Origin of the sequence: Bradyrhizobium sp. AT1, assembly GCF_001590795.1 — a bacterium.
GTDB lineage: Bacteria > Pseudomonadota > Alphaproteobacteria > Rhizobiales > Xanthobacteraceae > Bradyrhizobium.
This window is the reverse complement of record NZ_JXDL01000001.1, coordinates 5,223,694-5,270,801: the sequence shown is the minus strand read 5'-3', so window position 1 is coordinate 5,270,801 and position 47,108 is coordinate 5,223,694. Positions and strand designations below refer to the sequence as shown.

The following is a 47,108-nucleotide window of genomic DNA, read 5'->3' as shown; positions in this document are numbered from 1 at the left end:
CCGCACTGGAGCTCTCCCGCAAGGACAGCAGCACTGCGATCCATCTCGTGCAGAAGAACGCCGAGGCGGCGAGCCGGGCGAACGTCCTGCCCGAAGCCGGCCAGGCGAAACTGGTGTTCAGCAATATCGGCGAGAAGGAAGCCGTGCTCGAGATCAACGAGCAGACCATCCCACGCCCGGCCGGCGCGAACGCGGTCGCGCTGGACCTCGTTCCCGGCAAATATCCCTACAGGCTGGGCGTGCCAGGTCATCCGGCCACCGCGAACATCCTCACGGTCGCGGCCGGGGATACCTGGGAGCTCACGGTCGGGCGCGATGGTGACGCCTGGCCGCCGCTGCAGCTGTATTGAGGCTCTGCCCTGTCCGGGCCCTGGCCGGCCGGACGCGCCTGTTGAACCTCTCCGGTTCCCGTCGCGACTTCACGTCTGAGGCCGCGCGCCGACGACGCCGCAGCCCGCCGATGCGCGAGGCCATGACGACCGGCGCGATATCCAGGAGTTTGACGATGCCGATGATCCGGCGCGGGGCGCAAGTCCCGGCAAGACGGCTGCTGCTTGCCTGCGGCATTCTCGCGATGGTGAGCACCTCGCATCCGGTGAGCGCGGCTGACGAAAGCTTTGTCGACGTCCATACCCTGCCGCGGCTGGATGGCTCGGTTGAAGATACCTCTCACCCCGACACCTATCGCGTGATCTACACCGTACCAGCCGCGCCTGCGGCCGCATCGGACGCCACGAAGAAGCTGCTGAGCGCCGACGGCTGGGTGCCCTATGTGTATCCGCTGGACGAGAAGAGCGCCGCGCTGACCTTCAAGAAGGGACGGCAGGGGCTGCGCGTCTCCTTCACGCAGACGCGCGGGCGCTCCGATCAATCCGCCGTCTTTTACACGCCGAACCGGATCTATGCGAACGTGCCGTTTCCGGACGGCGCGGCCGATCTCGTGTTCGACGAGACCCGCCCCTATCTCGGCTGCATCGCGCCCAGCGCGCTCGAGGCTACCGCGGAGTTCTTTACGAAGGACATGGCGGCGATGGGATGGCGCAAGCTCACGCCCGAAACGGCATCGCGCTGGCCGAACGCCGATCTCGGCGAGACCGTCCCAAACGGCGTGCGCGCGTTCTACGACCACCCCGATCGCGACACGACGCATATGTACCAGAAGCCGGTGATGCTGACGCTGACGCGTCGCGACGACGGCCGCACCAATGTCGAGATCAAGGTGGCGCCGTTTGCGCTGCCCCAAGAGCTCGAAGCTGACGATGACATGGCCGGGCTGCCACGGCCCAAGCCGACCAAATCGGCGCGGGGCCTTGGCAGCGCAAGCTCCAACAAGCGCGAGATCAGCGCCGCCGCGATGGCCGAGCTGCCCGCCGTGCGCGCCTTCTATCATCGCGAGCTCGCCGCGCGTGGCTGGCGCGAGGATGGCAACGCACCGCTCGCCCCCGGCGACGAGGTCGCGATCAGGATCTCTTCGGCGGAGGAAACCGGCGTGCTGCGGCTCGGCCGCGAATACGATTTCACCATGGTCAGCCTGACCGTGCAGGTGAAGGAATCGGCGCTTGCGACCCGCGCCAAGGCGAAGAAGGAGGCCGACGACAGGTTCCTCGGCGACGCCCTGGGTGCGGCTCAGCAGCTCATCGCTGCCGATGAGGCCAGGCGCAAAGCACAGGCCGCCTCGCTGTCGGACGCGCCGCTGAATGCACTCGCCGACAGCAAGACGCCGGTGCCGCTGCCTGAAAACGCCGAAGGCGTGAAGTTCGAAGGAAGCGACGGCCGGCTGGAATTCTCCTCGGCCTCAAGCGTGAAGGCGCTCGGCGCCTTCTACCGCGCATCGCTCAAAAGCGCGGGCTGGAAGGAGCAGCCCTCCGTCATCAACCAGCCCAACATGGCGATGATGGCGTTCTCCAGGGGTGGCAAGTCGATCTCGATGACCGTGATGCAGATGGGTCCGAAAGTGACCGTCCGCGCCGACGGATCGGGCCTGGTCGTGGCGACGGCGAAGCCGGTCGAGACCAAATCGGCCGAAGCCAAGCCGGTTGACTCGAAGCCGCTTGAATCGAAGCCGGTGCAGGCGAAATCGGCCGAGCCGCTCACGGCCGATCCCGATTCCGCGCTGCCCGTGCCGACGCAGCGCTCATCGAGCGGGATCAGCTCGACCAAATTCCCCGGCAGCGATCAATCGTTCCGGAAGGAGCTCGAAGCCAGCATCCCCGCCGAGCTGTCCGACGTGCTCGCCTTCTACCGCGCCGAGTTGACCAAGCGCGGCTGGCAGGAAAAGGCCGAAGGCGCCGCCGTGACAGCCGAGCGGGCCGAGCTTGCATTCACCTCGCCGGATGGACCGGCCAGCTTGAAGCTCGGCCGTGCCAGGGGTGAAACCAGCGTCAGCCTGGTGCAGCGGAATCCGCAGGCCGCGGCCAAGGCCGACATCATGCCGAAAGCGGGACAGGCCAGAGTCGTGCTCGGCAACATGGGCCCGAAGGAGGCATCGCTGACCATCAACAATCAGACCGTGAAGATCGCGGCCGGCGCCGGCGGCCCGCAATCGCCGAAGGGCCCGATGCTCGATCTGGCGCCAGGCAAGTATCAGTACGCGCTGCGCATGCCTGGGCAGCCCGCTCGCACGGACACGCTCACGGTTGCCGCCGGCGATGCCTGGGGCCTGCTGGTTGGGCCCAATGGCGACGTGCTGCCGCTGCAGATGTATTGAGCTTCCGCGAGGCCGCTGCGCTCCCTCTCCTGCTTGCTTGCGGGAGAGGGTCCCAGACCCGCAAAAACCACGCCTTTCGAAACCCCAGATCACCCCTTCGAATCGCGCTTTTTTCGAGCCCTCAAATCGGCCCTCGCGCGCCTTGAAAACCGACCAAAAAACCCTATCTCCTCAAAGGGTTGCGGCAGCATACTTTGCGCTAGGCGCAATCCCGCTTTCATGGCACAAATAGCTCGCAAATCAGCGCCTTTTGCGCGGCTGATTCGGGCGACATCTCGAAGGCCTCTCATGACAGAACCTGCTCGGCAGCAAGCTGCCGAAAACGAGCCCTCCAATCCGAGCGATTACGGTGCGGAATCGATCCGCGTGCTCAAGGGTCTCGATGCCGTTCGCAAGCGCCCCGGCATGTATATCGGCGACACCGATGACGGTTCGGGCCTGCACCACATGGTCTACGAAGTCGTCGACAACGCGATCGACGAAGCGCTGGCGGGTCACGCCACGCGCGTCGACGTCGTGCTCAACGCCGACAATTCCGTCACCGTGCGCGACGACGGCCGCGGCATTCCCGTCGACATCCACAAGGGCGAAGGCATCTCGGCGGCCGAGGTCATCATGACCCAGCTCCACGCCGGCGGTAAGTTCGACCAGAACTCCTACAAGGTTTCCGGCGGCCTTCACGGCGTCGGCGTCTCCGTCGTCAACGCGCTGTCGAGCAAGCTCGGCTTGCGGATCTGGCGCGACAACAAGGAGCACTATATCGAGTTCGCCCATGGCGATGCCGTGGCGCCGCTCAAGGTCGTCGGCGATGCGCCGGGCAAGCGCGGCACCGAGGTAACGTTCCTCGCCTCGGGCGAGACCTTCAAGAACATCGAATATGATTTCGCGACGCTCGAGCATCGGCTGCGCGAGCTCGCCTTCCTCAATTCCGGCGTCAACATCGCCCTCTCCGACATGCGTCATGCGGTCGAGAAGCGCGAGGAGATGCACTATTCCGGCGGCGTCGAGGAATTCGTCAAATATCTCGACCGCAACAAGAAGGCGATCGTGCCGGCGCCGATCATGGTGCGCGCGGAAGCCAACGGCATCGGCGTCGAGGCGGCTTTGTGGTGGAACGACAGCTACCACGAGAACGTGCTGTGCTTCACCAACAACATCCCGCAGCGTGACGGCGGCACCCATCTGGCCGGCTTCCGCGGCGCGCTGACGCGCCAGGTCAACGGCTATGCCGAGGCCAACGCGAAGAAGGAAAAGATCGCGCTGACAGGCGACGACTGCCGCGAAGGCCTCACTGCCGTGCTGTCGGTGAAGGTGCCCGATCCGAAATTTTCGTCGCAGACCAAGGACAAGCTGGTGTCCTCGGAAGTGCGTCCCGTGGTGGAGAACGTGCTCAACGAGGCGCTGCAGGCCTGGTTCGAGGAGCATCCCACCGAAGCCAAGATGATCGTCGGCAAGGTGATCCAGGCGGCAGCGGCGCGCGAAGCCGCGCGAAAAGCGCGCGAGCTGACGCGCAAGAGCCCGCTCTCGGTCTCCTCGCTGCCCGGCAAGCTCGCCGACTGCCAGGAAAAGGATCCGGCCAAATCCGAACTCTTCATCGTCGAGGGTGACTCGGCAGGCGGCAGCGCCAAGCAGGGCCGCAACCGCGAATTCCAGGCCGTCTTGCCGCTGCGCGGCAAGATCCTCAACGTCGAACGCGTTCGTCCCGACAAGATGCTGGGCAGCGAGCAGATCGGCACGCTGATCACCGCGCTCGGAACGAGCATCGGCGACGAGTTTTCGATCGAGAAGCTGCGCTATCACAAGATCATCGTGATGACGGACGCCGACGTCGACGGCGCCCACATCCGCACGCTGCTGCTGACCTTCTTCTACCGCCAGATGCGCGAGATCATCGATGGCGGCTATCTCTACATTGCACAGCCGCCGCTCTATAAGGTTAGCAGAGGCAAGTCCGAGCAATACCTGAAAGACGAGCGGGCGCTGGAAGACTATCTGATCGACACCGGGCTCGACGACTGCGTCTACATTCCCGGCACCGGCGGCGATCGCACCGGCCGCGATTTGCGTTCGCTGGTGGATGACGCTCGTATCGTCCGCGGCATCCTGCGCAACCTGCACAACCGCTACAATCGCAAGGTGATCGAGCAGGCTGCCATTACCGGCGTGCTCAACAAGGCGATCTACGGCGACCCCGAGAAGGCCGCCGCGGCCGCGCAATATATCGCCGGGCGCCTGGACACTCTCTCCGAGGAAGTCGAGCGCGGCTGGGTCGGGCAATATGTCGAAGGCCAGGGCTTCCAGTTCGAGCGCACGGTGCGCGGCGTCAAGGACGCCGCCATTATCGACGACGCCTTCCTGGGCTCGGTCGAGGCGCGCAAGCTCGACGAGTACACGGTGAAGCTCCAGGACGTGTATGTCCGCCCCGGCAGGCTGCGGCGAAAGGACGTCGAGCACATGGTCTACGGCCCGGTCGATCTGTTCGACGCCGTGACCGACGCTGGCCGCAAGGGCATCACGCTTCAGCGCTACAAAGGGCTCGGCGAGATGAACCCGGAACAGCTGTGGGAGACGACGCTGGATACCGACGCACGCTCGCTGCTGCAGGTGAAGGTCAAGGAGGTCGACGAGGCCGACGACATCTTCACCAAGCTGATGGGCGACGTGGTCGAGCCGCGCCGCGACTTCATCCAGGAACATTCGCTGAGCGCGACGATCGACATCTGAGGCCGTTGGCATTGGGTTTCGAGCTGCCTGTCAGAGGCTCGCTGCAACCTCTCCCGCTTGCGGGGGAGGTCGGCGCGAAGCGCCGGGTGGGGGCTTTCTCCTCTCGGGGATTATCCCATTGCGGAGGCACCCTCTCCCCAGCCTTCCCCCGCGAGCGGGGGAGGGAGCGCACCGCCTTCGCGGAGACACCTCGACTGAACCTCACTCGCCGTCATCGCGACGAAACGGCATGAACCCAAGGCCAGTACCGGCCGGGAATTATCGTGTCATGACCGCCTCTGCAGCCACCGGTTCCGCTCTCCCCTCCCGCCGTCTCGGCGTGATCGGTAGCATCGTCGGTTTGCTGGCGCTGATCGCGGCGGTGTTGCCGCACTGGGTCATTCCCGCGATCTACCCGCCACCGCCGGCGGACAAGGTGATTGTCGACACCGGTCATCGCCTCAAGGATCGCCTGATCGCACGCGTCAAGGGCGTCGAATATCAGGCGCCGCCGCGAGAGAAGTCGACCGGAAGCCAATTGAGGGAGGCGTCCTCGATCGGCGCGATCTCGCTCGGCCTGCTCGCCATCCTGTTTTCGGTCCTTGCCCTCGTGTTTCGCGAGGAGAGGCTCCTGGCGGGCGTCGCGGCCGCGCTTGGGGCCGGCGCCATTGCCGTCGAAATCTCGTTCCTCGCCATGGGCGTCTTGATGCTGATCGTGATCCTTTATGTGGTGGCCAATATCATCGGTCTGTTCTAAACGCCTGTGCCAGCGGGCCCGTTCAGGGCCAATCGGCGGCTTTCGCCGCAACAAGTGCAGAATTGCTACCCTGCTCAATTCTCGGTAGTTTCCGCCTCCGAAGCAGCCCGCCCCACCGCAACAGGACGGAGAAAACCGACGTGGCGCCCATCCAGTACATCGTCGAGGGCGGTCACCGGCTCTCGGGCTCGATCGAGCCGTCCGGCAACAAGAATTCGGCGCTGCCGATCATCGCCGCCGCCCTGCTCACCTCGCATCCGGTGACGCTGGAGAACGTGCCGCGGATCCGTGACACCGAGACGCTGGTCGAGCTGATCCGCTCGGTCGGCGCGTCCGCGGAATGGACCGCCCGCAACACGCTTCACATCCACGCCAAGAGCATCCGCGCCGCCGACCTCGACCCCGAGCTGTGCGTGCGGATCCGCGCCTCGATCCTGCTGGCGGGCCCCCTGCTCGCGCGCTGCGGCGAAGTGATGCTGCCGCCGCCCGGCGGCGACGTCATCGGCCGCCGCCGCCTCGACACCCATGTGCTGGCGCTGGAGCAACTCGGCGCCAAGGTCACCGCGACCGACCGGCTCGAATTCCGCGCGCCCAAGCTGGCCGGCGCCGACGTGTTCCTCGACGAGCCCAGCGTCACCGCGACCGAGAACGCGCTGGTGGCGGCGGTCGCCGCCGACGGCGTCACCTATTTGCGCAACGCGGCCTCCGAGCCGCATGTGCAGGACCTTGCCAATTTCCTGGTCGCGCTCGGCGCCAGAATCGAAGGCATCGGCACCAACACCATGGTCGTGCACGGTCCGGCGACGCTGGGGGAAGCGACCTATCGGATCCAGCCCGACCACATCGAGGTCGGCTCGCTGATCGGGCTCGCCGCGGTGACGCGCTCTCCCTTGCGCATCACGCGCGCCGGCGTCGAGCATCTGCGCTCGATCCGCATGGGCTTCGAGCGGCTCGGCATCGTCTGCCGCGTCGAGGGCGACGATCTCATCGTGCCGTCCAATCAAACATTGAAGATCCAGGACGATTTCGGCGGCCACGTGCCGAAACTGGAAGACCAGCCCTGGCCGGCCTTCCCGGCCGATCTGATGTCGATCGCGATCGTCACCGCCACGCAGTGCGAGGGCGTGATCCTGATGTTCGAGAAGATGTTCGAGTCCCGGATGTTCTTCGTCGACAAGCTGATCGCGATGGGCGCGCGCATCGTGCTGTGCGATCCGCACCGCGCGATCATCGCCGGTCCCAGCCGCCTGCACGGCGCAACCATGACCTCACCCGACATCCGCGCCGGCATGGCGATGCTGCTCGCGGCCGTATGCGCCCAGGGCACCTCGACCATCAACAACGCCGACCAGATCGAACGCGGTTACGAGCGCATCGAGGAGCGCCTCAACGCGCTCGGCGCGAAGATCAAGCGCGTGCCCGAGCGGAAGGGCTGAGGCGGTCTTCTTCCTTCTCCCCTTGTGGGAGAAGGTGGCGCGCAGCGCCGGATGAGGGGTTCTCTCAGCCTCTCGAATGAGAGTTGGATTCGCGGACAGATACCCCTCACCCGTCTCGCCGCTATCGCGGCGAGCCACCCTCTCCCAGAAGGGGAGAGGGAAAATACGAGCCATGTATTTGGCATCTCCCCCGTGCTAAGCACCCGCCATGCTCGACAGCGTTGAACATCATGCGCAGCCGCAAGCCGGCGTGCCGCAAAACCATCTCGCGCAAGAGTTCGTCGAGACGCTGCGGCTGGCCGTGCCGATGATGCTGACGCAGCTCGGGCAGATCGCGATGATCACGACCGATCTGGCGATGATCGGTCATCTCGGCGAGAGTGCGGTCGCAGCAGCCGCACTGGCACATACGGTGTATTTCGTCAGCTTCACCTTCGGGCTCGGACTGATGTCGGCGGTGTCGCCGCTGGCGGCGCAGGCCTTCGGCGCCGGCGACGTCAGGCGCATCCGCCGTTCCTTACGCGTCGGGCTGTGGGCCGCGCTTCTCATCTCGCTGCCGATGATGGCCTCGCCGCTCTATGGCGAGCAGATCCTGCTCGCCCTGGGTCAGATGCCGCAGCCGGCCGCGCTGGCGCAGCGCTATCTCAACGGCCTCGCCTGGGGCATCGCGCCGGCGCTCGGCTTCATCGCGGTGCGCAGCATGATGAGCGCGGTGAACCGGCCGCAGCCGCCGCTGTGGATCACGCTCGCGGCGATCCCGGTCAATGCCGCGCTGGTCTATGCCCTGATCCACGGCCTGTTCGGCCTGCCGGAGCTCGGCCTGTTCGGCGCGGGACTTGCGACCACGATGGTCAACCTCGGCACCTTCGTCGCGGTGCTCGCCATCGCAGGACTGCGCAAGCCGTTTTCGGACTATCGCCCGCTCGCCCGGCTGTGGCGGATCGACTGGCCGCTGATGCGTCAGCTGATCGCGATCGGCGCGCCGATCTCGTTTTCTTTGCTACTGGAATATGGCCTGTTCTCTTCGGCGGCACTGCTGATGGGATTGATCTCGACCAGCGCGATCGCGGCCCACCAGATCGCGCTTCAGGTCACCGCCGTGCTGTTCATGGTGCCGCTCGGCATCGGCATGGCGGCGACGGTGCGAGTCGGCCACGCCTTCGGCCGCGGCGATCCGGCCGCCGTGAGGCGCGCTGGGCTGGCCGCAGCCGTGCTCGGCGTCGCATTGGTTTCCGCCCTGACCATCGCGATCATCCTCGGCCGCTACCGGCTGGGCCAGCTGTTCTTCGGCAGCGGCGCCGACAGCGCGGCCACGGTCGAGCTGACCGCGACGCTGCTGCTGGTCGGCGCGACCTTCTTCATCGCCGACGGCCTGCAGACCATCATGGGCGGCGCGCTGCGCGGCATCAACGACACCCGAATGACGCTGCTGTTCGCGGCGATCGGCTATTGGGGCATCGCTTTTCCGATCGCCTGGGTGCTGGCGTTCAACGCCGGGCTCGGCGCGGTCGGGGTCTGGGTCGGGTTTTCGGTCGGGACGTTCGTCTATGCCGGGTTGCTGATCTTGCGTTTCGGGATGCTGACGCGCAGATTGGCGGGATGACCGGACAAGTTCGCGAAGTCATCCCCAAGGTCGACACCGGCGCGGTGCTATCTGGCGCGCAGTTCGCCGACGCGTTCAGCGTCGAGATCGGCGCGGCGGCAGTCGACGCCCGCGAGGCCTGCACGAGGATGGTCTTGAACGGGCCGCGCTGGGTCAGTGCGCTGACGCGCCTTCGCAACATTCTCGTGACGCCGTTCGGGCTGAAGACATCGGGTAAGGCGCCAATGCGCCCGGCGGCCTGATCGGCCTGTTTCCAGTGCTGAGCGAGACGCCGGAGCGGCTGATCGCCGGCTTCAATGATTCTCACCTCGATTTTCGCATTGTCGTCGACGTGGCCGGGGATGCAGCGAGCCGCGAGGTCACCCTGACCACTCTGGTGAAAACGAACAATTTGCTCGGTCGGACCTACCTCATGCTCATCACACCGTTCCACAAGCTCGTGGCCCGCGGCATGATGGGGAGGATCGTGGAGCGGGCCCAATGACGCTGTCCGTCGACCTGTTCTTCTCCTTCCGCAGCCCCTTCAGCTATCTGGCGCTGCCCAAGACGCTGAAGCTCGTCGCGGACTACGATCTCGCCGTGAACCTGCGGCCGGTCTATCCGCTCGCGGTGCGCGTGCCCGGCTTCTTCAAGAAGGCCAGTCCGAACTTCATTCGCTATGTGGTGCTCGACAGCACGCGCGTCGCACAGCACGAGGGCATTCCGTTCCGTTTTCCGAGGCCCGATCCGATCGTGCAGGACAAGACGAATTTCGATGTCGCGGCCGAGCAACCCTACATCCACCGCCTGACCCGGCTGGGCGCGATGGCGCAGCTCGAAGGACGCTCGCTCGCCTTCACCGACGCAATCGCCCGCGTGCTGTGGGACGGCTCTGTCTCGGGCTGGAACGAAGGCGATCACCTCGCGCGCGCCGCCGCGAAGGCCGGCTTCGATCTTGCCGCGATGGACGCCGCGATCGCCAAGGATCCGGATCGCTACGAGCAGGTGATCGCGGAAAACGAGAAGGACCACGCCGCCTCAGGCCATTGGGGCGTGCCGACCTTCGTGTTCGAGAACGAGCCGTTCTTCGGCCAGGACCGCATCGATCTCTTGGTCTGGCGCATGCAGGGCAAGGGCCTGGCGCGACGCTAGTGTCGCGTTCTGCAACGTCTTCTGACGCGCGCGACAGTACACCGCCTCGCTGACAAGCGCTTCCGCGAACCATGAACCGATCTTTCCGAGCGCGCGACTGAGACGTGGCGCCCGATACCGGCGGCGCGTTCGGAGGTCGAATGCACCTGGCAAAATTCTTCCATCGCGTACCCGGCGACGACGATCGCGAATTGATGCTGATCCCCGGCAGCGAGCCCATGGTGATCGGCGTTCACATGAACTGGAAGGGCGATCCCGACGCGGATGAATTCCTGCGCAAGACATTCTCCGGCATTGCCGACGCGGCCGCGGCCTTCCGCCGTCACGTCGCCGATCTCGTCGCGGCCGGTTATGTCGAGACCGTCCACACCGACTATACGTTGCGCGACCTGCCGCCCGATCCACCCGCCAAGCCGGACTGGCAGAAGGGCCTGGACGAACTGATGATCCTGGCGCTCGCCGCGCCGATGGCCGAACAGGCAACGCAGCTCGAGGCACTCAGGAGCACTCCGGCCGAGCATGAGCCGTTGTACCTCTGGCATGCCGCGCGTCGCAGCCGCTCTGCCGGAGTCGATGCGGCAGAGACCGCGCGCCTTGCCGAACAGGCGCGCGACACGCTGCTGGCGCGGCGCACTGCCGGACAGCCGCACTACGCGTGGTCGATCTACGAGGGCGATCTCGAAGGACGCATTCTGGAATTGCTGAGCGACGCCCAACTCGAGGCCGGGAATCCCGACGCCGCGCTGAAGACGATCGAGCATCTGTGCAAGATCGCGCCTAGCCAGGATCGCATCATCAAGCGCGCCGAGCTGCTCTGCGGCTACTTCCCCGAGCGGCAGGAAGAGGCCTTTAACGATGCCTATCAATGGTCGCGGTTTGGCGGCTACGAGGAGATCATGGCGCTTCCCGGCTATGCCGAATACGTAGCGCGACGCAAGGCGGGAACATCCAAGAAGGGCTGGCGCTGGAAGCAAGGCACGCCGGCGAGCGAAGCGGATATCACGGCCGCGGAGCAGGCGCTCGGTGTCCGGCTGCCCGATGATTATCGCAAATTCCTGCTGAAGCGCGGCGAGACCGAACTATTGGTGCGGCTGCCCGAATCATCCTCGGAGCTTCGTTTCTATGCGCCCGATGACCTGGCCAAGCAGCTTCACAATCTCCTTGGCTTCATCGCCTATTCCGATGACGAGGTCGAGGAAGCCTGCACCTATTTCCGCAAGGAGTACGGGGTGTCGCTGAAGCATCTCGTGCCGGTTGCCGAGCCGTCGCAGCTCAGCCGCTGCCTGCTGCTCCACGTCGAGCCCGGCGAACGCTTCGGCCAATGCTTTCAATGGGACCATGACGGCGCGTGGGAGCTGGAGCAGCAGCAGCCATCTTTCGACGCCGCATTGAAGGCGCTGACCGACGGCATCGCGCGGCGCGATCCGACCCAGCTCGCGTTCTTCGATCTCTAGAAAATTACTCCGCCACACGCGCCGACTTGCTGCTCGCCGCCTCCGACCATTCGCCGACGACACGGTCGAGGTCGCAAAGATTCTGGTGCATCTGCTCCAGCGAGAAGCCGAGCGCGAAGAAGCGCTCGGCGGTATCGCCGGGATGGCCGCGGATCAGTCCGTCCTGCCGGACGGACGCGACCGCCTCGGCATAGTGCTGGAGCGCGACGTGAACGGGATGGATCGGCGGCGCTCCTGCGCCTTCGCGCAAGGCGGCCGCCGCCGAGCGCAGGAAACGCGCGATGACGGTGGACACCTCCGTCAGGGGCGCGGCGAGCCGCATCTGCACCTCGACCGGCAGCGGCACCACGGTGGCGCGGCCGATCATCACCACATCATGGCGCAGCCGCAGCACGGTGCGCAGCAGCGGGCCGGTGTCGGGCCCGCTCGACAGGCGGGCGGCGCGCTCGCGTTCGGCCTCCGCGCCGATGGCATTCATGCCCACCATCGCGGTGCCGATGCCGTCCTGGATCCGGTGCAGCGCGTCGTTGTCGCGGCCGCGCGTGAGGCCGGCGAGCAATTCCGTGAAGGCATCCGCGATCAGCTCGAGCAATTGTGCCGCAGCAGCACGAATCTGTCGCACCGCGCGCGAGGGCAGCACCAGGAAGGAGACCAGCAACCCCGTGATCGCACCGACCGCGACCTCGCTGACCCGGTCGATCGCCGAGGTCATGGGATCGGAATGATGCATGGTCGGAACCAGCAGCACGATCACGGCGGTCACCGTGGCCGCGCTGAGGCTCGGATTGATCGCGGCGATGAAGGCGAGCGGGGCGACCGAGAGGACCAGCAATCCCAGCAGCCCGGCTTCGCTGGAATAGGGAATCAGGATCGCGATGGCGCCGCCATAGATCGCGCCGCCGATGGTGCCGAGCATGTAGTCGCGCGTCGCCTTCAGCGAGCGACCGACGCTCATCTGGGTCACGATCAGCGAGGTCAGCACCGCCCAGAGCGGCAACAGCAGATGCAGCGCGGTGGCGAGCGCATAGGCCGCGGTCGCGGCGACCGTGACCCGGATCGCGAGCCCCAGTTGCGTCCGCCGCGACCTGATCCGCTCCCACGCCCGTCCTGCGAATGCCATCGTTGACGTCCCGATCCTCTTGAGGCCGAGCAGAAGCATGGCTGATGCCCGCGGCCGCAAGGCCGCTTGAAAGGCCAATTCAGCCCGCCTAATTTGCGCGCCAAAACGAGGAAACACGATGGCCCACGAAACTGCAACGCTCGCCGCCTATGTCGTCCATCTGAAGTACGGGGATATTCCGGCGGAGGTGCTGGATCGCGCAAAAGTGCTCACGCTGGACTTCCTCGGCAGCGCCATCCGGGCGCGGCGCGAGGCGGAATCGACCCCGTCGATGCTGAAAATGCTGGAAGCGCTGGCGCTGGACACCAAGGGCGACTCCACCGTGTTCGGCGACAGCAAGACCTGGACGCCGGCCGTGGCCGCGCTGCTCAACGGCGCGCTCGGCCATTCCCTCGATTTCGACGACACCCACGCCGATTCCTCGCTGCATCCGAGCGCGCCGGTGGTTCCCGCCGCCTTCGCCGTCGGCGAGATGGTCGGCGCTTCCGGCCGCGACGTGCTGACCGCAATCGTCGCCGGTTACGAGGTTTGCTGCCGGCTCGGTAATGCGCTCGACCCGACCTCGCATTATGCGCGCGGCTTCCATCCCACCGCGACCGCCGGCACCTATGGCGCCGCCGCGGCCGCCGGCAAGTTGTTCGGCCTGTCCGAGCAGCAACTCATCTCCGCCTTTGGTGTCTCCGGCAGCCAAGCCGCAGGCTCGCTGCAATTCCTGGTCAACGGCGCCTGGAACAAGCGCTACCAGGTCGGCGCCGCCGCGATGAACGGCGTGATCGCCGCAACGCTGGCGCGCAACGATTTCGTCGGCGCGACGGAATCGGTCGAAGGCAAGCACGGCCTGCTCGCCGGCTACACCGACGATGCGCATCCGGCCAAGGCGGTCGCCGAGCTGGGCAAGACCTATGAGACCATGAAGATCGGCGTGAAGCCCTATCCGAGCTGCCGCTACACCCACGCCGCCATCGACGCGCTGATCGCGATGCGGCGCGAGCACAATCTGACGCCCGACCAGGTCAAGCGCGTCGAGATCGGCCTGCATCGCAACGGCATCACCTTGACCGGCGATGCCGCCACCAAGCGGCATCCGACCTCGATCGTCGGCGGCCAGTTCTCGATGTTCTTCACCGGCGCGCTCGCGCTCGACCAGGGCTCGTTCGGCTGGGACGATTACAACCGCCTCGGCGATGCCGCCATCGACGCGCTCGCCGACAAGTTCGACGTGGTGCAGGACGACCGGCTCGAGATCGGCCGCACGCATCCCTTTGGCGCGCGCGTCAGCATCACGACGGATGACGGCGTGCACGAGCGGCTCTATGCCGATCCCTCCGGGGAGCCGAATTCGTTCCCGGATGTGCAGGCGATGCAGCAGAAGTTTCTGACGCTGGCGCGCCCGGTGCTGAACGCGCGCGCGGAGAAGTTTGCGGATGCGATCATGACGCTGGAGCGGTTCGATCGCGTGGCCAAGGCGACGGAGCTGGGACGGTAAGTGCGTCGTTTTTTCCCTCTCCCTTGTGGGAGGGGGTGGCTCGCCGCGCAGCGGCGAGACGGGTGAGGGGTATCTCTCCGCGACCCGACTCTCATTTGAGTACGCGGATAGAGACCCCTCATCCGGCGCTTCGCGCCACCTTCTCCCACAAGGGGAGAAGGAAGAAGAAGCGGCACCACGCACCTCTCAATCCACCCCCGCCAGCTTCCCTTTCTCCCGCAGCGCCGCCACGACGTCGCGCACGAGATCGAACACGCCGTCCGCTTGCGGCGGGGCGTTCGGCGAGCGGCCGAGGCGGACGATCACCAGCTTCTCCGAGGGGATCACGATGGTGTATTGCCCGATGGTGCCCTTGGCGAAGAACGCATCGCGCGGCCAGCCGTGCTGCACGCGAAATTTCGCACCAAAGCTGTCGCCCTGGTTGGTCCAGAAGCCGGCGCCGATGCCGACCCACGCATTCGGCGTGGGCGAGGCCGTGTAGTTCACCCACCCCTCCGGCAGGATGCGTTTGCCGCCGGCGACGCCGTCATTGAGATAGAGCTGGCCGAAGCGCGCCCAGTCGCGCGCGGACGCCAGCATTTCGCTCGAGCCTTCGATCGTGCCGGAGCCGTCGAGCTGCAGCGTGACGTGGCGCATGCCGAGGGGCCCCAGCAAGTCACGGCGCGCGAAGCGCAGCGCAGCTTCGGGCGTGCCGCCGGTCGCATTGCGGATCAGGTGCGAGAGAATGAGGATGTTGCCGTCGTGGTAATTCCAGGCGGCGCCAGGCGCGGTCTCGAGCGGGATGGTCTCGGCATAGGCGGCCATGTCCGCTTCCATGAACTTCATCCGGTTGACCGGCTCGAAGGCTGAGCCGAGCGAGGCCTCGAGGGAGCTCCCGAGGGCAAGCCCTGCAGTGTGGCGCAGCAGCTGATCGACGGTGATGGCATGGCGCGGATCATCAGGGCTTTTCCAGGCCGCGACCGGCGCGGGTCCGTCGAGCTTCAGCTTGCCCTGACGCACGAGCACGCCGATCAGGGCGGACACCACGGATTTCGTCATGGAGAAGCCGAGCAGCGGCGTCTGCGGTCCGATCCCATCGGCATAACGCTCGGCGATGACGCGGCCGGATTTCATGACGACGACGGCACGGGTCCGCCGATAAGGCGGCTGGGCGGGCTCGGCGAAGGCGCGGTCGAGCGCGGAAGCAAGCTCCTCGCTCTGCGGCGCCACGATCGCAGGGCCGGCGATCTCCGGCAGCAGCGCCGGCTGCCCTTCCTCCGCAGGCACCTGTACATCGGCGAGCGGCGCGCCATGGTCGAGCGAGCAGCCGAGCCCCTCGCGATAGACGGCATGGCTGCGGCCGAGGCCGAACAGCGTCACCGTAACGTCCCTCCGGACGCGGTCGACCCGGGTGTCCATCGCCCAGGTGATCAGGCCCGTGCCTGGCATGGCGTCGGTGGTCTCGGCAAAGTTGCGCTGCGGATCGAGGCCGGAGACGAAGGTCTCTGAACACAGGATGTCGGCGACGAAGCCGGTGGCGACCTTGGGCACATCGCGCGCGCGCGCCGCGCCGAGCGCGAGGCCGGCACAGGTGATGGTGGCAGTGAGGAGGACGATCTGGCGGCGGCGGGGCACTGGCTTTCTCCTGACGGGGGCGTAGGCCGGGAGGAAGCCGGAACGGACGGAGCGAGGCTCGCCGGATTTGGAAAATGACCTGGTTGAAGTCGGGACGGGCTGATCGATTCCGAAATATTGCAATGATTGCAGCAACTTGAAATCTAGGCCGTGTTCACCTTGAGCCGCCGGTACTCCGTCGGCGTCACGCCCGTGACCGCCTTGAAGGCGCGATTGAACGGTCCCAGCGACTGAAACCCGGCATCCATGGCGATGGTGATGACGGGCACCTCGGCCTGGGCGGGATCGGCCAGCGCGGCCTTGGCTTCCTCGATCCGGTGGTTGTTCAGGAACACATTGAAGTTGCGGTAGCCGAGCCGCTGATTGATCAGGCGGCGCAGCCGGTATTCCGGAATCTTCAGCCGGCCAGCGAGCACGCCGATGGTGATATTCTCCTGGCGATAGACCCGCTCGTCCGCCATCAGCCGCATCAGGGCGTCGATCAGCTTTTGATCGGCGGCGTCCTCACTGGCTTGCGGCGAGAAGACGACCGCCGGCGCGGACTTCGCTTCGAGCGGAAACAGATCGCTGGCATCGACGCGCATCATGGCATAGGCGATGGCCGCGACGATGCAGGCGAGCACGCCAGCATTGATCGCATCGGCGGCGTCGACGACGCGGGACCCCGCGACGGAGATCTGAAGCACCGCATTCACTCCGCCATAGAGCGCGCCGGCACAAACGATGAAGACGCGAACGCGGCGGCGGCGCTCGACCAGATCGGCCGGCCACGAGGCGACCGTCTGTCCGATCGCAAGCGCGATGAAACCGAGCACGATCAAATTGACCACCGTCACCGAGAAGCGCACGTGGCCGCTTGGCGCAATCCAGACGCAGCCTGCGAAGCTGAACGCCGTCACCAGCGCCCAGACCCATCCGTGCCACCAGCGGAGGCGAAACTCGTCGTCGAACAGCGCGCGCGTGAACAGCCAGAACACCACGATGTTGCCGGTCGACAGTGCGACCAGCGGCGCATGCGACGCCGGGATCCGCGACGTGACACCCACCGAATAGCTCACCGCATGCGCGGCCAGGCCCAGTGCGAGCGCCGCACCAAGCCGCCCCGCCAGCACATTGCGGAAATCGGCGACCAATGACGCCGCCAGCACCAGCAGCAGCGCGACGCTGGCAGCGCGGAAAGCGAGCTCGGTTGCGGCAAGGGTCATCGGCTGAGGCGAACGGTCGCGGTTAAAGGCAGCCGAACATCGTTGGTTGCGCCGGCTTTTTCAAGGACGATCCACGCAAGGGGTCAGTCGCGCCTCATCCGTCGCTGTCATCGCCCGGCTTGACCGGGCGATCCAGTACGCCGAGACGGCAGCGATTGAACGGATAGGCTGCGGCGTACTGGATTCCCCGCTTTCGCGGGGAATGACAGCGGAGCATGTGGCGCCGCCCGCACGATGTCCGGCCCCGGCCTTTGTCGCGACGCCAATACCAAATCCTGCTACGATGAAGCTCAAGAAAGCGAATAAGGAGTTCACCATGAGCTGGCAACCCTCGAACGATCCCGTGCTCGGCGATCCCATGTCCTGCGATGCGCTCGACCTCGTCATCGTGCCGCGCACGCGTGATCTCGGCGATGGATTCGCGGTGCGGCGCGCGCTGCCGCATGGCAAGCGGCAGATGGTCGGGCCGTTCATCTTCTTCGATCATTTCGGACCGGTGCAGTTCGTTTCCGGCAAGGGCATGGACGTGCGGCCGCATCCGCATATCGGGCTCGCCACCGTCACCTATCTGTTCGACGGCGCGATCATGCATCGCGACAGCGAGGGCAACGTCCAGGAGATCGCGCCCGGCGCGATGAACCTGATGACCGCCGGGCGCGGCATCGCGCATTCCGAGCGCACGCCGGATGCGCAGCGGGCCTCGGGCCAGAAGATGCTGGGCCTGCAGAGCTGGATCGCGCTGCCTGCGGGATCGGAGGAGATCGCGCCGTCGTTTCAGCACTACGCGGCCGACGAACTGCCGATGATCTCCGAGCGCGATTTCACCGCGCGGGTGATCGCGGGCGCCACCTTCGGCATCACCTCGCCCGTGTCGATGGTGTCGCCCTGGTTCTACACCGAGGTCACGGCAGCCCAGGGCGCGAGCGTGCCCCTCGACCCCGATCATGAGGAGCGCGCGATTTACGTGGTGGAAGGCGAGGTCGAGATCGCGAACGAGCGCTATGAGGGGCCGCGTCTCCTGATCTTCCGCCCCGGCGACCGCATCACCGTGAAGGCGCTCAAGCCCACGCGGATGATGTTTCTCGGCGGCGATGCACTGGAGGGCCCGCGCCATGTCTGGTGGAATTTCGTGTCCTCCAGCAAGGAGCGGATCGAGCAGGCCAAGCAGGACTGGAAAACCGGCCGCTTCGCCGCAGTTCCGCAGGAACACGAGTTCATTCCGCTGCCGGAATAGGCTAATGCGGTGTCCGGCCATGCCGTCAGGCGCGGCCGGACGCCCTGAAAGCCATGTCTGCGAAAGCCTTGTCTGCGAAAGCCTTGTCGATGACCACCATGCTCTCCAGCGACCTGCCCCTGACCAAGATCGGACGCGGCAAGGTGCGCGACATCTACGCCGTCGACGACGATCGCCTGCTGCTGGTCACCACCGACCGCATCAGCGCCTTCGACGTGGTGATGGGCGAGACCATCCCGATGAAGGGCGCGGTGCTGACCCAGATCAGCGCGTTCTGGTTCAACGAGCTCGAAGGCGTGGTGCCGCATCACATGATCAGTGCCGACACCGACGAGATCATCGCCGCCGTGCCGGCGCTTAGAGCCCACCGGGCCGAGATCCTCGGCCGCGCCATGCTGTGCAAGCGCACCACCGTGTTCCCGATCGAATGCGTGATCCGCGGCTATCTCTCGGGCTCGGCGTGGAAGGAATACGCGGCCAGCGGCACGCTGGCGGGCGAGAAGCTCAAAGCCGGTCTCGTCGAAAGCGAGAAGCTGGAGCCTTCGATCTTCAGCCCGGCCACCAAGGCCGAGACCGGCCATGACGAGAACATCACCATCGCGAAGATGCGCGAAGTGGTCGGCGACGAGACCGCCTACACGCTGGAAAGCATGACGCGCGCGATCTACACGCTCGGCGAGGAGCTTGCCCGCGAGCAGGGCATCATCATCGCCGACACCAAGTTCGAATTCGGCCGCGACAAGGACGGACGCATCATCCTGATCGACGAGGTGATGACGCCGGATTCCTCGCGCTTCTGGGCGGTCGACGCCTACAAGCCCGGCCAGCCGCAAGCGAGCTTCGACAAGCAGCCCTTGCGCGACTATCTCGACGTCGAGCGCCGCGCCGGCCGTTGGAATGGCGACGCCCCGCCGCCGCCGCTGCCGGCGAGCGTGGTGGATGCGACCAGCAAGCGGTATCTGGAAGCGTATCGGCGCGTGACGGGGAATGAGCTGAAGATCTAGCGCGCCGTTGCTGCCGCGCGATCTCGACTCATTGATCCAGATCAAGCCGGGAGCCCACGATCAAAGAAAGCTGATCACCTCGGATTGGTACGACAACGAGGGAGATTGCCATGAAGCTGGTCGGCACGAAGCGAACGTTACTTTTTGCAGCCGCGCTGGGCTGCGGAATTTTTGGCTCGACCAACTGGTCGAACGACGCCGGCATCGCGTTCGGCGTTCCCAGCGCTGAAGCCAGAGTCGGCCGGCCGTTAACCCCCGTGAGCGTTGCCGGCGTCGCCCGTCGAACCACGCGACGCGCGGTCGTTGGGGGCGCGGCTGCGGGTGCGGCAGCTGCTGGCGCAGCGTGCGTCCGCGTCTATGTGAACGGCGCCTACGTCTGCCGCTGACGCCATTCGCGCCGGCGAACTCAAATCGCCGGCGCGCATCGTCGATCGTCGGGTTACACCCCCGCCATCATCACGTATTTGATCTCGACATATTCTTCCATGCCGTGACGCGAGCCTTCGCGGCCGAGGCCGCTTTCCTTGACCCCGCCGAAGGGTGCGACTTCGGTGGTGATGAGGCCGGTGTTGACGCCGACCATGCCTGATTCCAGCGCCTCGGCGACACGCCAGACGCGGCCGAGATCGCGGGAGTAGAAGTAGGAGGCGAGGCCGAACGGCGAGGCGTTGCACATGGCGATGACGTCGGCCTCGTCCTTGAAGCGGATCACCGGCGCAAGCGGGCCAAAGGTCTCCTCCTGCGCCACCAGCGAGTCCGCCTTGACGTCGGCGAGCACCGTGGGCTCGAAGAACGAGCGGCCGAGCTCGCTGCGCTTGCCGCCGGTCACGACCTTGGCGCCGCGCTTGACGGCATCCGCGATATGGCGCTCGACCTTGTCGACCGCCTTCATGTTGATCAGCGGGCCCTGCGTGACGCCGCTCTCGGTACCATCGCCGATCTTCATCGCGGCAACTTTCTTCGAGAGCTTCTGCACGAACTCGTCGTAGATCTTGTCCTGGGCGTAGAGCCGGTTGGCGCAGACGCAGGTCTGGCCCATGTTGCGATATTTCGAGACGATGGCGCCCTCGACCGCAGCGTCGATGTCGGCGTCGTCGAACACCACGAAGGGCGCATTGCCGCCGAGCTCCAGGCCGAGCCGCTTCACGCCGACGGAGGCCTGCTGGTAGAGGATCTTGCCGACCGCGGTCGAGCCGGTGAAGCCGACGAAGCGCACCGCCGGATGCTCGCACAGCACCTTGCCGATCGGCGGCGCGTCACCGGTGATGATGTTGAGCACGCCCTTGGGGATGCCGGCCTTCTCGGCGAGCACGGCCAACGCCAGCGCCGACAGCGGCGTTTCGTTGGCGGGCTTGAGCACCACGGTGCAGCCGGCGGCCAGCGCCGGCGAGACTTTCCGCGTGATCATCGAGTTCGGGAAATTCCACGGCGTGATCGCGCCGCAGACGCCGATCGGCTGCTTGATCGCGAGCAGACGGGCGTCGGGCCGCTGCGTCGGAATGGTCTCGCCATAGACGCGCCTGGCTTCCTCGGCGAAGAACTCGATATAGGCAGCGCCGATGTCGACCTCGCCCAGCGCCTCGGTGAGCGGCTTGCCCTGCTCGGAGGTGAGGATGAGCGCAAGATCCTCGCGGTTGGCGATGATCAGCTCGAACCATTTGCGCAGGATGTTGGAGCGCTGCTTGGCGGTGTGCTTGGCCCAGCCCGGAAAGGCGCGCTCGGCGGCTTCGACCGCCTTGGTGGTCTCGTCCGCGCCGAGCTGCGGAACTTTTGCCAGCTCGACGCCGGTCGCGGGATTGTTCACCGCGAAGACCGGGGTGCCGACCCAGGCGCCGTCGATATAGCAAGCCTCCTTCAGCAGCGAAGGGTCCTTCAATCGGTCGCGCAGGGTGGCGGTGGCTTGCGGGGCGCGTGCGGCGGCGGTCGGTGTCATGGCGTACTCCCTGAGGCAATCAAACTTGGGGCGATCGGATTGGCCCGGAATATAGGGGCAAGCGGGGCCCAATGCACCGCCTCGCAACGCACAGCTGATGGGAGTTCGGCTGGGAGCGGCCTCAGGCCGCGCCGCTCATATAGGTCTCACGCCGGCCGATCATGCGCTCGGCGGCGGCCTTGGCGTCGGCCTTCGAGGAGGTCGCGCAGGTCCGATATTCCAGATCGGGCGCGTCGGATGCGTCGCGGCGACCGAACCAGTTCTTCGAGCCGACCGGCAGCAGCGCCAGCGACTGCGCCAGATTGTCCACCGCGCCGAACGAATAGAGTGCGCCGGTCCCGGCGATCCGCACCTCGTAGATGCCAGGCGAAATCGGCGCCTCCAAATTCTCGCCCCGTCCGGGACGGGGATAGCGCTTCCATTCGCTCCAGGTCGAAATCATTTGAGGTCCCCTCGCGGCCGGTCAGCAGCCGCCAATTTGCATCAAGTCTTAACGTCGGCGGCCGATCGGCCGCGTGCTGAAACGCCGCAACGCACAAAATGTTTCAAGTGCTTTCAAACAGGTGAAACATATCGCCAGAGCCCATCCACGGTCACTGCGACGTGCGGCCATCCACCGCAGATTGTGACGGAGTGTTGCCGTTCAGCCCACCTGTCGTCCTGCGTGGGGCACGGACCGTCAAGTCACGACATCGCGACCGCAGCGGGCATCTGGACACGCTTGCCGCGCGCGGCGTGCCGGAGGACAATCGATCGCTTCCAACAATAATCAAACCGGAGGAAACACGCATGCAAAGCAAAGCTGAGATCGACGAGATTCTGCGCCAGAAGAGCGATGCCAAGGAGATTCCCGGCGTGGTCGCGATCGCCGCCAGCGGTAACGACGTGCTGTATCAGGGCGCATTCGGCAAGCGCGACCTGTCCAAGCCCGATCCGATGACCGCTGACAGCGTGTTCTGGATCGCCTCGATGACGAAGGCGGTGACATCGGCGGGCGCGATGCAGCTGGTCGAGCAGGGCAAGCTGTCGCTGGACGCGCCGATCGGCGAGGTATTGCCCGATCTCGCCAACCCGCAGGTGCTCGAAGGCTTCGACGCCAAGGGCGAGGCCAAGCTGCGGCCGGCCAAGCGGCCGATCACGCTGCGCCAGCTCATGACCCACACCGCAGGCTTCTGCTACAACATGTGGAACGGCGATCTCGCCGTCTATCTCGACAAGAATGGCATTCCCGCCATCACCACCTGCCAGAACGCGGCGCTGAAGACGCCTGTCATGACCGACCCCGGCACGCGCTGGGAATACGGCACCAACATCGATTTCGTCGGCAAGGCGGTGGAAGCGGTCAGCGGCAAGCGGCTGGACGCCTACCTGCGCGACAATCTGTTCAATCCGCTCGGCATGACCGACACGGCCTTCAAGATCACCGACAATATGCGCAAGCGCCTCGTCGGCATGCATGCGCGCGGCGAGGACGGCCAGCTCGCCGCGATCCCGTTCGAGCTCGAGCAGGAGCCGGAATTCCACATGGGCGGCGGCGGCCTCTACTCGACCGCGGCGGACTACATCAAGTTCACCCAGATGATCCTCAACAAGGGCCGCGGCAACGGCAACCAGGTCCTGAAAGCCGACACGATCGCCATGATGAGCCAGAACCAGATGGGCGATCTCAACATGACCAAGATGACGACGGCGGCGCCGATGTACACCAACGACGTCGATCTCTATCCGGAGCAGGTGAAGAAATGGGGCCTCAGCTTCATGATCAACACGCAAAAGACTGCCGAGGGCCGCAGCGCCGGCAGCCTCGCCTGGGCGGGCCTCGCCAACACCTATTACTGGATTGATCCGGCCCGCGACGTCACCGGCGTGATCCTGATGCAGCTCCTGCCGTTCGCCGACGCAAAATGCCTGGAGGCGTTCGCAGGCTTCGAGCGCGGGGTCTATGCCGGGCTCGATGCGGGAAGCGGACAGAAGGCGGCCTAGCCACTTAGTATGAGGTGCGCGACGTCGCGCGCCTTCGCAGCAATCGATAACCTCGTGCCCAAAGCCATCGGCTTCAGGCACGAGGCACCAACTTTGAGGAGACAAACTTGGCGAGCGACCTGGCGGATAAAGCGGACAGCTACGTTTGCGGCATCTCGGACACGCCGCTGCTCGGCGACACCATCGGCCGCAGCCTCGACCACGCGGTGCGGCGCTGGGGGACACGCGAGGCGCTGGTCTCGCCCAGCCACGGCGTCAGATGGACCTGGAAAGAGTTCGCCGAGCGGGTCGACGCGCTCGCCGCAGGCTTTCTCGCGCTTGGGCTCGAGCGCGGGGAGCGGATCGGCATCTGGTCGCTGAACCGGCCGGAATGGACGCTGACCCAGTTCGCCGCCGCCAAGGCCGGGCTCATTTTGGTGACGATCAACCCCGCCTACCGGCTCAGCGAGCTGGAGTTTGCGCTGAAGAAGGTCGGCTGCGCGGCGATCGTCACAGCCACCGCCTTCAAGACCAGCAACTACATGGAGATGCTCAACACGTTGTTGCCGGAGCTGGCAGGCTCGAAGCCCGGACAGTTGCACGCGGCGCGCTTGCCGGCCTTGCGGATGGTGATTCAGATCGGCGGCCCCGCCGCGGCCGGCACGATTGCCTTCGACGAGGTCGCGCGCATGGGCGGCGACCGGCATCGCCAGCAACTTGCCGCGCTCGGTGAGGACCTGCAATTCGACGACCCCGTCAACATCCAGTTCACCAGCGGCACCACGGGATCGCCCAAGGGCGTCACGCTGACCCACCACAACATCCTCAACAACGGCTATTTCACCGGGCGCGCCATGCGCCTGACCGAGCAGGACCGCATCTGCATTCCCGTACCGCTCTACCATTGCTTCGGCATGGTGATGGGCAACCTCGCCTCGGTCACAACAGGCACGACCATGGTCTTTCCCGGCGAGGGCTTTGATCCGCTCGCGACGCTGCGTACGATCGAGCAGGAGAAATGCACCGCGCTCTACGGCGTGCCGACCATGTTCATCGCGGAGCTCGATCATCCCGAGTTCAAGACTTTCAATTTGAAGTCATTGCGCACCGGCATCATGGCCGGCGCGCCCTGCCCGATCGAAGTGATGAAGCGCGTCAACACCGAGATGAACATGGGTGAGGTCACCATCGCCTACGGCATGACCGAGACCAGCCCGGTCAGCTTCCAGAGCGCGACCGACGATCCGCTCGAGCGCCGCGTGTCCACCGTCGGACGGATTCACCCGCATGTCGAGGTCAAGGTCGTCGATCTCGAAGGGCGGATCGTCAAGCGCGGCGAACGCGGCGAGCTCTGCACCCGCGGCTACAGCGTCATGCTGGGCTATTGGGAGGAGGCGGAAAAGACCGCCGACGTGCTCGACGCCAATGGCTGGATGCACACCGGCGACCTCGCCACCATCGACGACGAGGGTTATTGCAACATCGTCGGCCGCATCAAGGATCTGGTGATCCGCGGCGGCGAGAACCTCTACCCGCGCGAGATCGAGGAGTTCTTGTACCGTCACCCCAAGATCCAGGACGTGCAGATCTTTGGCGTCGCGGACACCCGCTACGGCGAGGAGCTCTGCGCCTGGGTCCGCGTCAGGCCGGGCGAGACGCTGACGGCCGAGGAGGTCCGCGCTTTCTGCGACGGCCAGATCGCCCACAACAAGATCCCGCGCTACGTGGAGTTCGTCGACGAATTCCCGATGACGGTGACTGGGAAAATCCAGAAGTTCTTGATGCGCGACGCCGTTGAACAGCGGCTGGGGCTGAGGGCGGCGAAGACGGCGTGAGGTGAGAGAGGCGCGCTTTAAACCGTCAGTTTCGTAGCCCGGACGGAGCGTAGCGTAATCCGGGGCGGTCCTGCCGCGGGGACGGAACCCGGATTTCGCTGCGCTCCATCCGGGCTACGAGCTCTTCGCAATGACGGAGGAAAGAGACGCGCCCTACGCCGTCAGCCCGCGCTGACCGGCGAGCTCCTTCAGCGACACCAGCGGGCGGGCGCCGATGTGCTGAATCACTTCGGCGGCCGCGAGTGCGCCGAGCTCGCCGCACTGCTTGTAGGCGAGGTTGCGCGCCAGGCCATACAGGAAGCCCGCGGCGAACAGGTCGCCTGCGCCGGTGGTGTCGATCACCTTGTCGACCGGGAAGGCCGGCGCGGCGACGGCATCCTCGGACGAGACCACCATGCAGCCCTTCTCGCTGCGGGTGACCACGCCGAGATTGACGTCGTTGCGCAGCTGCTTCAGCGCCGTGTCGAAATCCGACGTCATGTAGAGCGAGTGCAGCTCGGACTCGTTGGCGAACACGATGTCCACGGTGCCGTTGCGCATCAGGGACAGGAACTCGTCGCGATAGCGATCGACGCAGAAGGAATCCGACAGCGTCAGCGCCACTTTGCGTCTGGCGTCATGGGCGATCTTGGCCGCCTTGACGAAGGCGTCCTTGGCGTTCTTGGGGTCCCAGAGATAACCTTCGAGATAGACGATACCGGCAGAGGCGATCTCGGCCGGGTCGATATCGGCCGGCGACAAATCCTGCGCTGCGCCGAGATAGGTGTTCATGGTGCGCTCGCCGTCATCCGTGACGAGGATGTAGGAGCAGCCGGTGGCAGGACCGTCCGTCGCGGCGGGCGTGTTGAAGGCGACGCCGGCAGCGCGGATGTCGTGGACATAGAGCTTGCCGATCTGGTCGTCCTTGACCTTGCCGACATAGGCCGCGCGCGCCCCCAGGCTGCCGATGCCGACGATGGTGTTGGCGGCAGATCCCCCCGAGACTTCCGTGGCCGGCCCCATGTCTTTGTAAATGGCCGCCGCCCGCGCCTCGTCGATCAGGGACATGCTGCCCTTGGCCATGCCGTGCCTGGCCAAAAAGGCCTCGTCGGTCCTGACCAGCACGTCGAACAGCGCGTTGCCGATGCCGAGAACGTCATATTTCACGTCAGCCATTCACCTTGATCCTGTCTGGCGGATTGCGGACCTTACGGAAATCCGCTTCCTGTTACCCTGAAATCCGGCTCGCGGCCTATCACGACCGGCCCTTCGCGGGCAAGCAACGGTATTATTCAAGCGCAATGATCCGCTCCTTCCTGACAGTCTCGACGGGAACGCTGGCCTCGCGGCTGCTGGGTTTTGCCCGCGATTCCATGATTGCCGCCCTGCTCGGCACGGGTGCCGTGGCGGACGCGTTTCTGGCCGCCTTCCAGCTCGTCAACGTGGTGCGCCGGCTGCTCAGCGAGGGGGCGCTGAATGCGGCGCTGATCCCGGCCTGGCTGCGGGTCCGCAACCGCGATGGCGAGCGAGCCGCCTCGGCATTCGCCGGACGCGTGCTCGGCACGGTCAGTGTGGGCCTGATCGCGATCTCGGCCGTCATTGCGCTGGTGATGCCGCTGATCATCACGGTCATCGCCCCCGGCTTCCTCGGCAACGCGACGCTCGATCTCGCCGTACAGAACGCGCGGCTGATGCTGCCTTATCTCGCCTTCGCCGGCCCCGTCACGGTGCTGATGGGCCTGCTGAACGCACAAGGGCGCTTTGCGCTTACCGCGTTCTCGCCGCTGCTGTTCAACATCGCCTTGATCGTGGCGATCGCCGTGCTGCTGGCCTGGCACAAAGATGCGGCGTTCGCGGCGTGGATGCTGGCGGCGACCGTCGGACTTGCCGGCTTGCTGCAACTCCTGATGTTGCTGTCGCAACGAAGCGCGCGCCTCGCGACGCCGCTGCGCATGAGCTTCGACAAGGAGATGCGCGGCTTCTTCGCCAAGGCCATTCCCGGCATGATCGCAAGCTCCGGGCCGCAATGGCTGATGGTGGCCGGTGCGATCATCGCATCCGCGACGCCGTCCGCGGTGTCCTGGCTCTATTTCGCCAACCGCCTGATCGAGCTGCCGCTCGGCATCGTCGGCGTCGCGATGGGCACCGTGCTGGTGCCGGAGCTGACGCGCGCTGTCGGAAGCTCCGACCGCGAGGCGGTGGCGCATGCGCAATCGCGTGCGCTGGAGCTTGCGACCGGGCTGGCGCTGCCGGCGACGCTCGGCCTGATCGTGCTGGCCGAGCCGATCGTCCGGCTGTTGTTCGAGCATGGCGCATTCGGCCCGGAGGACAGCGTTGCCACGGCGCATGCGCTGACGTGGCTGGCGCTCGGCCTGCCGGCGCATGTGCTGATCAAGGCGCTATCGCCGGCCTTCTATGCCCGCAGCGACACGATGACGCCGCTTCTCGCCACGGCTAAGGGTTTTGTGGTCGCGGTGTTGCTCGCGGTCCTGCTCGGCCATTTTTTCGGCGCGAGCGGGATTGCGGCGAGTATCGCGGCCGGTGCCTGGAGCAGCGCTCTCTCGCTGCTTCGGAAAGGCGCCGGCGAATTCGGCTTCTCGATCGACCTTGCTGCCCGCAAGCGGCTGCCGCGGATCATGCTCGCAGCGGCCGCCATGGGCGCCTCGCTCTGGCTGACCACGGGACTCGTGCCCTCGGAGGCGCACGGCCTGATCCAATTCATCGTGCTGGGCCTGCAGATCGGGGCCGGGATTGCCGTCTATGGCCTGCTGCTGCAAATCCTCGGCGCGGCCTCGTGGCGCGAGGCGGTTAACGCCTTGAAGCGTCCCACCTGAACAGGCCGCGCTTGCGAATTGCCCTTGACGGGGCAGCGCCGCTGTTGGAAACGACGGCCGAATACCTATGGGAAAGCTTGACCATGCCATTCGTTGAACGGGTCTTTTCGGGCGTCCAGCCGACGGGCAATCTGCACCTCGGCAATTACCTCGGCGCGATCGTCAACTTCGTGAAGATGCAGGAAACCCACAATTGCATCTATTGCGTCGTCGACATGCACGCGATCACGCAGGGCATCGACGTCTGGGGCGGACCGGCCGAACTCACGCGCAACACCCGCGAGGTCACCGCGGCGTTCATCGCAGCCGGCATCGATCCGAAGAAGCACATCGTGTTCAACCAGAGCCAGGTCTCGGGCCATGCCGAGCTCGCCTGGATCTTCAATTGCGTCGCGCGCATGGGCTGGCTCGGCCGCATGACCCAGTTCAAGGAGAAGGCCGGCAAGGACCGCGAGAACGCCTCGGTGGGCCTCTTCGACTATCCCGTGCTGATGGCGGCGGACATCCTGCTGTACCGCGCCACGCACGTGCCGGTCGGTGAGGACCAGAAGCAGCATCTCGAGCTCTCGCGCGACATCGCGCAGAAGTTCAACAACGACTTCGGCGACTCCATTCGCGCCCAGGGCGCCAATGACGGCCTGTTCTTCCCGCTGCCGGAACCGTTGATCACGGGCCCGGCGACGCGCGTGATGAGCTTGCGCGACGGCACCAAGAAGATGTCGAAATCCGATGCCTCGGACAATTCGCGCATCAATCTGACCGACGATGCCGACACCATCGCGCAGAAGATCCGCAAGGCGAAGACCGATCCGGAGCCACTGCCGTCGGAGGAAAAGGGGCTGGAAGCCCGCCCCGAAGCCGACAATCTCGTCGGCATCTTCGCCGCGCTCTCCGGCCGCGCCAAGGCCGACGTGCTGCGCGAATTCGGCGGCGGCCAGTTCTCCAGCTTCAAGAACGCGCTGGCGGAGCTGTGCGTGACGAAGCTCGCGCCGATCGCAGGCGAAATGAAGCGCCTCGTTGCCGACCCCGGCCATATCGATTCGATCCTCAACGATGGATCCGACCGGGCCCGCGCGCTCGCCGACGAGACGATGAAGCTTTCGAAGGATATCGTCGGCTTCATCTACCGGCGCTAGAGACGGCCGGCGCCGGCGCGCCGGCCGCATCTCCTCTCCCCAAGCTTGCGGGAGTGTGGCAGCATGCCGTCCCTGCACATTCCGGGATAGGCATGACCAGCAAACGACTTTGCTACGAGCCGGGTCACAAGCCCAAATGCCTCGTCATCGTCGACGACACCGCCGAATGGGATCGCGCGGTCTACTATGCCAGTCGCTGGGCGATCCGCGCCGGTGGCGGCGTGGTGATGCTGCGTATCATCGAGCCCGAACAGCAGACCCAGGAATGGCTGGGGGTCGCCGACATCATGCGCGCCGAAGCGCAGGAAGCGGCGGAGGCCGCGCTCGACCGCGCCGCCGGCCGCGCCAACGGCATCGCCGCGATCACCCCGGAGCGGGTCATCCGCGAAGGCGCCGCGATGGAACAGCTGCTCGCGGTGATCGACGAGGATCCCGACATCGCCATGCTGGTGCTCGCCGCGAACCCGGGCGCGGAGGGGCCGGGGCCGTTGGTCTCCTTGCTGGCGCACGCGCTTGGCACGTTCCCGATTCCCGTGACGATCATTTCCGGCGCGCTGAGCGACGAAAGCGTAGATTCGCTGTCGTAGCTTGGAGCCTTCGTCATGCCCGGGCTTGTCCCGGGCATCCACGTCCTTGGCGCTGTACGAAGCAAGGCGTGGATGGCCGGGTCAAGCCCGGCCATGACGGGACGGAGCGACCCATAACCCGCTGATAGGACAGCAGAATGCCCCACTCTCCCCTTGATCGTGCGTTCTCCGTCGCCATCTGCTAGGGAATAGGGCAACGCGCCGGCCTTGAACCGGCGACGTCTGGAGAAAACCATGTTCATTCAAACCGAAGCCACACCCAATCCCGCCACGCTGAAGTTCATTCCCGGCCGCGTCGTAACCGACGGCAACCCCATGGAATTTTCGAGCCGTGAGGCCGCAACGCGCTCGCCGCTCGCGGAAAAGCTGTTCGAGGTGCCCGGCGTCGCCGGCGTGTTCTACGGATCGGACTTCATCACCGTGACCAAGGCGGGCGGTGAATGGCAGCAGCTCAAGCCCGCGATTCTCGGCGCCATCATGGAGCACTACATGTCCGGCGCGCCCCTGCTCGCGGACGGGGCGGCTGCCGATGATGCCGATATCGACGACGAGGACGAGTTCTTCGATGAGGCCGATGCCGAAACGGTCGACATGATCAAGGACCTGATCGAGACCCGCGTGCGGCCGGCGGTCGCCAATGACGGCGGCGATATCACCTTCCGCGGCTTCAAGGACGGCATCGTCTATCTCAACATGAAGGGCGCCTGCTCCGGCTGCCCGTCATCGACCGCGACGCTGCAGCACGGCATCCAGAATCTGCTCAAGCATTTCGTGCCCGACGTGGTCGAAGTCCGGCCGATGTGATCGGTCAGCGAATGGCGAGGTGCGAATGGCGAATGGCAATCCGATCGGCTAGACTGTTCGCTATTCGCCACTCGCCATTTGCTTTTCCATGCTGATCCTCGCCATCGATACTGCCCTCGACGCCTGCTCCGTCGCCGTGCTCGACACCGATGCCGGCGCGCTCCTCGCGCAGGAGCAGCTTCTCATGAAGCGCGGCCATGCCGAGGCCTTGATGCCGATGATCGCGCGCGTCATGCAATCGGCCGATCTCGCCTTCACCGCGCTCGACCGCATCGCGGTCACCGTCGGCCCAGGAAGCTTCACCGGTCTGCGAGTCGGCATTTCGGCGGCGCGCGGCCTGGCGCTCGCGGCCGAGCGGCCGGCGATCGGCCTCACCACCCTATCGGCCTATGCCGCCGCCATCGTTGGCCAGAGCAAATCGGCGCCGGTGATCTCGGCGATCGACGCGCGGCACGACCATGTTTATTTCCAGGTCGTCGCCGGCGACGGCAGCCAGCTGGTTCGGCCGCGCGTCGCTTCCATCGACGAGGCGATCGCGGCCTCGCAATTCGGCGCGCCGCATCTGGTCGGCAATGCCGCAAACATCCTCGCCGAGCGCTGGCCGAAAGACAGCGAGCAGCCGGTCGCGGTCGAGGCGCAAGCAGCGCCTGACATCAGCTGGATCGCATGGCTCGGCGCCGCCGCCGATCCCGAGACTAATCCGGCGCGGCCGTTCTACCTGAAAGCGCCCGACGCCAAGCCGCCGGCACAACCCCCATTTGCAGCTCAAGCCGCGACCTCATGATGAGATGGCTGTCGGAATGGTGGCGCGGCGGCACCGCCGCCGTCGAGCCCGCGTCGCTGCGTGACGCCGCGCGGCTGGCGCAGCTGCACGGCGCTTCGTTCGCACACGGCTGGGGCGAAGGCGAATTCGAGAGCATGCTCAGCGAGCGCAACACGCTCGTGCATCGGCTGCGCCGGGGCCGCAGGACGATCGGATTCGCGGTATCGCGGATCGGCGCGGACGAGGCGGAAATCCTCTCGATCGCGGTGGATCAGGCCCATCGCGGCCGCGGCCTCTCCCGCACGCTGCTAATGACCCATCTCGGACATCTCGCAGGGCGCGGCGTGCGCACAATATTTCTCGAGGTCGAGGAAAACAACCAGCCGGCCCGACGGCTCTATGACGGGTGCGGATTCGTGGTGGTCGGGCGCCGCGAACGCTACTATAAGCAGCCCGACGGGGAACATTTGAACGCCCTTCTGATGCGGCGTGACTTGTCGTAACATCGGTGCCAGAAAGCGCCCCGCCAGGCAGACAAACTATGACCGCACTGAAACCTTCTTCCGCATCCAAGGCGTCCGGCATCGAGGCGCGCTGTGCCGCCACCGGCATGCGTATGACCGAGCAGCGCCGCGTCATCGCGCGCGTGCTCGCGGAGGCCGTCGATCATCCCGATGTCGAGGAATTGTACCGGCGCTGCGTCGCGGTCGACGACAAGATCTCGATCTCGACCGTGTATCGCACCGTCAAGCTGTTCGAGGACGCCGGCATCATCGAGCGCCACGATTTCCGCGAGGGTCGCGCCCGCTACGAGACGATGCGCGACAGCCACCACGATCACCTCATCAATCTGCGCGACGGCAAGGTGATCGAGTTCACCTCCGAGGAGATCGAGAAGCTGCAGGCGGAAATCGCCCGCAAGCTCGGCTACAAGCTGGTCGACCACCGGCTCGAGCTCTATTGCGTCCCGCTCGACGACGACAAGCCGACATCCTGATTTAGTGCCAATCGATCTCATCATCTTCGATTGCGACGGCGTGCTCGTGGACAGCGAGGTGATCTCCTGTCGCGCCCATGCGGACGTGCTGACGCGGCACGGTTATCCGATCACCTCGGAGCAGGTCCTGGTCCGCTTCCTCGGCGTATCCGAGAAGGACGCACGACTGATGGTCGAACAGGAGATCGGCCGCAGCCTCCCGGGTGACCTGGAGCAGCAGATCAGCGCGGCCACGCTGCAATTCTACGCCAGCGATTTGCAGCCGATCACCCATGTGGCCGCGGCGATCGCCGCAATCGATCTGCCGAAATGCGTCGCATCGAGCGGCACGCCGGAGAAGATCCATCACGGCCTGACATGCGCCGGGCTCTACGAGTTGCTCGCCCCGCACATCTTCTCGGCAAGTCAGGTCGCACGCGGCAAGCCGGCGCCTGATCTGTTCCTGTTTGCCGCCGCGCAGATGAAAGTCGCGCCGGAACGGTGCGTCGTGATCGAGGACAGCGTCCCCGGGGTAACCGGCGCACACGCCGCCGGGATGACCGTGCTGGGCTTTCACGGCGGCAGCCACTGCCCGCCGGGACACGCCGAAAGGCTGCGCGCCGCCGGCGCCGGATTGACGTTCGACGACATGCGGCAATTGCCCGAGCTGGTCCGGCGAAGTCTGGGTTTGCCCAAGCTTCAGTCGTAGAGCACGGTGAGACTATGGACGAGCAACACGACATAGCTCTGATCGGCGCCGGTGAGGACGAAAGGGCCGTGTTCACGGAGTACGAAATCGGTCCCGTCTGCAAGCTGACCTGCGCTTACCGCGGCAAGACGATCGAAGCCGAGGCCCCCGATTTCTTCGAGGCGCTCTGCCTGATCCGCCGTCAGCTCGAGCCCGAGGGCCTCATCCCGTTCTGCTACGGCGCCAGCCTCAACGTGTATCCGTCAGGAATGGCGAGGGACATGGGCGCCGGGCTCGAGGCATATCGGATGAAGAAAGGCATCCATGCGCGCATGGCCGACCTCGTCGAAATCTTCACTTCTGGGCCCGATGTGATCCCGGCCTCGGTCGACGCGCAGGAAGCGTTTTGGCGGGAATGGCTCGCCACTCCTCGTGTGTAGCGCGAAATTCACGCAAAGAGAGCCACTTTCGGGGTTTTGGAGCAAGATTCGGCTCCGCCCCCTCTGGGAGTCCCCCAGAATGACCCCTTGAAGCCCCATTCGCTGGATTTTCCCCCCTCCAGCCTATATCTGAAGGCCGTCCTCCACCTCAATTTCGGGTTCCATGACGCCGCCGCGCAAGCTGCACATCAAATCATATGGCTGCCAGATGAACGTCTACGATGCCCAGCGCATGGTGGACACGCTGGCTCCGGAAGGATTCGTGGAGACGGCGAGTGCCGAGGAGGCCGACCTCGTCATCCTCAACACCTGCCATATCCGCGAGAAGGCCTCGGAAAAAGTCTATTCCGAGCTCGGCCGCCTGCGCGTCGCCAAGGATGAGGCCGCACGTGGCGGGCGCACCATGCAGATCGCGGTCGCGGGCTGCGTGGCGCAGGCCGAAGGCGAGGAGATCGTGCGCCGGGCCCCTGCCGTCGACGTCGTGGTGGGACCGCAAAGCTATCATCACCTGCCGGAGCTGTTGAAGCGCGCCGGCAACGAAGGCCGCGCGATCGAGACCGAATTCCCGGCCGCCGACAAGTTCGACTTCCTGGCCCAGCCCAAGCCCGATGCGATCCGCGCGCGCGGCATTTCCGCCTTCGTCACGGTGCAGGAAGGTTGCGACAAGTTCTGCACCTTCTGCGTCGTGCCCTACACGCGCGGCTCGGAAGTCTCGCGGCCGGTCGCAAAAATCGTCGACGACGTGAAGCGGCTCGCCGACAACGGCGTGCGCGAGCTCACGCTGATCGGGCAGAACGTCAACGCCTATCATGGCGAGGGACCGGACGGGAAAGCCTGGCCGCTCGGCCGGCTGCTCGAGCATCTGGCGACGATTCCCGGCATTGCGCGGCTGCGCTATTCGACCAGCCATCCGCGCGACGTCGACGACAGCCTGATCGCGGCCCACCGCGATCTCGGTGCCCTGATGCCCTTCGTGCACCTGCCGGTGCAATCGGGCTCGGACCGTATTCTGGCGGCCATGAACCGGAAACATACCGCCGATGATTACCGGCGGGTCATCGACCGTTTCCGTACCGCGCGCCAAGACATTGCTTTTTCATCAGATTTCATCGTCGGCTTTCCCGGGGAGAGCGAGCAAGATTTTCTCGCCACTCTCGCGCTTGTCACGCAAATCGGCTACGCTGCGGCTTATTCGTTCAAATACTCCGCCCGGCCGGGAACGCCGGCCGCGGATATGCAGGAGACGGTGTCCCCCGCCGAGATGGACCAGCGATTGGAGCGGCTCCAGGAACTGATCGACAGCCAGCAATCGGCCTTCAACAAGGCCGCGATTGGCTCAACGGTCGACGTGCTGTTCGAACGTCCGGCGCGCAAGGACGGCCAGATCGTCGGCCGCACCGCTTTCCTCCAGCCCGCTCACGTGATGGCCTCGCCCGACATCATCGGACACATCCTGCCTGTCAGGATCGACAGCCTCGAGCGCTATAGCTTTCTCGGCGAGCTCGCCACGCTGCGCAATGCACGCGAGCCCGTCTTATCGCAAGCCAGTGGAGCCTGAACCCTTGCCAAAAAGCGCATCGGATTCGTCTTCTATCGCTCCCAGCCGCAAATTTGACCGCGACATGCAAGTTCCGCCAGAGACCCAGGTCGTCATCGACTTCGACGACAACCGTGCCGCATCTGCGCTGGTCGGCCCCTACGGCCAGCACCTCGCGCAGATCGAGCGCCGGCTCGGCGTCGTCGTCGATTCCAAGGGCAACCACATCACGATCGGCGGCACGCGCGACGGCTGCGACGCCGCACGCCGCGTGCTGGAGATGCTCTACGCGCAGGCCGCGAAGGGACAGGATCTCGACCAGGGCGAGGTCGAAGGTGCGATCCGTGCCGTCATTGCCCAGGGCTCGCTGTTCGAGTTCGACGCCAAATCGACGAAATCGGCCTTCGACAGCATCAACTTACGCAAACGCCCGGTGCGGGCGCGCACCGCCGCGCAGGACTCCTACATCCGTGCGCTGAAGCGCCACGAGCTGGTGTTCGGCATCGGCCCCGCCGGCACCGGCAAGACCTGGCTCGCGGTCGCGCATGCCGCGCAGCTGTTCGAGCGCAAGGAGGTCGACAAGATCATCCTGTCGCGCCCCGCTGTGGAAGCCGGCGAAAGGCTCGGCTTCCTGCCCGGCGATCTCCGCGAGAAGGTCGATCCGTATCTGCGGCCGATCTACGACGCGCTCTACGACCTCATGGATGCGCGCATCGTCGAGCGCGCGCTGCAGACCGGCGAGATCGAGATCGCGCCGCTGGCCTTCATGCGCGGCCGCACCCTCACCAACGCCGCCATCATCCTGGACGAGGCGCAGAACACCACGTCGATGCAGATGAAGATGTTCCTGACGCGCCTCGGCGAGAACAGCCGCATGATCGTGACCGGCGATCCCTCGCAGATCGACTTGCCGAACGGCCAGACCTCGGGCCTGGCCGAAGCGACCCGCCTCCTGGGCGGCGTCGAGGGCATTGCCCAGGTTCATTTCAAAGCCGAGGACGTGATCCGCCACGAACTCGTGGCGCGGATCGTCGCCGCCTATGAAGGTTCGCCGCAGCGGCCGGCCACCGATAAATCCTGACGGGACAGCAGCCGGACCCTCCGGGCGCGAACACGGCGCTCACGCTCCGAACAAAGACAATGTCACATCCGAACCTTCCCATGACCGAGGTCCTCGCCGTCGCCGATTGCTGGCAGCGCGAGCCCGATTCCGAAGCCGTGATCCAGCGCGCGGTCGCGGCCGCCGCCGAGAGTGTCGACGAAGACGTTGCCGACGCGGAAGTGGCGGTGATGCTGACCGATGATGCCGGCATCCGCACCCTCAACAGCAACTGGCGCGGCATCGACAAGCCGACCAACGTGCTGTCGTTTCCCGCGCTCCAGCCGGAGGGCGAGTGGAAGGTGGGCGATGCACCGCGCATGCTCGGCGACATCGCGATCGCCTACGAGACCATGCGGCGCGAAGCGGACGAGGAGCACAAGCCGTTCGACCACCATTTGAGCCATCTCGCCGTGCACGGCTTCCTGCACCTGATCGGCTACGACCACGAGAACGACGCCGACGCCGAGGAGATGGAAGCGCTGGAGACGCAGATCCTGGCTCATTTGGGAATTCCCGATCCCTATGCAGACCGCGCAGGGACGCACTGAGATGCCGGATTCCGACCCGATTCAGGACAACCCGCGCCACACGGCCAATCTTCCCGTCGTGGTGACCGAAGGCGAGGTGATGCGCCCAACCGCGGAAGGATGGCTGCTGCGCGCCATCCGGACGCTGTTCGGCTGGAAGGCGGGATCGGTGCGCGACGACCTGCAGGTCGTGCTCGATGCGACGACGCCTGGCGACTCCGGCTTCTCCGCGGTCGAGCGCACCATGCTGCGCAACATCCTAGGACTGCACGAGCGCCGCATCGCCGACGTCATGGTGCATCGCGCCGACATCATCGCGGTGAAGCGCGACATCCCGCTCGGCGAGTTGATGGACCGTTTCGAGAGCGCCGGTCATTCTCGCCTCGTGGTCTACAACGAGACGCTCGACGATCCCGTCGGCATCGTCCACATCCGCGACCTGCTCGCCTTCATGACGGCGCGCGCCCGCGTGGCGGAGGCCACCAAGACCAAGCGCAAGAAGCCGCTGCCGGCCGGGCTCGATCTCCGCGCCGTCGATCTCGCGCTGCCGCTCGAGGATGCGCGCATCATCCGCAAGCTGCTCTACGTGCCGCCATCGATGCGGGCGATCGACCTGCTCGCGCAGATGCAGGCCACGCGCATCCATCTGGCGCTGGTGGTCGACGAATATGGCGGCAGCGACGGGCTGGTTTCGATCGAGGACATCGTCGAGCAGATCGTCGGCGAGATCGACGACGAGCACGACAGCGACGAGCCGCCCTCGATCGTGCGCCTGCCCGACAACGCCTTCATCGCCGACGCTCGCGCCAGCCTCGACGACGTCCGCTCGGTGATCGGCGAGGATTTCGTCACCGGCGAAGCCGGCGAGGAGGTGGAGACGCTGGGCGGCTATCTCGTCAGCTTCGTCGGACGCCTGCCGGTGCGCGGCGAGGTGATCTCGGGCCCCGGCAATTACGAGGTCGAGGTGCTCGATGCCGATCCGCGCCGCGTCAAGCGGCTGCGCATCTCGACGCGGAAGGAACGTCCCGCGCCGCGGACCCAGCGCGAGAGCCGGCGCCGCGAGGCCACGCCCGAGGGCGGCCAGCCGCCGGCCAGCGACACGCCGAGCCCGCCGCCAAGCGACGGGACCGGCCAACAGTGAGTCCGTTGCAGCGACTTCGGCAGATCGCGCTTGCCATCATCCTCGCCTGGGGATGGAAGCGCGCGATCATCGCCATGGGGTGCGGAGCACTGTCGGTGCTGGCGCTGGCGCCGTTCAATTTCTTTCCAGTGCTGTTCATCACATTTCCAGTGCTGGTCTGGCTGATCGACGGCACTGGGGCCGGACGATATGGCGGCGTCCCGGCTGCGGCGCTGACCGGCTACTGGTTCGGGCTGGGCTATTTCGTGCCCGGCCTCTACTGGATCGGCTACGCCTTCTTCGTCGATGCCGATGTGTTCGCCTGGCTGACGCCCTTCGCCGTGCTCGGCCTCCCGGCCTATCTGTCCATCTTCACCGCCATCGGCTTCGCGCTGGCCCGCCTGCTCTGGACCAAGAACGCCACGCGCGTGCTTGCGCTCGCGGCAAGCCTCACGTTGAGCGAATGGCTGCGCGGCCACGCGCTGACCGGCTTCCCTTGGAACGCATTCGGCTATGCGCTATCCGAGCCGCTGCCGCTGGCGCAGACGGCGTCGCTGATCGGCCTGTGGGGCATGACGTTCCTGACGGTTGCGATCTTCGCCAGCCCCGCGACCCTGATCGACCGCACGCCCGATCGTCGCCTGCAATGGCGTGTGCCGGTGGCGGCAATTGCGCTCTTGCTTGGCATGAGCATCTTTGGCGCGATCCGCCTGTCGCTGCATCCGACCACGATGATATCCGGCGCCAAGCTGCGCCTGATGCAACCGAACCTGCAGCAGGACGCCAAGTTCAACTACGCCGCCAAGGCGGAGGTGATGAAGAAATATTTGGCGCTGTCGGACCGCGCTTCCGGCCCGCAATCGACCGGTGTCGCCGCTGCCACCATCCTGATCTGGCCGGAATCCGCTTTTCCGTTCTTCCTGACCCGCGAAGCCGACGCGATGGCGCAAATTGCCGATCTGCTGCCGAAAGGCACCGTGCTGATCACGGGATCGGTCCGCGCGCCTGACCTACCGCGGGGCACGCCGATCACGCGTGCCTATAATTCGATCTACGTCATCGATCACGACGGCAGCGTGCTCGCAGTGTACGACAAGTTGCATCTGGTGCCGTTTGGAGAATTTCTTCCCTACCAGGGACTGATGGAGAAGCTCGGTTTCGAGCAACTGACGCGTGTGCGCGGCGGCTTCATTCCGGGCACCGTGCGGCATGCGCTGCCGGTCCCCGGTGCACCACCCGCACTTCCGCTGATCTGTTATGAGGCCATTTTTCCCGGCGAAGTGGCCGGACGCAATGAGCGTCCAGGCTGGATCGTGAATCTCACCAATGATGGCTGGTTCGGCATCTCGACCGGCCCCTATCAGCATCTGGAGCAGTCGCGGATGCGCGCGATCGAGCTCGGATTGCCGCTGGTCCGCTCGGCCAATACCGGTGTCTCCGCGGTGATCGATCCGGTCGGCCGCACCGTTGCCAGCCTCGGTCTCGGAATCGAAGGCATTTTGGATGCAAACCTGCCCGCCGCGATCCCGCCGACCGTCTATGCGCGGGTGGGCGATGCGCCTGCAGCCATGCTCGTCGCGCTGGCCGTGATTCTGGCCCTCCGCCGACGCGTCACCAAACGGCTGCCCTGATCGCAGCTTCGCCAGCAGCGGCCGGAAGCTTTTGACAACCGCAGTCCCACGGTTGACAGACTGCACACGGGCTCCCCATTCTGCACCGGCTGCAAAAGACAGTGGTGCATTGCTAAATTTCTCCGCAATGTTTCCCAATAAGAGGGTTTGATTTGACGTTGCTTGCACCTGAGGCACTCCAGTTGATTGCGCTTAAGGTGGTGTTTGGAGGGCTGAGGAAATGTCGAAAGCGCCCAACCCTGTTGACAAATATGTCGGCAGTCGCGTGCGTATGCGCCGCATCATGTTGGGCATGAGCCAGGAAAAGCTCGGTGAAGCTTTGGGCCTGACTTTCCAGCAGATTCAGAAGTACGAGAAGGGCACCAACCGGGTCGGCGCCAGCCGCATCCAGCAGATCGCCGAGATTTTGCAGGTGCCGGTGTCGTTCCTGTTTGAAGGCGGTCCGAGCGGCGTAGCGGGGCCGAATGGCTTCGCCGAAGGCGCTTCGCCCTCTTACGTGTCGGACTTTCTCGCGACCTCCGAAGGCCTGGCCCTGACCAAGGCGTTCACGCGAATCACCGATTCGAAGATGCGCCGCTCGATCGTCGATCTCGTCGAGCAGATCGCGGCTCGCGAAGGCCCCGACAAGCGCTGACGCGCCGTCTCAATGGCGATTTGAGACCGCGTCAAATCTGGCCTATGTCGTCATTTATGGCCGCGCCTTGATGCGCGCCCGCTTCGATGATGCGATTCAAAGGCACAGATGCGCCCATGACCAGCTCCAATTGGTTCGATTCTCAAACTATTCTCGATGGCATCCGCCGCTGGGTGGAAGTCGAGACGCCGACGGAAGCGCCTGAACAGGTCAACAAGCTGGTCTCCATGGTCGCGGAGCAATACCGCGATCTGCCCGTCACGCTCGAGCGCGTCGCCGGTACCGATGGCTGCGGCGATCATCTGCTGGCGCGGTCGAATTGGGGCCAGGACCGGCCGGGCATCCTGGTGCTGAGTCACCTCGATACCGTTCATCCCCTCGGCTTCATCGAGCGCCTGCCGTTCAAGGTCGAAGGCGACGTCGCGTTCGGTCCCGGCATCTACGACATGAAGGGCGGCGCCTATATCGCCCATCACGCATTTGCTGCGCTCTGCGCCGAGGGTGATCGCTCGCCGCTCGGCATCACGCATTTGTTCACCTCCGACGAGGAGATCGGCAGCCCGACCTCGCGCGCACTCATCGAGCAGGAAGGGCGCAAGGCCAAATACGTGCTGGTGACCGAACCGGCGCGTGACGGCGGCAGGATCGTCACAGGACGCAAGGGCGTCGGACGCTTCCGCGTGTCCATCAAGGGCGTGCCGGCGCATGCCGGCTCCCGGCCCGAAGACGGCCGCAGCGCCGTCCGCGAGCTCGCCAATATCATCCTGGCGCTGGAAGGGATGAACGACCTCGCGCGCGGCGTCACCGTCAATGTCGGCGTGGTGCGCGGCGGCACGCGCCCCAACGTCACGCCGGAAGAAGCCTTCGCCGAAGTCGATCTGCGCGTGCTGAGCCTGAAGGACGCGGACGAGTTCGTCGGCAAGATTCTCGCTTTGACCTCGAAGACCGACGGCGTCAGCGTCGTGGTCACGGGCGGGCTCAATCGGCCGCCTTACGAGAAGAGCAATGCAGGCGCCTCGCTGTACGAGCACGCGAAGACGCTCGCCGGCGAGATCGGCTTCGAGCTGATCGACACCCACACCGGCGGCGGCTCGGACGGCAATTTCACCGCCGCGCACACCGCAACGCTCGACGGGCTCGGCGTCGACGGCAAGGGCGCGCACACCCATTATGAGCAGCTCTACATCTCCTCGCTTGCGCCGCGCGCGCGGCTGCTCCATCGCCTGTATCAGTCGCTGCGATGAGCGAGCGCAAATCAGACCCCGCGCGCGACGACAGCGAGCGCGCCTTCTTCGGGCGCCGCAAGGGCCACAAGCTCAGGCAGCACCAGGCCGAGCTGGTCGATCATCTGCTGCCGCATCTTGCGCTCGACATCGACAGCGAGACGCCCGCGGACGCGCGCGAGATCTTTGGTCCCGGGACAGAAGATTTGCGGCTTGAGATCGGCTTCGGCGGCGGCGAGCATCTCGCGGCGGAAGCGCAGCACTTCGCAACGACCGGCTTCATCGGCTGCGAACCCTATGTCAACGGCATGGCCAAGATCCTCGCGCAGATCGAGGCCGCCAACATCGGCAACATCCGCCTTTTCGCGGGCGACGCCGCCGAGCTGCTGGCCTGGCTGCCCAAGGCATCGCTGTCGCGGATCGACCTGATCCATCCCGATCCCTGGCCGAAGCGGCGGCACTGGAAGAGGCGCTTCGTCCAGGACAGAACGATCGCCGCGATGGCGCGCGTGCTGAAGCCGAACGGCGAATTCCGTTTCGTTTGCGACATCGACGATTACTGCGCCTGGACGCTGTCGCATCTGGCGCGGTCACAGGATTTCAAATGGCTTGCCGAACGCGCCGACGACTTCAGGCAGCCATGGGCGGGCTACACCATGACGCGCTACGGCCGGAAGGCCGCGCGCGAAGGACGCAAGGCGGCTTATCTGCGGTTCAGGAGAGTCTAGATCATCTGCCGGTTGCGCCAGAAATTCACGACGCGCTCGGCGGTCGCCGGCATCAGGCGCGTGAAGTTCACGCGCGCGGTCTCGATGTCGGCATCGGCGGGCGTGCGATGCGGACCGTACCAGAGCAGGATGAGCGAGCGCACCGTCGGCCAGCCCAGATTCAGCACGCGGCCGACAATGAGAATCGGATCGTAGCGGTCGCCCGAGATGAGGCGGTCGAGAACCGAAAGACGGACGCCGGACATCGCCGAGAGCGACGCGATCGATTCCTCGTATTTGTGCGCCTTGGCAAAGCCCAGCAATGCGCTCTCGCCGAGATGGCCCTCGCGATGCAAGGTGAGCACCGTGCGCTGCGCCCCGGAGAAATCGCGCCGCGGCCCCGGCGGCAACGCGGCCTCCTCGATCGCCGCCATCGCGCGCTTGATCTCGACCTGGCGCGCGGGGTTGACGACGCTGGAGAGGCGGCGGCGGATGACGTCGAGCGTGCCGTCGAGAAGCTGCTTCAGGTTTTCACCGGAAAGATCCGTGCGCTGGCCGATCTTGAGCGTCAGCACCCCGTCCTGCGCCGCGCGCTTGATCATCTCGGAATAGCTGCCCGGCGAGAACGCCGCACCGGCATTGCCGGCGGCGCGGCGCACCACGTCGCGATCGCCGCGCTCGACCAGCACGTCGGTGATCTCAGCCGACAATGTCGGGCGCTCCGTCATCGCCAGCAGATGGCCCTGGCCCTTCAGCCGCGCGATCTCGACCAGAGCGGAATCATCCAGCACGGGTGAGCGGCGCAATACGGGGCCCGCCACCATGATCTCGTTTTCGCGTGCGAGTTGATTGACCAGATGCGGCGGCGCGTTGTTGAGGTGCGAGAAGCGCTCGGCCAGATCGACGCGCGAGGCAAGCTCCGCATGCGGCACGAGATCGATCAGGAGATTGTCGAAGAGATCGATCAGCTCGGGACGAAGGTTGGCGGAATCCTGGAAGAACAGTTCGGAGATGGCGCGCGCGATCTCACCGCGTCGCCGCGGATCACCGCGCTTGACGATATCGTCCAGTCCGGGAATGAGCGACGTGACAACGGTCATGAAACAACTCGATCAGGGCACGCCGCGGGTGCGCCCTTGGTCGAAGCCGCCCCACAATCAGGGAATTTAGCCTCCCCAGGTGAAAGAAGCGTTAGGCCCAGGACGGCGCGAACGACGCCGCGAATCGGGCGCAAAAAGCCTCGTCTGGCCCGCGATGGGCCTTGTCCGGGGGGATCAAAAGCGCTATATCAGCGCCAATTCATCTTCTCATACGATCCGCGTAGTGAGAGTGGGCCCGAAAGGACCCGCTCTTTTTTATTACCTGAACGCGGCTCGGCGGAAGATGCGGCCCGACGCGTGTCGGGAGAGTTCCGAAGCGGGCTTTGAAAATCTTAACCAAGCCTTAACCCAAGCCTTATCCATCGAGCGCCTTGACCCCTGATATGACCGAACCGAACCCTGGTTCCATCGATGCCGAATTGCTGGCCGAGCCGAGGCTCGTGGTCGAGCCGGGCGTGGCGGCACGGGTGTCCGCGGTCGCAGAGCCGGTGCTCGAGGGCATGGGCTACCGCCTGGTGCGGATCCGCATTTCCGGCGAGGCCGGCTGCACGGTGCAGATCATGGCCGAGCGGCCGGACGGCTCGATGCAGCTTGAGGATTGCGAAGCGATCTCGCGGGCGCTCTCGCCCGTGCTCGATGTCGCCGACCCCATCGATCGCGCCTATCGGCTGGAAATCTCCTCACCGGGGATCGACCGCCCGCTGGTCCGCCGTTCCGATTTCGAGCGCTATTCCGGCCATCTGGTGAAGATCGACATGGCGGTGGCGCATGAAGGACGCAAGCGGTTCCGCGGCATGCTCGGTGCCGTCGAAGGCGACCGCGTGCATCTGCGTCGCGACGACGTCAAGGCGGGCGCCGATGCCGACGTGCTCCTGACCATGGAGGATATCGGCGAGGCCCGGCTGGTGCTGACCGACGAATTGATTGCGGAATCGATGCGCCGCGGCAAAGCCGAGGAGCGCCAGATGCGCAGGGATCTCGGACTGGAGCCGCCGGCTGCGCCGCACGCGGAGATCAGCGCGAAGATCACCAAGAACACCAAGCCGGCAAAAAAGAAGCCGGCCCCGACCAACACCAAGAAACATCGCCTTGCCGCCGAACGTGCGCGGCGCGGCGAGATCGATCCTGACCAAGGAGACTAGCCATGGCAGTCAGCGCCAATCGACTTGAATTGCTTCAGATCGCCGACGCCGTCGCACGCGAGAAATCGATCGACCGCGGCATCGTGATCGCGGCGATGGAGGATGCCATCGCCAAGGCCGCTCGCGCACGCTACGGCAGCGAGACTGACGTTCACGCCGAGATCGACCCGAAAAAGGGCGAGCTGCGGCTGTCGCGCCACATGCTGGTGGTCGAGAAGGTCGAAAACCACTCCAACCAGATCTCGCTGGTCGACGCGCAGCGCGCCAATCCCGGCGCCCAGGTCGGCGACACCATCGCCGACACCCTGCCGCCGCTGGAATATGGCCGTATCGCCGCGCAGTCGGCCAAGCAGGTCATCGTGCAGAAGGTGCGCGAGGCCGAGCGCGACCGGCAGTACCAGGAATTCAAGGACCGCATCGGCGACATCGTCAACGGCGTCGTCAAGCGCGTCGAATATGGCAGCGTGATCGTCGATCTCGGCCGTGGCGAAGCCATCATCCGCCGCGACGAGATGCTGCCCCGCGAAGTGTTCCGCAACGGCGACCGCGTCCGCGCCTACATCTTCGACGTCCGCCGCGAGACGCGCGGCCCGCAGATTTTCCTCTCCCGCACCCATCCGCAGTTCATGGCGAAGCTGTTCGCGCAGGAAGTGCCTGAGATCTATGACGGCATCGTCGAGATCAAGGCGGTGGCCCGCGATCCGGGCTCGCGCGCGAAAATCGGCGTGATTTCCCGCGATTCCTCGGTCGATCCGGTCGGCGCCTGCGTCGGTATGCGCGGCTCGCGCGTGCAGGCCGTGGTGAACGAATTGCAGGGCGAGAAGATCGACATCATCCCCTGGTCGCCCGACATCGCGACCTTCGTGGTCAACGCGCTGGCGCCGGCCGAAGTGTCCAAGGTCGTCATCGACGAGGACCGCGAGCGCATCGAGGTCGTGGTGCCCGACACCAACAACCAGCTCTCGCTGGCGATCGGCCGCCGCGGTCAGAACGTGCGTCTGGCCTCGCAGCTCACCGGCTGGGACATCGACATCCTGACCGAGCAGGAGGAATCGGAGCGCCGCCAGGCCGACTTCGAGAATTCCACCCGCGTCTTCATGGAATCGCTCAACGTCGACGAAGTGGTCGGCCAGTTGCTGGCCTCCGAAGGCTTCACCTCGGTCGAGGAACTCGCCATGGTGGACCTCAAGGAACTCGCCGGCATCGAGGGTTTCGACGAGGAGACGGCACAAGAGCTCCAGAGCCGCGCTCGCGAATATCTCGAGCAGCAGGAAGCGGAAATCGAGGCACGCCGTAAGGAGCTGGGTGTCGAAGACGCGGTCAAGGACGTGCCCGGCGTCACCTCCAAGATGTTGGTGAAGTTCGGCGAGAACGACATCAAGACGGTCGAAGATCTCGCGGGCTGCGCCACCGACGATCTGGTCGGCTGGACCGAGCGCAAGGAAGGCGGCGAGCAGACCAAATTCCCGGGCGCCCTCGACGGCATCGAAATCTCTCGTGACGACGCCGAAGCGATGATCATGCAGGCCCGCGTCAAGGCCGGCTGGATCACCGAGGCCGATCTCGCCAAGCCAACTGAGGAAGCTGAGGCGACCGAAGATCAGCCGGCTTAAGGGCAAAGGAGAATGTCGCCCGGATGCTTACCGATACTGACCCCGAACTCGACCATGGACCGCGGACCGAAAGGTCCGCGACCATGCGGATGTGCGCGGTCAGTCGGGAGGTCCGGCCGATCGACGAGCTGATCCGCTTCGTCATTTCGCCGCAAGGCGACATAGTTCCAGACCTCAAGCGCAAGCTGCCCGGACGCGGCATGTGGCTCACGGCCTCCCGTGGGGTGGTTGCGGAAGCCGTGCGGCGTCACCAATTTAGCAAGGCCTTCAAGCGCGAGTTGCGCAGCCCTCAGACGCTTCCTGCCGACATTGAGGCGCTCCTGGTCAGGAGCGTGACGGAAGCCCTTGGGATCGCCGCCAAGGCGGGCCAGGTCGTGGCCGGCTTCGGCAAGGTCGAAAGCGCCCTCCGGGAAGGCACGGCCGAGGTCCTGATCCACGCCAGCGACGGGGCCGCGGACGGAATCCGCAAATTGGACATGCTGGCGCGTCAAAATGCCGGGAATCGCGGCGCCAAGCCGCAGATTCCCGTCGTTACCGCACTGAAATCGATAGAATTGGATTTGGCACTTACCCGGTCAAATGTGATACATGCTGCCCTGCTCGCGGGCCCGGCGAGCAAGTCATTCCTGTCACGTAGCCAGATGCTGGTCCGATACCGGATGGCGGACGCTGACAAGACTGCCGAAAAGCCCGGCCAGGATTTCTGAGAGACAAGCACGACCCGATAGGACGGTGCGGCAACGCACAACCGTTAACAAAGATCAGGATTAGGACTGCTGAATGGTTGATACCAAGACCCCTGACGACAAGAAGCTGAGCGTTCCGAGCAAGACGCTATCGCTCAAGCCGCGCGTCGAAACGGGCACTGTGCGTCAGAGCTTCAGCCATGGCCGCAGCAAGCAGGTCGTGGTCGAGAAGCGCGGCAAGCGCCGCATCGACGGCAGCCCTGAGCCGCAGGCTCCCACGGTCGTTGCAAAGCCCGCACCGGCCGCGCCTGCACCTGCTCCCGCACGCCCGGCTCCGCCGCGCAACGCCGGCTCCGGCGTGGTGCTGCGTACGCTGACCGAGGACGAACGTTCCGCCCGCGCCAGCGCGCTGGCCGATGCCAAGGTGCGCGAAGTCGAAGAGCGCCGCCAGGCCGAGGAAGAGGCCCAGCGCCGCGCTGTCCGCGAGGCCGCCGAACGCGCCGACCGCGAGGCCGCCGAATCCCGTCGCAAGGCCGAGGAAGAGCGTCACCGTCACGAGGACGAGGCCAAGCGCAAGGCCGAAACCGAGGCCAAGAAGCGTTTTGGCGAAGGCGAGCAGCCGCAATCCGCGCCGCGCCCCGCAGCGGCGGCCCCGGCTGCTCCCGCGCCGCGCCCCGGCGCACCCGCTGCACGCC

Annotated in this window: 41 protein-coding genes and 2 pseudogenes; 36 read left to right on the top strand and 7 right to left on the bottom strand. The window is 65.5% G+C overall.

The window, feature by feature from the left end; all coding sequences use genetic code 11:
- The 9 genes and pseudogenes from SE92_RS37200 to SE92_RS24440 form a co-directional block, all read left to right on the top strand.
- A pseudogene (locus SE92_RS37200) lies at positions 1-350 on the top strand (hypothetical protein); the annotation flags it as partial.
- A 155-nt stretch (positions 351-505) separates the two neighbouring features.
- Positions 506-2,707 (top strand): hypothetical protein, encoded by a 2,202-nt coding sequence (locus tag SE92_RS24475; RefSeq protein ID WP_063199053.1) that lies wholly within the window; start codon positions 506-508, stop codon positions 2,705-2,707.
- Positions 2,708-2,995: 288 nt separating this feature from the next.
- Complete coding sequence (gene gyrB, locus SE92_RS24470; protein ID WP_063199050.1) at positions 2,996-5,431, top strand: DNA topoisomerase (ATP-hydrolyzing) subunit B; 2,436 nt, start codon at positions 2,996-2,998, stop codon at positions 5,429-5,431.
- Positions 5,432-5,699: 268 nt separating this feature from the next.
- Positions 5,700-6,167, top strand: coding sequence for an inner membrane protein YidI (gene yidI / locus SE92_RS24465; protein WP_063199047.1), 468 nt, complete (start codon positions 5,700-5,702; stop codon positions 6,165-6,167).
- Positions 6,168-6,307: 140 nt separating this feature from the next.
- The gene (gene murA, locus SE92_RS24460) at positions 6,308-7,603 is read left to right on the top strand and encodes a UDP-N-acetylglucosamine 1-carboxyvinyltransferase (RefSeq protein WP_063199045.1); all 1,296 of its coding nucleotides are present in this window, start codon (positions 6,308-6,310) and stop codon (positions 7,601-7,603) included.
- Between the two features lie 208 nt (positions 7,604-7,811).
- Positions 7,812-9,206, top strand: coding sequence for an MATE family efflux transporter (locus SE92_RS24455; RefSeq protein ID WP_063199042.1), 1,395 nt, complete (start codon positions 7,812-7,814; stop codon positions 9,204-9,206).
- A pseudogene (locus SE92_RS24450) lies at positions 9,203-9,690 on the top strand (DUF2867 domain-containing protein). Before SE92_RS24455 ends, SE92_RS24450 begins: the two are co-directional and overlap by 4 nt.
- On the top strand, positions 9,687-10,337 hold the full coding sequence (locus SE92_RS24445; RefSeq protein WP_063199040.1) for a 2-hydroxychromene-2-carboxylate isomerase: 651 nt from the start codon (positions 9,687-9,689) through the stop codon (positions 10,335-10,337). Before SE92_RS24450 ends, SE92_RS24445 begins: the two are co-directional and overlap by 4 nt.
- Positions 10,338-10,477: 140 nt before the next feature.
- The gene (locus tag SE92_RS24440; RefSeq protein ID WP_063199037.1) at positions 10,478-11,791 is read left to right on the top strand and encodes an SMI1/KNR4 family protein; all 1,314 of its coding nucleotides are present in this window, start codon (positions 10,478-10,480) and stop codon (positions 11,789-11,791) included.
- Between the two features lie 4 nt (positions 11,792-11,795).
- On the opposite strand, the gene SE92_RS24435 is transcribed toward SE92_RS24440, so the two are convergent.
- Entirely contained in the window at positions 11,796-12,911 is a 1,116-nt protein-coding gene (locus SE92_RS24435; protein ID WP_063203739.1) for an FUSC family protein, read from the bottom strand.
- Positions 12,912-13,029: 118 nt separating this feature from the next.
- On the opposite strand from SE92_RS24435, the gene SE92_RS24430 reads away from it, so the two are divergent.
- Positions 13,030-14,397: an MmgE/PrpD family protein gene (locus SE92_RS24430; protein ID WP_063199034.1), complete on the top strand. Its 1,368-nt coding sequence runs from the start codon at positions 13,030-13,032 to the stop codon at positions 14,395-14,397.
- Positions 14,398-14,583: 186 nt separating this feature from the next.
- On the opposite strand, the gene SE92_RS24425 is transcribed toward SE92_RS24430, so the two are convergent.
- Positions 14,584-16,011 (bottom strand): serine hydrolase domain-containing protein, encoded by a 1,428-nt coding sequence (locus tag SE92_RS24425; protein WP_063199033.1) that lies wholly within the window; start codon positions 16,009-16,011, stop codon positions 14,584-14,586.
- Positions 16,012-16,154: 143 nt separating this feature from the next.
- Positions 16,155-17,216 (bottom strand): AraC family transcriptional regulator, encoded by a 1,062-nt coding sequence (locus SE92_RS24420; protein WP_063199029.1) that lies wholly within the window; start codon positions 17,214-17,216, stop codon positions 16,155-16,157.
- A 316-nt stretch (positions 17,217-17,532) separates the two neighbouring features.
- On the opposite strand from SE92_RS24420, the gene SE92_RS24415 reads away from it, so the two are divergent.
- The 3 genes from SE92_RS24415 (at position 17,533) to SE92_RS35145 (ending at position 19,840) form a co-directional block, all read left to right on the top strand.
- A complete protein-coding gene (locus SE92_RS24415) occupies positions 17,533-18,450 on the top strand; it encodes a pirin family protein (RefSeq protein WP_063203738.1) in 918 nt (305 codons plus the stop codon).
- A gap of 89 nt (positions 18,451-18,539) precedes the next feature.
- Positions 18,540-19,454: a phosphoribosylaminoimidazolesuccinocarboxamide synthase gene (locus SE92_RS24410; RefSeq protein ID WP_063203737.1), complete on the top strand. Its 915-nt coding sequence runs from the start codon at positions 18,540-18,542 to the stop codon at positions 19,452-19,454.
- A gap of 110 nt (positions 19,455-19,564) precedes the next feature.
- Positions 19,565-19,840 (top strand): hypothetical protein, encoded by a 276-nt coding sequence (locus SE92_RS35145; RefSeq protein ID WP_084251882.1) that lies wholly within the window; start codon positions 19,565-19,567, stop codon positions 19,838-19,840.
- Positions 19,841-19,893: 53 nt separating this feature from the next.
- Here SE92_RS35145 and SE92_RS24405 read toward each other — a convergent pair whose 3' ends face one another.
- On the bottom strand, positions 19,894-21,387 hold the full coding sequence (locus SE92_RS24405) for an NAD-dependent succinate-semialdehyde dehydrogenase (protein ID WP_063199027.1): 1,494 nt from the start codon (positions 21,385-21,387) through the stop codon (positions 19,894-19,896).
- A gap of 121 nt (positions 21,388-21,508) precedes the next feature.
- Positions 21,509-21,829 carry a hypothetical protein gene (locus SE92_RS24400; RefSeq protein WP_063199025.1) on the bottom strand — a complete coding sequence of 107 codons (321 nt, stop codon included), beginning with the start codon at positions 21,827-21,829 and terminating at the stop codon, positions 21,509-21,511.
- Positions 21,830-22,176: 347 nt separating this feature from the next.
- Here SE92_RS24400 and SE92_RS24395 point away from each other — a divergent pair, with 347 nt between their 5' ends.
- Both SE92_RS24395 and SE92_RS24390 read left to right on the top strand, forming a co-directional pair.
- Entirely contained in the window at positions 22,177-23,370 is a 1,194-nt protein-coding gene (locus SE92_RS24395; protein ID WP_063199022.1) for a serine hydrolase domain-containing protein, read from the top strand.
- Between the two features lie 119 nt (positions 23,371-23,489).
- Positions 23,490-25,184: an AMP-binding protein gene (locus SE92_RS24390; RefSeq protein WP_063203736.1), complete on the top strand. Its 1,695-nt coding sequence runs from the start codon at positions 23,490-23,492 to the stop codon at positions 25,182-25,184.
- Between the two features lie 153 nt (positions 25,185-25,337).
- Here the strand turns inward: SE92_RS24390 and SE92_RS24385 are convergent, their stop codons facing one another.
- A complete protein-coding gene (locus SE92_RS24385) occupies positions 25,338-26,339 on the bottom strand; it encodes an adenosine kinase (protein WP_063199019.1) in 1,002 nt (333 codons plus the stop codon).
- Between the two features lie 125 nt (positions 26,340-26,464).
- Between SE92_RS24385 and murJ the strand changes: the two genes are divergently transcribed.
- The 17 genes from murJ (at position 26,465) to trmB (ending at position 41,893) form a co-directional block, all read left to right on the top strand.
- The gene (gene murJ / locus SE92_RS24380; RefSeq protein WP_063199018.1) at positions 26,465-27,997 is read left to right on the top strand and encodes a murein biosynthesis integral membrane protein MurJ; all 1,533 of its coding nucleotides are present in this window, start codon (positions 26,465-26,467) and stop codon (positions 27,995-27,997) included.
- A gap of 83 nt (positions 27,998-28,080) precedes the next feature.
- Entirely contained in the window at positions 28,081-29,133 is a 1,053-nt protein-coding gene (gene trpS, locus SE92_RS24375; protein WP_063203735.1) for a tryptophan--tRNA ligase, read from the top strand.
- Positions 29,134-29,225: 92 nt separating this feature from the next.
- A complete protein-coding gene (locus SE92_RS24370) occupies positions 29,226-29,720 on the top strand; it encodes a universal stress protein (RefSeq protein ID WP_063199015.1) in 495 nt (164 codons plus the stop codon).
- 234 nt (positions 29,721-29,954) lie between these two features.
- Positions 29,955-30,524 (top strand): NifU family protein, encoded by a 570-nt coding sequence (locus tag SE92_RS24365; RefSeq protein WP_063199012.1) that lies wholly within the window; start codon positions 29,955-29,957, stop codon positions 30,522-30,524.
- Positions 30,525-30,612: 88 nt separating this feature from the next.
- Positions 30,613-31,308, top strand: a complete 696-nt coding sequence (gene tsaB / locus SE92_RS24360; RefSeq protein ID WP_063199009.1) for a tRNA (adenosine(37)-N6)-threonylcarbamoyltransferase complex dimerization subunit type 1 TsaB — start codon at positions 30,613-30,615, stop codon at positions 31,306-31,308.
- Entirely contained in the window at positions 31,305-31,790 is a 486-nt protein-coding gene (rimI, locus tag SE92_RS24355; protein WP_063199007.1) for a ribosomal protein S18-alanine N-acetyltransferase, read from the top strand. The genes tsaB and rimI overlap by 4 nt, the downstream gene beginning before the upstream one ends.
- Positions 31,791-31,828: 38 nt before the next feature.
- A complete protein-coding gene (locus SE92_RS24350; RefSeq protein WP_011083619.1) occupies positions 31,829-32,284 on the top strand; it encodes a Fur family transcriptional regulator in 456 nt (151 codons plus the stop codon).
- Positions 32,285-32,288: 4 nt separating this feature from the next.
- A complete protein-coding gene (locus tag SE92_RS24345; protein WP_063199005.1) occupies positions 32,289-32,972 on the top strand; it encodes an HAD family hydrolase in 684 nt (227 codons plus the stop codon).
- Between the two features lie 14 nt (positions 32,973-32,986).
- Entirely contained in the window at positions 32,987-33,391 is a 405-nt protein-coding gene (locus tag SE92_RS24340; RefSeq protein WP_063199002.1) for a hypothetical protein, read from the top strand.
- Positions 33,392-33,554: 163 nt separating this feature from the next.
- Positions 33,555-34,949: a tRNA (N6-isopentenyl adenosine(37)-C2)-methylthiotransferase MiaB gene (miaB, locus tag SE92_RS24335; protein ID WP_063198999.1), complete on the top strand. Its 1,395-nt coding sequence runs from the start codon at positions 33,555-33,557 to the stop codon at positions 34,947-34,949.
- A gap of 64 nt (positions 34,950-35,013) precedes the next feature.
- A complete protein-coding gene (locus tag SE92_RS24330) occupies positions 35,014-36,009 on the top strand; it encodes a PhoH family protein (RefSeq protein WP_063198996.1) in 996 nt (331 codons plus the stop codon).
- 80 nt (positions 36,010-36,089) lie between these two features.
- Positions 36,090-36,578, top strand: a complete 489-nt coding sequence (ybeY, locus tag SE92_RS24325; protein ID WP_245324681.1) for an rRNA maturation RNase YbeY — start codon at positions 36,090-36,092, stop codon at positions 36,576-36,578.
- Between the two features lies 1 nt (position 36,579).
- Positions 36,580-37,698 (top strand): hemolysin family protein, encoded by a 1,119-nt coding sequence (locus SE92_RS24320; protein ID WP_063203734.1) that lies wholly within the window; start codon positions 36,580-36,582, stop codon positions 37,696-37,698.
- Positions 37,695-39,308, top strand: a complete 1,614-nt coding sequence (lnt, locus tag SE92_RS24315; protein WP_063198990.1) for an apolipoprotein N-acyltransferase — start codon at positions 37,695-37,697, stop codon at positions 39,306-39,308. The genes SE92_RS24320 and lnt overlap by 4 nt, the downstream gene beginning before the upstream one ends.
- Before the next feature lie 220 nt (positions 39,309-39,528).
- Positions 39,529-39,942 carry a helix-turn-helix domain-containing protein gene (locus SE92_RS24310; protein ID WP_027546813.1) on the top strand — a complete coding sequence of 138 codons (414 nt, stop codon included), beginning with the start codon at positions 39,529-39,531 and terminating at the stop codon, positions 39,940-39,942.
- Between the two features lie 86 nt (positions 39,943-40,028).
- Positions 40,029-41,186, top strand: a complete 1,158-nt coding sequence (locus SE92_RS24305; RefSeq protein WP_063198987.1) for a M20 family metallopeptidase — start codon at positions 40,029-40,031, stop codon at positions 41,184-41,186.
- Positions 41,183-41,893 carry a tRNA (guanosine(46)-N7)-methyltransferase TrmB gene (trmB, locus tag SE92_RS24300; RefSeq protein ID WP_063198984.1) on the top strand — a complete coding sequence of 237 codons (711 nt, stop codon included), beginning with the start codon at positions 41,183-41,185 and terminating at the stop codon, positions 41,891-41,893. The genes SE92_RS24305 and trmB overlap by 4 nt, the downstream gene beginning before the upstream one ends.
- On the opposite strand, the gene SE92_RS24295 is transcribed toward trmB, so the two are convergent.
- A complete protein-coding gene (locus SE92_RS24295; RefSeq protein WP_063198981.1) occupies positions 41,890-42,972 on the bottom strand; it encodes a DUF2336 domain-containing protein in 1,083 nt (360 codons plus the stop codon). The genes trmB and SE92_RS24295 overlap by 4 nt on opposite strands.
- Before the next feature lie 383 nt (positions 42,973-43,355).
- On the opposite strand from SE92_RS24295, the gene rimP reads away from it, so the two are divergent.
- The 4 genes from rimP to SE92_RS24275 all read left to right on the top strand — a co-directional run.
- Entirely contained in the window at positions 43,356-44,114 is a 759-nt protein-coding gene (gene rimP, locus SE92_RS24290; protein WP_063198978.1) for a ribosome maturation factor RimP, read from the top strand.
- A gap of 2 nt (positions 44,115-44,116) precedes the next feature.
- Positions 44,117-45,727 (top strand): transcription termination factor NusA, encoded by a 1,611-nt coding sequence (nusA, locus tag SE92_RS24285; protein WP_063198976.1) that lies wholly within the window; start codon positions 44,117-44,119, stop codon positions 45,725-45,727.
- A 23-nt stretch (positions 45,728-45,750) separates the two neighbouring features.
- The gene (locus SE92_RS24280) at positions 45,751-46,434 is read left to right on the top strand and encodes an RNA-binding protein (RefSeq protein ID WP_063198973.1); all 684 of its coding nucleotides are present in this window, start codon (positions 45,751-45,753) and stop codon (positions 46,432-46,434) included.
- Positions 46,435-46,507: 73 nt separating this feature from the next.
- Positions 46,508-47,108: translation initiation factor IF-2 associated domain-containing protein (locus tag SE92_RS24275; RefSeq protein ID WP_198172773.1), on the top strand; the 601-nt coding region annotated here is incomplete at its 3' end.

What these genes read in the sequence shown, in the direction of transcription:
- trmB (WP_063198984.1), top strand. Translation starts at nt 41,183, where the DNA reads ATGAGCGAGCGCAAATCAGACCCCGCGCGCGACGACAGCGAGCGCGCC.
- SE92_RS24280 (WP_063198973.1), top strand. Translation starts at nt 45,751, where the DNA reads ATGCTTACCGATACTGACCCCGAACTCGACCATGGACCGCGGACCGAA.
- SE92_RS24405 (WP_063199027.1), bottom strand. Translation starts at nt 21,387, where the DNA reads ATGACACCGACCGCCGCCGCACGCGCCCCGCAAGCCACCGCCACCCTG.
- trpS (WP_063203735.1), top strand. Translation starts at nt 28,081, where the DNA reads ATGCCATTCGTTGAACGGGTCTTTTCGGGCGTCCAGCCGACGGGCAAT.
- SE92_RS35145 (WP_084251882.1), top strand. Translation starts at nt 19,565, where the DNA reads ATGAAGCTGGTCGGCACGAAGCGAACGTTACTTTTTGCAGCCGCGCTG.
- SE92_RS24340 (WP_063199002.1), top strand. Translation starts at nt 32,987, where the DNA reads ATGGACGAGCAACACGACATAGCTCTGATCGGCGCCGGTGAGGACGAA.
- SE92_RS24430 (WP_063199034.1), top strand. Translation starts at nt 13,030, where the DNA reads ATGGCCCACGAAACTGCAACGCTCGCCGCCTATGTCGTCCATCTGAAG.
- SE92_RS24395 (WP_063199022.1), top strand. Translation starts at nt 22,177, where the DNA reads ATGCAAAGCAAAGCTGAGATCGACGAGATTCTGCGCCAGAAGAGCGAT.
- SE92_RS24295 (WP_063198981.1), bottom strand. Translation starts at nt 42,972, where the DNA reads ATGACCGTTGTCACGTCGCTCATTCCCGGACTGGACGATATCGTCAAG.
- SE92_RS24455 (WP_063199042.1), top strand. Translation starts at nt 7,812, where the DNA reads ATGCTCGACAGCGTTGAACATCATGCGCAGCCGCAAGCCGGCGTGCCG.
- ybeY (WP_245324681.1), top strand. Translation starts at nt 36,090, where the DNA reads ATGACCGAGGTCCTCGCCGTCGCCGATTGCTGGCAGCGCGAGCCCGAT.
- SE92_RS24435 (WP_063203739.1), bottom strand. Translation starts at nt 12,911, where the DNA reads ATGGCATTCGCAGGACGGGCGTGGGAGCGGATCAGGTCGCGGCGGACG.
- rimP (WP_063198978.1), top strand. Translation starts at nt 43,356, where the DNA reads ATGACCGAACCGAACCCTGGTTCCATCGATGCCGAATTGCTGGCCGAG.
- SE92_RS24370 (WP_063199015.1), top strand. Translation starts at nt 29,226, where the DNA reads ATGACCAGCAAACGACTTTGCTACGAGCCGGGTCACAAGCCCAAATGC.
- SE92_RS24385 (WP_063199019.1), bottom strand. Translation starts at nt 26,339, where the DNA reads ATGGCTGACGTGAAATATGACGTTCTCGGCATCGGCAACGCGCTGTTC.
- SE92_RS24310 (WP_027546813.1), top strand. Translation starts at nt 39,529, where the DNA reads ATGTCGAAAGCGCCCAACCCTGTTGACAAATATGTCGGCAGTCGCGTG.
- tsaB (WP_063199009.1), top strand. Translation starts at nt 30,613, where the DNA reads ATGCTGATCCTCGCCATCGATACTGCCCTCGACGCCTGCTCCGTCGCC.
- SE92_RS24350 (WP_011083619.1), top strand. Translation starts at nt 31,829, where the DNA reads ATGACCGCACTGAAACCTTCTTCCGCATCCAAGGCGTCCGGCATCGAG.
- SE92_RS24410 (WP_063203737.1), top strand. Translation starts at nt 18,540, where the DNA reads ATGACCACCATGCTCTCCAGCGACCTGCCCCTGACCAAGATCGGACGC.
- SE92_RS24445 (WP_063199040.1), top strand. Translation starts at nt 9,687, where the DNA reads ATGACGCTGTCCGTCGACCTGTTCTTCTCCTTCCGCAGCCCCTTCAGC.
- rimI (WP_063199007.1), top strand. Translation starts at nt 31,305, where the DNA reads ATGATGAGATGGCTGTCGGAATGGTGGCGCGGCGGCACCGCCGCCGTC.
- SE92_RS24365 (WP_063199012.1), top strand. Translation starts at nt 29,955, where the DNA reads ATGTTCATTCAAACCGAAGCCACACCCAATCCCGCCACGCTGAAGTTC.
- SE92_RS24420 (WP_063199029.1), bottom strand. Translation starts at nt 17,216, where the DNA reads ATGACCCTTGCCGCAACCGAGCTCGCTTTCCGCGCTGCCAGCGTCGCG.
- SE92_RS24415 (WP_063203738.1), top strand. Translation starts at nt 17,533, where the DNA reads ATGAGCTGGCAACCCTCGAACGATCCCGTGCTCGGCGATCCCATGTCC.
- SE92_RS24330 (WP_063198996.1), top strand. Translation starts at nt 35,014, where the DNA reads ATGCAAGTTCCGCCAGAGACCCAGGTCGTCATCGACTTCGACGACAAC.
- SE92_RS24440 (WP_063199037.1), top strand. Translation starts at nt 10,478, where the DNA reads ATGCACCTGGCAAAATTCTTCCATCGCGTACCCGGCGACGACGATCGC.
- yidI (WP_063199047.1), top strand. Translation starts at nt 5,700, where the DNA reads ATGACCGCCTCTGCAGCCACCGGTTCCGCTCTCCCCTCCCGCCGTCTC.
- SE92_RS24400 (WP_063199025.1), bottom strand. Translation starts at nt 21,829, where the DNA reads ATGATTTCGACCTGGAGCGAATGGAAGCGCTATCCCCGTCCCGGACGG.
- miaB (WP_063198999.1), top strand. Translation starts at nt 33,555, where the DNA reads ATGACGCCGCCGCGCAAGCTGCACATCAAATCATATGGCTGCCAGATG.
- SE92_RS24320 (WP_063203734.1), top strand. Translation starts at nt 36,580, where the DNA reads ATGCCGGATTCCGACCCGATTCAGGACAACCCGCGCCACACGGCCAAT.
- gyrB (WP_063199050.1), top strand. Translation starts at nt 2,996, where the DNA reads ATGACAGAACCTGCTCGGCAGCAAGCTGCCGAAAACGAGCCCTCCAAT.
- murJ (WP_063199018.1), top strand. Translation starts at nt 26,465, where the DNA reads ATGATCCGCTCCTTCCTGACAGTCTCGACGGGAACGCTGGCCTCGCGG.
- nusA (WP_063198976.1), top strand. Translation starts at nt 44,117, where the DNA reads ATGGCAGTCAGCGCCAATCGACTTGAATTGCTTCAGATCGCCGACGCC.
- SE92_RS24305 (WP_063198987.1), top strand. Translation starts at nt 40,029, where the DNA reads ATGATGCGATTCAAAGGCACAGATGCGCCCATGACCAGCTCCAATTGG.
- SE92_RS24475 (WP_063199053.1), top strand. Translation starts at nt 506, where the DNA reads ATGCCGATGATCCGGCGCGGGGCGCAAGTCCCGGCAAGACGGCTGCTG.